Source organism: Brevundimonas sp. UBA5866, from assembly GCF_002432125.1.
Classification (GTDB): domain Bacteria; phylum Pseudomonadota; class Alphaproteobacteria; order Caulobacterales; family Caulobacteraceae; genus Brevundimonas.
This window is the reverse complement of the sequence record NZ_DJFS01000020.1, coordinates 372-57,063: the sequence shown is the minus strand read 5'-3', so window position 1 is coordinate 57,063 and position 56,692 is coordinate 372. Positions and strand designations below refer to the sequence as shown.

At 62.5% G+C, this 56,692-nt stretch carries 53 protein-coding genes and 2 pseudogenes (1 of these 55 running past the window's edge); 37 read left to right on the top strand and 18 right to left on the bottom strand.

From position 1 onward, the window contains the following. The 3 genes and pseudogenes from odhB to B3H86_RS02065 form a co-directional block, all read left to right on the top strand. Positions 1-211, top strand: a pseudogene (gene odhB / locus B3H86_RS02075) (2-oxoglutarate dehydrogenase complex dihydrolipoyllysine-residue succinyltransferase); its annotated part reaches 611 nt to the left of the window's first position; the annotation flags it as partial. Between the two features lie 87 nt (positions 212-298). Next, complete coding sequence (locus B3H86_RS02070; protein WP_292050907.1) at positions 299-718, top strand: hypothetical protein; 420 nt, start codon at positions 299-301, stop codon at positions 716-718. A 34-nt stretch (positions 719-752) separates the two neighbouring features. Then, on the top strand, positions 753-1,184 hold the full coding sequence (locus B3H86_RS02065) for a hypothetical protein (protein WP_292050906.1): 432 nt from the start codon (positions 753-755) through the stop codon (positions 1,182-1,184). 4 nt (positions 1,185-1,188) lie between these two features. Here B3H86_RS02065 and B3H86_RS02060 read toward each other — a convergent pair whose 3' ends face one another. Beyond that, complete coding sequence (locus tag B3H86_RS02060; RefSeq protein ID WP_292050905.1) at positions 1,189-1,455, bottom strand: DUF6356 family protein; 267 nt, start codon at positions 1,453-1,455, stop codon at positions 1,189-1,191. Positions 1,456-1,607: 152 nt separating this feature from the next. Here B3H86_RS02060 and B3H86_RS02055 point away from each other — a divergent pair, with 152 nt between their 5' ends. Then, entirely contained in the window at positions 1,608-2,789 is a 1,182-nt protein-coding gene (locus B3H86_RS02055; protein ID WP_292050904.1) for an acyl-CoA dehydrogenase, read from the top strand. 33 nt (positions 2,790-2,822) lie between these two features. On the opposite strand, the gene B3H86_RS02050 is transcribed toward B3H86_RS02055, so the two are convergent. Then, entirely contained in the window at positions 2,823-3,632 is an 810-nt protein-coding gene (locus B3H86_RS02050) for a DUF3313 domain-containing protein (protein ID WP_292050903.1), read from the bottom strand. A gap of 261 nt (positions 3,633-3,893) precedes the next feature. Between B3H86_RS02050 and B3H86_RS02045 the strand changes: the two genes are divergently transcribed. After that, the gene (locus B3H86_RS02045) at positions 3,894-5,102 is read left to right on the top strand and encodes a trypsin-like peptidase domain-containing protein (protein ID WP_292050901.1); all 1,209 of its coding nucleotides are present in this window, start codon (positions 3,894-3,896) and stop codon (positions 5,100-5,102) included. Between the two features lie 248 nt (positions 5,103-5,350). Here the strand turns inward: B3H86_RS02045 and fabB are convergent, their stop codons facing one another. The 3 genes from fabB to B3H86_RS02030 form a co-directional block, all read right to left on the bottom strand. Next, positions 5,351-6,580 (bottom strand): beta-ketoacyl-ACP synthase I, encoded by a 1,230-nt coding sequence (gene fabB / locus B3H86_RS02040; protein ID WP_292050900.1) that lies wholly within the window; start codon positions 6,578-6,580, stop codon positions 5,351-5,353. A 23-nt stretch (positions 6,581-6,603) separates the two neighbouring features. Next, on the bottom strand, positions 6,604-7,137 hold the full coding sequence (fabA, locus tag B3H86_RS02035; protein WP_292050899.1) for a 3-hydroxyacyl-[acyl-carrier-protein] dehydratase FabA: 534 nt from the start codon (positions 7,135-7,137) through the stop codon (positions 6,604-6,606). A gap of 151 nt (positions 7,138-7,288) precedes the next feature. After that, the gene (locus B3H86_RS02030; protein WP_292050898.1) at positions 7,289-7,804 is read right to left on the bottom strand and encodes an SH3 domain-containing protein; all 516 of its coding nucleotides are present in this window, start codon (positions 7,802-7,804) and stop codon (positions 7,289-7,291) included. A gap of 115 nt (positions 7,805-7,919) precedes the next feature. Between B3H86_RS02030 and B3H86_RS02025 the strand changes: the two genes are divergently transcribed. After that, positions 7,920-8,906: a 2-hydroxyacid dehydrogenase gene (locus B3H86_RS02025; RefSeq protein ID WP_292050897.1), complete on the top strand. Its 987-nt coding sequence runs from the start codon at positions 7,920-7,922 to the stop codon at positions 8,904-8,906. On the opposite strand, the gene B3H86_RS02020 is transcribed toward B3H86_RS02025, so the two are convergent. Further along, positions 8,907-9,650, bottom strand: a complete 744-nt coding sequence (locus B3H86_RS02020; RefSeq protein WP_292050915.1) for a HesA/MoeB/ThiF family protein — start codon at positions 9,648-9,650, stop codon at positions 8,907-8,909. Between the two features lie 39 nt (positions 9,651-9,689). Between B3H86_RS02020 and hslV the strand changes: the two genes are divergently transcribed. Both hslV and hslU read left to right on the top strand, forming a co-directional pair. Continuing rightward, positions 9,690-10,298, top strand: coding sequence for an ATP-dependent protease subunit HslV (gene hslV, locus B3H86_RS02015; protein ID WP_409450241.1), 609 nt, complete (start codon positions 9,690-9,692; stop codon positions 10,296-10,298). Between the two features lie 83 nt (positions 10,299-10,381). Beyond that, positions 10,382-11,680 (top strand): ATP-dependent protease ATPase subunit HslU, encoded by a 1,299-nt coding sequence (hslU, locus tag B3H86_RS02010; RefSeq protein WP_292050895.1) that lies wholly within the window; start codon positions 10,382-10,384, stop codon positions 11,678-11,680. Positions 11,681-11,719: 39 nt separating this feature from the next. Here hslU and B3H86_RS02005 read toward each other — a convergent pair whose 3' ends face one another. After that, entirely contained in the window at positions 11,720-12,472 is a 753-nt protein-coding gene (locus tag B3H86_RS02005; RefSeq protein ID WP_292050894.1) for an alpha/beta fold hydrolase, read from the bottom strand. Positions 12,473-12,542: 70 nt separating this feature from the next. On the opposite strand from B3H86_RS02005, the gene B3H86_RS02000 reads away from it, so the two are divergent. The 11 genes from B3H86_RS02000 to B3H86_RS01950 all read left to right on the top strand — a co-directional run bounded on the left by B3H86_RS02000 (position 12,543) and on the right by B3H86_RS01950 (position 21,781). Then, complete coding sequence (locus tag B3H86_RS02000; RefSeq protein ID WP_292050893.1) at positions 12,543-13,517, top strand: glycosyltransferase family 9 protein; 975 nt, start codon at positions 12,543-12,545, stop codon at positions 13,515-13,517. Beyond that, complete coding sequence (locus B3H86_RS01995; RefSeq protein ID WP_292050892.1) at positions 13,514-14,470, top strand: glycosyltransferase family 9 protein; 957 nt, start codon at positions 13,514-13,516, stop codon at positions 14,468-14,470. The genes B3H86_RS02000 and B3H86_RS01995 overlap by 4 nt, the downstream gene beginning before the upstream one ends. 110 nt (positions 14,471-14,580) lie before the next feature. Continuing rightward, positions 14,581-15,102: a translation initiation factor IF-3 gene (infC, locus tag B3H86_RS01990; RefSeq protein WP_292050891.1), complete on the top strand. Its 522-nt coding sequence runs from the start codon at positions 14,581-14,583 to the stop codon at positions 15,100-15,102. A 243-nt stretch (positions 15,103-15,345) separates the two neighbouring features. After that, complete coding sequence (rpmI, locus tag B3H86_RS01985; protein WP_003166435.1) at positions 15,346-15,543, top strand: 50S ribosomal protein L35; 198 nt, start codon at positions 15,346-15,348, stop codon at positions 15,541-15,543. 106 nt (positions 15,544-15,649) lie between these two features. After that, positions 15,650-16,003, top strand: coding sequence for a 50S ribosomal protein L20 (gene rplT, locus B3H86_RS01980; protein ID WP_292050890.1), 354 nt, complete (start codon positions 15,650-15,652; stop codon positions 16,001-16,003). Between the two features lie 140 nt (positions 16,004-16,143). Beyond that, positions 16,144-17,220, top strand: a complete 1,077-nt coding sequence (gene pheS, locus B3H86_RS01975) for a phenylalanine--tRNA ligase subunit alpha (RefSeq protein WP_292050889.1) — start codon at positions 16,144-16,146, stop codon at positions 17,218-17,220. Between the two features lie 11 nt (positions 17,221-17,231). After that, on the top strand, positions 17,232-17,624 hold the full coding sequence (locus B3H86_RS01970) for a hypothetical protein (RefSeq protein WP_292050888.1): 393 nt from the start codon (positions 17,232-17,234) through the stop codon (positions 17,622-17,624). A gap of 3 nt (positions 17,625-17,627) precedes the next feature. Next, positions 17,628-18,017, top strand: coding sequence for a hypothetical protein (locus B3H86_RS01965; RefSeq protein WP_292050887.1), 390 nt, complete (start codon positions 17,628-17,630; stop codon positions 18,015-18,017). Beyond that, positions 18,017-20,407: a phenylalanine--tRNA ligase subunit beta gene (pheT, locus tag B3H86_RS01960; protein ID WP_292050886.1), complete on the top strand. Its 2,391-nt coding sequence runs from the start codon at positions 18,017-18,019 to the stop codon at positions 20,405-20,407. The genes B3H86_RS01965 and pheT overlap by 1 nt, the downstream gene beginning before the upstream one ends. A 2-nt stretch (positions 20,408-20,409) precedes the next feature. Then, positions 20,410-20,961 (top strand): TIGR00645 family protein, encoded by a 552-nt coding sequence (locus tag B3H86_RS01955; protein WP_292050885.1) that lies wholly within the window; start codon positions 20,410-20,412, stop codon positions 20,959-20,961. Positions 20,962-21,157: 196 nt separating this feature from the next. Beyond that, complete coding sequence (locus B3H86_RS01950; protein ID WP_292050914.1) at positions 21,158-21,781, top strand: DUF1134 domain-containing protein; 624 nt, start codon at positions 21,158-21,160, stop codon at positions 21,779-21,781. Between the two features lie 52 nt (positions 21,782-21,833). Here the strand turns inward: B3H86_RS01950 and B3H86_RS01945 are convergent, their stop codons facing one another. The 4 genes from B3H86_RS01945 to glmS form a co-directional block, all read right to left on the bottom strand. Further along, entirely contained in the window at positions 21,834-22,706 is an 873-nt protein-coding gene (locus tag B3H86_RS01945) for an SDR family oxidoreductase (protein WP_292050884.1), read from the bottom strand. A 29-nt stretch (positions 22,707-22,735) separates the two neighbouring features. After that, entirely contained in the window at positions 22,736-23,941 is a 1,206-nt protein-coding gene (locus tag B3H86_RS01940; RefSeq protein WP_292050883.1) for an NAD-dependent epimerase/dehydratase family protein, read from the bottom strand. Between the two features lie 33 nt (positions 23,942-23,974). Continuing rightward, the gene (galU, locus tag B3H86_RS01935; RefSeq protein ID WP_292050882.1) at positions 23,975-24,853 is read right to left on the bottom strand and encodes a UTP--glucose-1-phosphate uridylyltransferase GalU; all 879 of its coding nucleotides are present in this window, start codon (positions 24,851-24,853) and stop codon (positions 23,975-23,977) included. Positions 24,854-24,955: 102 nt separating this feature from the next. Next, the gene (glmS, locus tag B3H86_RS01930) at positions 24,956-26,770 is read right to left on the bottom strand and encodes a glutamine--fructose-6-phosphate transaminase (isomerizing) (protein WP_292050881.1); all 1,815 of its coding nucleotides are present in this window, start codon (positions 26,768-26,770) and stop codon (positions 24,956-24,958) included. Between the two features lie 173 nt (positions 26,771-26,943). Here glmS and glmM point away from each other — a divergent pair, with 173 nt between their 5' ends. Further along, positions 26,944-28,290, top strand: coding sequence for a phosphoglucosamine mutase (gene glmM, locus B3H86_RS01925; protein WP_292050880.1), 1,347 nt, complete (start codon positions 26,944-26,946; stop codon positions 28,288-28,290). 46 nt (positions 28,291-28,336) lie between these two features. Here the strand turns inward: glmM and B3H86_RS01920 are convergent, their stop codons facing one another. Both B3H86_RS01920 and B3H86_RS01915 read right to left on the bottom strand, forming a co-directional pair. Beyond that, positions 28,337-29,647 (bottom strand): FAD/NAD(P)-binding protein, encoded by a 1,311-nt coding sequence (locus tag B3H86_RS01920; protein ID WP_292050879.1) that lies wholly within the window; start codon positions 29,645-29,647, stop codon positions 28,337-28,339. Between the two features lie 12 nt (positions 29,648-29,659). Beyond that, the gene (locus B3H86_RS01915; RefSeq protein WP_292050878.1) at positions 29,660-31,159 is read right to left on the bottom strand and encodes a phosphomannomutase/phosphoglucomutase; all 1,500 of its coding nucleotides are present in this window, start codon (positions 31,157-31,159) and stop codon (positions 29,660-29,662) included. A 204-nt stretch (positions 31,160-31,363) separates the two neighbouring features. Between B3H86_RS01915 and gpmA the strand changes: the two genes are divergently transcribed. The 3 genes from gpmA to B3H86_RS01900 are packed head-to-tail and all read left to right on the top strand — an operon-like array spanning position 31,364 to position 34,042. Next, positions 31,364-32,077 carry a 2,3-diphosphoglycerate-dependent phosphoglycerate mutase gene (gene gpmA, locus B3H86_RS01910; protein ID WP_292050877.1) on the top strand — a complete coding sequence of 238 codons (714 nt, stop codon included), beginning with the start codon at positions 31,364-31,366 and terminating at the stop codon, positions 32,075-32,077. 2 nt (positions 32,078-32,079) lie between these two features. Then, positions 32,080-32,715 (top strand): bifunctional diaminohydroxyphosphoribosylaminopyrimidine deaminase/5-amino-6-(5-phosphoribosylamino)uracil reductase RibD, encoded by a 636-nt coding sequence (gene ribD / locus B3H86_RS01905; protein WP_292050876.1) that lies wholly within the window; start codon positions 32,080-32,082, stop codon positions 32,713-32,715. Between the two features lie 46 nt (positions 32,716-32,761). Further along, on the top strand, positions 32,762-34,042 hold the full coding sequence (locus B3H86_RS01900; protein ID WP_292050875.1) for a pentapeptide repeat-containing protein: 1,281 nt from the start codon (positions 32,762-32,764) through the stop codon (positions 34,040-34,042). Positions 34,043-34,127: 85 nt separating this feature from the next. Here B3H86_RS01900 and B3H86_RS01895 read toward each other — a convergent pair whose 3' ends face one another. Continuing rightward, positions 34,128-34,598: an Hsp20 family protein gene (locus tag B3H86_RS01895; RefSeq protein WP_292050874.1), complete on the bottom strand. Its 471-nt coding sequence runs from the start codon at positions 34,596-34,598 to the stop codon at positions 34,128-34,130. Positions 34,599-34,850: 252 nt separating this feature from the next. Between B3H86_RS01895 and B3H86_RS01890 the strand changes: the two genes are divergently transcribed. From B3H86_RS01890 to B3H86_RS01825, 14 genes and pseudogenes are all read left to right on the top strand, one after another. Continuing rightward, positions 34,851-35,657 carry a class I SAM-dependent methyltransferase gene (locus B3H86_RS01890; protein ID WP_292050873.1) on the top strand — a complete coding sequence of 269 codons (807 nt, stop codon included), beginning with the start codon at positions 34,851-34,853 and terminating at the stop codon, positions 35,655-35,657. 85 nt (positions 35,658-35,742) lie between these two features. Beyond that, positions 35,743-36,648, top strand: a complete 906-nt coding sequence (locus B3H86_RS01885) for a class I SAM-dependent methyltransferase (RefSeq protein WP_292050872.1) — start codon at positions 35,743-35,745, stop codon at positions 36,646-36,648. Beyond that, the gene (locus B3H86_RS01880) at positions 36,645-37,634 is read left to right on the top strand and encodes an alpha/beta fold hydrolase (RefSeq protein ID WP_292050871.1); all 990 of its coding nucleotides are present in this window, start codon (positions 36,645-36,647) and stop codon (positions 37,632-37,634) included. Before B3H86_RS01885 ends, B3H86_RS01880 begins: the two co-directional genes overlap by 4 nt. A 312-nt stretch (positions 37,635-37,946) precedes the next feature. Continuing rightward, positions 37,947-39,377 (top strand): annotated as a pseudogene (locus B3H86_RS01875) (S8 family serine peptidase); the annotation flags it as partial. A gap of 60 nt (positions 39,378-39,437) precedes the next feature. Further along, on the top strand, positions 39,438-41,183 hold the full coding sequence (locus tag B3H86_RS01870) for an autotransporter outer membrane beta-barrel domain-containing protein (protein WP_292050913.1): 1,746 nt from the start codon (positions 39,438-39,440) through the stop codon (positions 41,181-41,183). Positions 41,184-41,458: 275 nt separating this feature from the next. Next, positions 41,459-41,668: a cold-shock protein gene (locus B3H86_RS01865; protein ID WP_292050870.1), complete on the top strand. Its 210-nt coding sequence runs from the start codon at positions 41,459-41,461 to the stop codon at positions 41,666-41,668. Positions 41,669-41,805: 137 nt separating this feature from the next. After that, positions 41,806-42,363 (top strand): hypothetical protein, encoded by a 558-nt coding sequence (locus B3H86_RS01860; RefSeq protein ID WP_292050869.1) that lies wholly within the window; start codon positions 41,806-41,808, stop codon positions 42,361-42,363. 41 nt (positions 42,364-42,404) lie between these two features. Continuing rightward, entirely contained in the window at positions 42,405-43,874 is a 1,470-nt protein-coding gene (locus B3H86_RS01855) for a PepSY-associated TM helix domain-containing protein (RefSeq protein WP_292050868.1), read from the top strand. 106 nt (positions 43,875-43,980) lie between these two features. Further along, positions 43,981-46,056, top strand: a complete 2,076-nt coding sequence (locus B3H86_RS01850; protein ID WP_292050866.1) for a TonB-dependent siderophore receptor — start codon at positions 43,981-43,983, stop codon at positions 46,054-46,056. Between the two features lie 160 nt (positions 46,057-46,216). Beyond that, a complete protein-coding gene (locus B3H86_RS01845) occupies positions 46,217-46,498 on the top strand; it encodes a hypothetical protein (RefSeq protein ID WP_292050865.1) in 282 nt (93 codons plus the stop codon). After that, entirely contained in the window at positions 46,495-46,935 is a 441-nt protein-coding gene (locus B3H86_RS01840) for a Spy/CpxP family protein refolding chaperone (RefSeq protein WP_292050864.1), read from the top strand. Before B3H86_RS01845 ends, B3H86_RS01840 begins: the two co-directional genes overlap by 4 nt. An 8-nt stretch (positions 46,936-46,943) precedes the next feature. Beyond that, positions 46,944-47,510 (top strand): RNA polymerase sigma factor, encoded by a 567-nt coding sequence (locus B3H86_RS01835; RefSeq protein WP_409450240.1) that lies wholly within the window; start codon positions 46,944-46,946, stop codon positions 47,508-47,510. A 157-nt stretch (positions 47,511-47,667) separates the two neighbouring features. Then, positions 47,668-49,401: a copper resistance system multicopper oxidase gene (locus B3H86_RS01830; protein WP_292050863.1), complete on the top strand. Its 1,734-nt coding sequence runs from the start codon at positions 47,668-47,670 to the stop codon at positions 49,399-49,401. Next, positions 49,398-50,486, top strand: coding sequence for a copper resistance protein B (locus B3H86_RS01825; protein WP_292050862.1), 1,089 nt, complete (start codon positions 49,398-49,400; stop codon positions 50,484-50,486). The genes B3H86_RS01830 and B3H86_RS01825 overlap by 4 nt, the downstream gene beginning before the upstream one ends. 146 nt (positions 50,487-50,632) lie before the next feature. On the opposite strand, the gene gyrB is transcribed toward B3H86_RS01825, so the two are convergent. The 4 genes from gyrB to B3H86_RS01805 form a co-directional block, all read right to left on the bottom strand. Further along, a complete protein-coding gene (gene gyrB, locus B3H86_RS01820) occupies positions 50,633-53,071 on the bottom strand; it encodes a DNA topoisomerase (ATP-hydrolyzing) subunit B (protein ID WP_292050861.1) in 2,439 nt (812 codons plus the stop codon). Positions 53,072-53,244: 173 nt separating this feature from the next. Then, positions 53,245-54,369: a DNA replication/repair protein RecF gene (gene recF, locus B3H86_RS01815; RefSeq protein ID WP_292050859.1), complete on the bottom strand. Its 1,125-nt coding sequence runs from the start codon at positions 54,367-54,369 to the stop codon at positions 53,245-53,247. 167 nt (positions 54,370-54,536) lie between these two features. Continuing rightward, positions 54,537-55,655 carry a DNA polymerase III subunit beta gene (gene dnaN, locus B3H86_RS01810; protein ID WP_292050858.1) on the bottom strand — a complete coding sequence of 373 codons (1,119 nt, stop codon included), beginning with the start codon at positions 55,653-55,655 and terminating at the stop codon, positions 54,537-54,539. Between the two features lie 278 nt (positions 55,656-55,933). Beyond that, positions 55,934-56,692 (bottom strand): chromosomal replication initiator protein DnaA (locus tag B3H86_RS01805; protein ID WP_292050857.1); only part of this gene is annotated, 759 nt, incomplete at its 5' end.

Sequence of the window (56,692 nt, the reverse complement as noted above, 5' to 3'; positions counted from 1 at the left end):
GATCCTCAACGCTCCGCAATCGGGCATCTTGGGCATGCACAACATCGTGCAGCGTCCGATGGCCGTGAACGGCGAAGTGAAGATCCGTCCGATGATGTACCTGGCCCTCAGCTACGATCACCGCATCGTTGACGGCAAGGAAGCCGTGACCTTCCTAGTCCGCATCAAGCAGCTGCTGGAAGACCCGCAGCGCGCTCTGCTGGACCTGTAAGACCGGACAACCTGTATCCAGTCACAACGGCGGCATCTTCGGATGCCGCCGTTTTCTTTTAGGCTCAGCCTCGCCATACTCACGGTCATGAGCCTCGTCGAAATCGCCCGCTTTACCGATGTGTACGAAGCCGATCTGGCGGCGGCCTTTCTGGCATCCCACGACATTGAAGTCTCTGTCACAGAGCGGTTCCAGACGACGGTCGATCCGTTGATGCAGCGGGCGCTCGGCATCCGTCTGATGGGGCATTCCGAAGATAGGGAAAAGGCGCTGGACCTGTTGCACAGGGCCGCAGGTGGAGAGTTCGTCGAGGCATCCGACGACGAACCGATCCCTTACGATAAGGCCCGCTGGGCCGGGTGGGGCATAGCGCTCCTTGGGTTTATGGCGGCGGGTTATCCGGCCACGAGCCTGCCCCGCAGGCTTCGCCCCATACAGATTGCGGGCATGGCCATCCTGGGGCTGGCATTCGCGCTGATCGTGGGGATGTGGCTCTTTTCCCTATGAGCCGCGTTATTGAAGGTTCGAGGAGACATTCGGCGTGAAGTTTTTGTACGTAACCTTTGTATCTGCGGCTGTGGCTACACTGCTGTCGGCAGCCGTACAGACTGGTGCCAAGCCCATATTCGAGCGCACCTCGCCTTCGCTTGCGAGGATGACATACGAACGTGAGGGCGACATGGTCGTCCTGACGATCATCGCCGGCGGCATACCGAACGGCGCATCCACAGCGGCGGATTGTGCGATCAGGATCCGCGGCCTTCAGGGCGGCGATGATGTGGTCCGCGGCGAGGTTGTGCCCTGGTATTCAGGAACGACCCGGGTCACGACAGACGACATCGGCCCTGATGCGATCCGGGTGGATGTGGCGATCGGTCCGGATGGTGCGCGCGTGACCGATTATGGTGCCGCGGCCAAGCTGTGCGGCATGGGCAGCCAGCTAGACGGCCTTTACCAGCGTATCTCGGGATAAGCGCCTAGAGGCCGACGTCCCAAACACCCGCATTGCGCATACGCTCCTCGCGGGCCTCATGGGCGCGACGGGTCATGCCCGGCTCCATTTCCCGGACAGCGTCGGAAACCGTGGACTTATGCAGGCCGGGCACGACGGCATGGATGAAGGCGCATCCAGCCAGTTTCAACAGCTTGGCGCAAAAGCCCAGAGAAGCGCCCATATGCTCGAAATAGGTTTCACCAACTTCCTGAGGGTGCTCTCTGAACAGGCGGTGGAAACGCGAGGACATGGAATAAAGCCGTAAGTTGCGTCGGATCATGGTCTACCCGACGGGACTATTTTGTCCTAAACCGCGAAGGATAACAGGGGTTCATTTGTCACAGACCGATGAAATCGGCGTGAGTATGCGCACAACCCCCTAATAGGTAAGAGGAAATTCTTATGGTCGAAGCATCCGCAAAAACTTTCCGTTGGGATGACCCGTTTTATCTGTCGGGACGTCTGACGGATGAGGAGCGGATGGTGCAGGATGCGGCGCGTTCCTATGCCCGCGAAGCCCTTCTGCCGCGTGTCGTGGCTGCCTTCCGTGACGAGACGTTCGACCGCGCCATCATGACCGAGATGGGCGAGATGGGCTTCCTCGGCGCCATGCTGCCGGAACAGTACGGCGGCTCCGAAGCCAGCCACGTCGCCTATGGCCTGATCGCCCGCGAGATCGAAGCCGTGGACAGCGGCTATCGCTCGGCCATGTCGGTTCAGTCCTCGCTGGCCATGTATCCGATCTATGCCTTCGGCTCCGAAGAGCAGAAGATGAAATACCTGCCCAAGATGGCGGCGGGTGAACTGGTCGGCTGCTTCGGCCTGACCGAGGCCGACGGCGGCTCAGACCCCGCCTCCATGAAGACGACCGCTGTGGCGGTGGATGGCGGTTATCGCCTGAACGGCGGCAAATACTGGATCACCAACTCGCCCATCAGCGACCTCGCCGTCGTCTGGGCCAAGCTGGATGGCAAGATCCGCGGCTTCATCGTCGAGCGCGATTTCGAAGGTTTCACCACGGGCAAGATCGGCGACAAGCTCAGCCTGCGCGCCTCGGTCACGGGCGATATCGGCCTGAACGATGTGTTCGTGCCCGAAGCCAACATCCTGCCGGGTGTGCAGGGCCTGCGCGGTCCGTTCTCCTGCCTGAACAAAGCCCGCTATGGCATTGCATGGGGCGCTATGGGTGCCGCCGAGTTCTGCCTGCACGCCACTCGCGACTATGTGGCCGAGCGCATCCTGTTCGGTCGCCCGCTGTCGGCGCGCCAGCTGGTGCAGAAGAAGCTGGCCGATATGCAGACCGAAATCTTCCTCGGCTTCGAAGGGGCCTATGCCCTTGGCCGTCTGCTGGACACCGGTGCGTGGGTGCCCGAAGCCATCAGCCTGATGAAGCGCAACAATTGCGGCAAGGCCCTGGCCATCGCGCGCGAGGCCCGCGACATGCATGGCGGTGCCGGTATCACCGGCGAACTGCACGTCATGCGTCACGCCATGAACCTCGAGACCGTGAACACCTATGAGGGTGCCCACGACGTCCACGCCCTCATTCTGGGCCGTGCCATCACGGGCGAGGCCGCCTTCTAAACCCTTGTCAAGGTTCTGGGGGAACCGGGTGGATCAGGGTCGCGGTGTTTCCGGCTCGGGACTGGAGGACGTGTCTTCCTCGTCCTGTGGCCGGGCACCGCTGAGGCTGGGCGTGTAAAGGCCCGTTATGAAGCGGCTGACAAAGCCCTCGGGACGTATGCGCGGACCAAAGCGGGCGCAGGGGTCGGTGTCGCCGTGTTTGATCTTCTCACGCTCTTGCGGCTCGACAGCCTGAGCCACGATGCTGGCAAAGGCACCCGTCAGTTGGTGGGCATCGCCGATGCGCGAGAGTGACGGGGACTCAGTCCCGACGACCTGTGCATCACGGGCCCAGATGACTGCGGCGGCCTGTTGTCCATCGGGGGCCAGCAATTCAGCCTCTGCCGCCAGTCCGCCGGTCGAGCCGGGTACGCGGACCCCCAAAGGACCGGGAATGAAGAAGTTCGCCACTGCCGACGCTGACGAGCCCACAGCATTGGTCGGCTGAACGCGGCTGGCGGCCGCTCTCAGGCGTCCCGCACCTTGTTCGGCCTGTTCGGCGATTTCGAAACGGTCAGATACGGCAAAGCAGATACGGCGGTCGATCTCGCGGACGATGATGGCTTTTTCTTCTTCGGTAATGCCTTCGCCGATGTCGCCCACAAGAACGGTGGGTTCGATCCAGATACGGTTGATCTGCTCCAGAAGGGGCTCGTTGCGGTACTGGGCCACCTTGGCCCGCACCGTATCCGTGCGGGGCTCCAGCTTGCTGTAGTCGCTGAGGAAGCCGCTGCGGGTCACATCGGCGGACGCACAGCCCGTTAAGAGAGCGGCACCGGATGCCGCCATAACAAGATTGCGCAAACGTCCGTTTCCGGACCGCAGTTTTTTATGGAACATGGTCAGGTCCGTATCATTGATATCATTCAAATACGGCTGACGGGTCCAACCGGTTCACCTTGGTGGTCAAAGGACTTGGGTTATAGTGCTATCTGAACACCTTTCCGGAGTGACTCAATGATACGTGTCCGTGCGGCTTTTACAGCCTCAGCGCTTGGTTTGGCCGTGGTGATGTCTTGGGGCGTTATGCCGCAGACAGCCGACGCGCAGGCACAGCGTCTGGGTATGGACACTTCTCGGGGTGTTTACTCCTTTGCACCCAACCTCGAGCACAGCCTTCCGGCGGTCGTGAAGGTGCAGGCCCTGGGCCGTGCGTCGGTTGCCTCCGATGACGGTCCCAAGCCGATACAGGGCGGATCCGGCGTCATTATCGATGCCGCCAACGGTATCATCGTCACCAACCATCACGTTATCGACGGTGGCCGAAACTTTACCGTGGACCTGCCCGATGGCCGCTTCCTCGATGCCGAGCTGGTGGGGGCGGACGAAGACACCGACATTGCGGTGCTGCGCGCGCGTGGCACGGGCCTGACACAGGTGGCCCAGGTGGATTCCGATGAACTGCGCACGGGTGATCTGGCCTTCGCGGTCGGCTATCCCTTCGGTCTGGACCAAACCCTGACCATGGGGGTGATCTCGGGACTGAACCGTACGGGGCGCGGCGATACCATCGAGGACTACATCCAGACGGATGCGGCGGTGAACATGGGCAACTCCGGCGGGCCACTGCTGGACAGCCGCGGTCGCCTGATCGGTATCAATACGTCAATCCTGTCGGGTGGCATGGGCGGCGGCAATGACGGTATCGCCTTTGCGGTGCCGACCCGCATCATGCGCTTTGTCGTGGACCAGATCCTCGCTCACGGCGAAGTCAGACGTGGTCAGGTGGGGATGGTCGTCGGCTCGCTCACGGCACCCCGCGCCCGTGAGCTGGGTCTGAACATCGTGCGTGGCGCAGTGGTGTACGATGTGCGTCCGGGCTCCGCAGCCGAGCGTGCCGGATTGAAGCGCAGCGACGTGATCACCTCCCTGCAGGACCGGCCGATGGTGAATGGTGGCTCGGTCCAGGCCTCGGTGGGAATTACGACGCCGGGCACGCAACTGCCTGTCACCTATCTGCGCGACGGCAAGGAAGGCCGCACGGTACTTAGGGTAGAGGACGCGCCGGTCCATGCCGTGCGACTGGGCAGCCAGGAGGCCATTGCGCGGGGACTGACGGTACGGGCAGGCTCTGACGGTGTGGTCGTGCAGGTGGTCGAAGCCGGTTCTCTGGCGGCTTCCGAAGGCCTGAAGGCCGGAGACATTGTCACCCGGATCAATAAGGCCTCGGTACGCAGTCTGGCTGACTTTGCCTCGGCCGTGGATGGGCAGGATCGCCTGCACATTGTTGTCGAGCGTGACGGCGAGACAATGGAATTCGACCTGATCCGCTAGACGGACCAAACTGCCGATATAAAAAGCCCGCCGGTAACTGTTGCCGGCGGGCTTGTTTAATTCGGTTGCCGGCCCGCCAGTGCCTTTGAATGGGGCACCCGGAGGGGGCTGGGGGGGCTGTTCAGGGTTCCAAGTACACCCGACATCAGCGAGCCGACAAAGAGATCATCGATACGGTTCCGGGTAAGTTCTGGACCGAACCGTGTCTCTTTGAAGGTATTTGATAAACGTCTGTACGGGTGGGGGACCTAGATCTTCGACAGGATCAGGGTGGCGTTGGTGCCACCGAAGCCGAAGCTGTTGGACATGACGTGCTTCAGTTCGCCGTCGTGGCGCTTCTGAAGGATCGGCATGCCCTCGAACTCTGGGTCGAGGTTTTCGATGTGGGCGCTCTCGGCGGCAAAGCCGTGTTTCATCATCAGTAGGCAGTAGATGGCTTCCTGCACGCCAGCGGCACCCAGCGAGTGGCCCGTCAGCGACTTGGTCGAGGAAATCATCGGCATGGCATCGCCAAAGACGTTGCGGACCGCGTTCATTTCCTTGGCATCGCCCACCGGCGTCGAGGTGCCGTGCGGGTTCAGGTAGTCGATCTTGGGATTGCCCGCCATTTCGAGGGCGATCTTCATGCAGCGCTCGGCACCTTCGCCCGACGGGGCGACCATGTCATGGCCGTCGGCATTGGCGCCATAGCCGGTGACTTCGGCATAGATGGTGGCGCCACGGGCGACGGCGCGCTCGTATTCTTCCAGAACGACGATGCCCGCACCGCCCGCGATGACGAAGCCGTCACGGTCCTTGTCATAGGCGCGCGAAGCGACCGACGGGGTGTCGTTATAGTTGGACGACATGGCACCCATCGCGTCGAACATGTTCGACATGGACCAGTCGATGTCCTCGCAGCCACCGGCGAAGACCACGTCCTGCTTGCCCCAGGCGATCTGTTCGGCGGCGGCGCCGATGCAGTGGGCCGAGGTCGCGCAGGCCGACGAGATCGAATAGTTGATGCCGCGGGTCTGGAACCAGGTCGACAGCACGGCCGACGGACCCGATGCCATAGCCTTGGGCACGGCGAACGGGCCGACGCGCTTGGGCGAGCCCTTTTCGACCGTGGTCTGGGCCGATTGCAGGATGACCTGGGTCGACGGGCCGCCCTCGCCGACGATCACGCCAGTGCGGTCGTTCTTGATGTCCTCGGCGTCGATGCCGGAATCTTTCAAGGCCTCTTCAAAGGCGATGTGGGCCCAAGCCGTACCGTTAGCGAGAAAACGCGCCGCGCGGCGGTCTACCAGCGGGGCCCAGTCCTCGGCGGTCGCACCCAGGGCGGGCGGTGCCCAGACCTGGGAACGGAAGCCGTATTTGGCGTGGTCAGGCGCGGCCTGGATGCCCGAGCGGGCTTCCTTGAGTGAGGCAGCAACCTCGTCCTGGCCCGTACCGATGGACGAGACGATACCGATACCGGTGACGACAACGCGACGCATGGGCGTTCCCTCGTATTTTCTGTTTACGCTTCGGTCTTTTCGGCGTTTGCGCCGAACAGGCCGACCCGCATGTCATTGCAGGTGTAGATGACTTCGCCGTCAGCCTCGAGCACGCCATCGGCGATACCCATGACCAGCTTGCGGTTGATGACGCGTTTCAGGTGGACCTTGTAGACCACCTTCTTGATGTCGGGGGTGACCTGACCGGTGAATTTCACTTCGCCCACGCCCAGGGCACGGCCGCGGCCTGGGCCGCCTTGCCAACCCAGGTAGAAGCCGACCATCTGCCACATGGCATCCAGGCCGAGGCAACCGGGCATGACCGGGTCACCGATGAAGTGGCACTGGAAGAACCACAGGTCCGGGCGGATATCCAGCTCGGCTTCGACATAGCCCTTGCCGTAGTTGCCGCCATCGGAGTTGATCTCGACGATACGGTCGAACATCAGCATGGGCGGGGCAGGCAGCTGGGCATTGCCGGGGCCGAAGAGTTCACCACGGCCGGAGGCCAGCAGGCCTTCGAGATCAAACGACGAGGGGTATTGGGACTGGCTCAAAGTCAGAGGGCTCCGAAAGGCTATACTCGGGGGTTACACGACGCAGCGGGTCTGCTCAACCATGGTCAAGGCAGACGACGCGGTTTGTGGCCCGCAGGGCAAGGTCTGTTGGGGGATTGAACGTCTTCTCACCGAGACGGTTCATGGAATTTCAGGGGGTGTCGCGCCCCGGACCCGCAGGGCGGGCGGCGTTGCACAGTGCGCGGCTCTGGGTGCCGAAAACCTCGCGCTCGGGCACCCAGCCACGGATCTTGCGGGCCCTGACCCGGCACCAGCCCTCCTCGCATTCGTCGAGCGAGACGATGGAGCGCGGGCTGAACATGGCCCGGATCGAGGCGGTAGCCGAGCGGCCGGTCCGGATGGGGATGGCCTGGTCGGTGCGGTTGAACACGCTGCGTCGACCCGAGGCGACGGTACGGTGGATCCAGGCTACCGAGCCGTCAGGATCGCAGATCTTGCGCCATTCGCGGGTCTCGGCGATCACCTGAACGGGCAGGCCCGCCGCACGGTATTCCCACATGATGCGGTAATCGAGGCCCGGCCCCTGGCGCGCGCGCACGCGGCTGGACTTCAGTGTGATCCAACGGGGGACTTCCAATCCCGTCGGTGTCGGTCTACCGGAAGGCATCATTGTGCCTGCGCCGCTCATCAGGGCCAAACCCATCATGCCGGCAACCATTCCGATGCGACGGAAATTTTTGATCCTGACCGCAGCTTTGATAGACACATCCAGACTCTAAGATCAGCGGGCCGCAAGACCCGCAGGAAACCCCAGGCTCCTTATGTCCGTTCGCAAGCTTAAGGTCGTATTAACCAGACGACTTCCCGACGCCATCGAAACGCGTATGCGCGAACTTTTCGACGCCGAGTTGAACCTGACGGACAAGCCGATGGATCGTGAAGCCTTGGCGTCGGCGTTGCAACGAGCCGATGTGCTGGTGCCGACCATCACGGATCGCCTCGACGCCGACCTTATCAATGGTGCGGGCGAACAATTGAAAATGATTGCCAACTTCGGGGCCGGTGTGGACCACATCGACGTCGAGGCCGCGGTCGCCCGCCGGATCATTGTCTCCAATACGCCCGGTGTCCTGACCGAAGACACGGCTGATATCGCCATGTCGCTGATCCTGGCCGTCAGCCGCCGCATCGTCGAAGGGGCCAATGTGGTAACCGACGGCGCGTTCAAGGGCTGGACCCCGACCTGGATGTGCGGGCGCAAGCTGTACGGCAAGCGACTGGGCATCGTCGGCATGGGCCGCATCGGTCAGGCCCTGGCCCGCCGCGCCCGCGCTTTCGGCATGCAGGTTCACTATCATAACCGCAAGCCAGTGCCGGACATGGTGGCCGAGGAACTGGGCGCGACCTACTGGGACGATCTGGACCAGATGCTGTCGCGCATGGATGTCATCAGCCTGAACTGCCCGGCCACGCGTGACACCCATCACATGCTGTCGGCAGAGCGGATCGCCCTGCTGCAACCGCATGCCATCCTCATCAACACCGCCCGTGGCGAACTGATCGACGAGGAAGCCCTGGCCGAGGCGGTGAAGAGCCGCGCCATCTTCGGAGTGGGTCTGGACGTGTTCGAGCAGGAACCGGCGGTCCATCCGGGCCTTGTCGGCCATTTGAATGTGGTGCTGCTGCCCCACCTCGGCTCGGCGACCATCGAAGCGCGTCAGGACATGGGCGAGCGGGTGATCGCCAACATCATGACCTTCCAGAACGGCCATCGTCCGCCGGATCGCGTCATTCCGGCGATGCTCTGATCAGGCGTGGCCGCCGCAGACGGGGCATTCCGGATCGGCAGCCAGCTTCACCACGCGGGTGGCTGCCGATAGCCCGTCATAGATCAGAAGGCGGCTTTCCAGCGGTTGGCCCGCGCCGGTGATGACCTTGATGGTCTCCAGCGCCGTCATGGCACCGATGACGCCCGCCAGCGCCCCGATCACGCCCACGCGAGCGCAGGTCTCGGCCTCGGGCGGGATCTCGCTGACGAGGCATTGATAGCAGGGCTGTCCGGTAAAGACGCCCACCTGACCCGACCAGCGACCCAGTGCGCCCGACACAAGAGGCTTGCCTGTCGCAACACAGGCGGCGTTCACCGCAAAGCGCGTGTCGAAGTCATCGGTGCCGTCCAGCACCACATCGAAGCGGCTCACCAGATCTGCGGCGTTTTTCGGCGTGATGCGTTGGTTGAACAACTCCAGCACCGTGTGCGGGTTCAGCGCCGACAGGCGATCCCGCGCTACCTCGACCTTGGGCTTGCCGACATCGTCGGTGGTGAAGGTAATCTGGCGCTGAAGGTTCGACAGCGACACCACATCATCGTCGATCAGCCCCAGAGTGCCTACACCCGCTGCCGCCAGATAGAGCGCCGCCGGATTGCCGATGCCGCCCATGCCGACCACCAGAACGCGGGCGCGTTTCAGCGCCTGCTGCCCCGGTCCACCCACTTCGGACAGGATCAGGTGGCGGGCGTAGCGCTCCACCTCTTCATCGGAAAATCGCACGGGTGACTGGTTCATTTGGTCGCTATTAGCACCTTCTGCATGGCTTGGCGCTTGCGGGGAAGCGCGACGCTCGCCACATCCCCGATCATGACGCAAGCATCCTCATTCCCCGACTGGCACGGCACGACCATTCTGGCGGTTCGCAAGGACGGCAAGACCATAATCGCCGGTGACGGTCAGGTCTCGATGGGCAACACCATCGTCAAGGGCTCGGCCCGCAAGGTCCGCAAACTGGCCGGTGGCAAGGTCATTGCCGGATTTGCCGGTGCGACCGCCGACGCCCTGACCCTGATCGAGCGGCTGGAAGCCAAGCTGGAACAATATCCGGATCAGCTGGCCCGCGCCTGTGTGGATCTGGCCAAGGACTGGCGCACGGACCGCTACCTTCGCAAGCTGGAGGCCATGCTGTTGGTGGCCGACAGGAATACCATCCTGACTGTGACCGGCGTGGGTGATGTGCTGGAGCCGGAACAGGGCTGCGCCGCCGTCGGTTCGGGCGGCAACTATGCGCTGGCCGCCGCACTGGCCCTCATCGATGAGGATACCGCGCTGGGCGCCGAGGGCATCGCCCGCAAGGCGATGAAGATCGCCGCCAGCATCGACGTCTACACCAACGGCAACCTCACCATTGAGAGCCTCGAGGGTTGAGCCTTGCCGCGCCCGATGGGGCGCTCAGGTAGAGAGCCGCCCCGCGGCGAACGATGGTGCCCCTGAGGGCAAACGAGACAAAAATGACTGATCTCTCTCCACGCGAAATCGTATCGGAACTGGACCGCTATATAGTGGGTCAGCAGGACGCCAAACGTGCCGTCGCGGTGGCGCTTCGCAACCGCTGGCGTCGCAAGCGCGTGCCGGAAGACCTGCGTGACGAGGTCACGCCCAAGAACATCCTGATGATCGGCCCGACGGGCGTGGGCAAGACCGAGATCGCGCGCCGCCTCGCCAAGCTGGCCGGTTCGCCCTTCCTCAAGGTCGAGGCCACCAAATTTACCGAGGTCGGCTATGTTGGCCGCGACGTGGACCAGATCATGCGCGATCTGGTGGAAAGCGCCATCGCCATGGTTCGCGACAAGCGCCGCGTCGAGGTTCAGGCCAAGGCCGAAGCTGCCGCCGAAGAGCGCCTTCTGGACGCCCTCGTTGGCCCGACGTCCCAAGCTGCCACCCGCGATGCCTTCCGCAAGAAGCTGCGTGCCGGAGAACTGGACGACAAGGAGGTCGAGATCGCGCTGGCCGACAACGCCTCGCCCCTTCAGGGCATGGATATTCCGGGCAGCAATGTCGGCATCCTCAACCTGTCGGACATGCTGGGCAAGCTGGGTGGTGGCCGCACCAAGAGCGTTCGAATGACGGTGAAGGATGCGACCCAGCCCTTGATCACCGAAGAGGCTGACAAGCTGCTGGATCAGGACAGCCTGACCCGCGAGGCGGTGAAGCTGGCCGAGAACGAGGGCATTGTCTTCCTCGACGAGATCGACAAGGTCGCCGCCCGTCAGGAAAAGGGCGGGGCCGATGTCTCGCGCGAGGGCGTCCAGCGCGACCTGCTGCCGCTGATCGAAGGTACGACGGTTTCGACAAAATACGGTCCGGTGAAGACCGACCACGTCCTGTTCATCGCGTCCGGTGCCTTCCACGTGGCCAAGCCGTCGGACCTGCTGCCGGAACTTCAGGGCCGTCTGCCGATCCGGGTCGAGTTGAAGGCTCTGACGCGCGATGATTTCAAGCGCATCCTGACCGAGCCAGAAGCCAATCTGATCCGCCAGAACCAGGCCCTGCTGGCGACCGAGGACGTGACCGTCACCTTCACAGACGAAGCCATCGAGGCGCTGGCCGACGCGGCGGTGACCGCCAACTCGACCATCGAGAATATCGGGGCGCGCCGCCTGCAGACCGTGCTGGAGCATGTGCTGGAAGAGACCAGCTATCGTGCGTCGGACATGGCGGGCGAGACGATCGAGTTCACCGGCACGGTGGTGCGCGAGAAACTGGGCGAACTGACCGGAAACGTCGACCTCAGCCGCTATATCCTGTGACATAGCGGCCAAGGCCGGAAGTTGAGGACCGTCGGGGCTTTAGGCGCCGGCGGTCTTTCTCATTTCGGAGACGGCCTGAACGAGGCGTTCCAGCTCGTGCGGCTTGGACAGGCGGTGGTCGCCGTCCTTGATGATGTCGAGGCGCACGTCGCCGCCTTCATGCTTCTCCATCAGGGCCAGCTGCATGCGCCACGGCACGCTTTCGTCCAGCTTGCCCTGCAGGATGTGGATCGGGGCGGGGATCAGGATCGGATTGTCGAGCAGCAGCCAATCGCGGGCCTCGTCGAACATGTGCTTGGTCAGCTGATAGCTGCCGAGACCCGGATCGGTGATGGTGGCGATGCCGTCGCGCAGGATTTCCTGACGGATATGGTCGGGCAGGTCCGGCCACATGAGGCGCTCGGTAAAGTCCTGTGCCGGATTGACCAGAACCATCCCCACCACGGCTTGCGGGCGGGCCACTGCCGCCAGCAGCGACACCCAGCCGCCCATCGAAGAGCCGACAAGGATCACCGGACGGGCCAGTTCGTCGATCAGGGCGATACAGTCCTCGCGCCAGCGGCCGATGCTGGCTTTCGTCCAGTCGCCCGACGAGACGCCGTGGGCGAAATGGTCATAGCGGACATAGTTCCAGCCCTCGGCGCGGGCGGCCTCGTCCAGTGCCAGCGCCTTGGTGCCTTCCATGTCCGAACGGAAGCCGCCCACCCAGATCACGACCGGACCCGAACCCTCGACCTGTTTATAGGCGATGGTCTCGCCATCGGGACGGGCAAAGGACTTGATCTGATCCATGGTCTTCCTCTCGCGCTTGGGACCGAAAACGGGTAGCCATCCTCCAATAGCAAAGTGAAGGCCGATCCGCGTGTCCCAATCGCCCTCCCGCGCAAATCCGCGCGTCCTGTTCATCAGTCCGAACCGTATCGGCGACAGCGTCATCGCCATGGGCATCGTGCGCGAAATCGGGCACCAGTGGCCGGGGGCGGATATCACGGTGGTGACGTCCGGCATGGCGTCGTCCTTCTATCGGGCCGCGCCGCAGGTGGTGAAGATCATCCCGATCAACAAGGAAAAGCGCGGTGGCCACTGGATCAAGCTGTGGAAGGCCGTGCGCGGTGAAAGCTGGGATGCGGTCATCGACACGCGCGGCTCGCTGACGGCCTATCTGCTCAAGGCCAAGAAGCGCATCGTCTATACGCGCAAGCTGGAAACCGGAGAGCCGAAGGTTGCGGTTATCACCCGCCTGATGTCGGCCCCGCACAGCCTAGAGCCGGAACTGTTCATCGATGACCGCGCGCGCGCCGAGGCCGCAGCTGTCATCGATCCACAACTGCATTCGGGCGCGGGCGAGGGACCGATCCTCGCCCTAGCCCCTATCGCCCACCAGAAGGGCAAGAGCTGGCCCGCCGACCGCTGGGCCGCTTTGGTTGCCAAGCTGAAGGCCGAGCCACGCTTTGACGGCTGGCGCTTCATGCCGGTCGGCGGTCCGGGGGACCATCCGCCTGCCGCGCCCGCACTGGCAGAGGCCGGAGATCGCGGCATCGACTGCGTGGGCAAGACCGACATCATCGCCTCTGCCGCCGCCATCGACCGTGCGGCGCTTTTCGTCGGTAACGACAGCGGCCTGATGCACGTCTCGGCGGCCACCGGCACGCCGACGCTGGGCCTGTTCGGCCCGACCGAGTGGTGGCTGTACGGACCGCGCGGGCCCAGGACCGCGACGGTGGCGTCCAATAATACGCGCGGCCAGTTCGCGCCCATCGAAGACCTGAGCGTCGAGGCCGTATTCGACGCCACGATCAAACTCTACGACACCTATTATGCCGGAGCGGCCAAGTGACAGAGCGCCCGCAGGTCCTGTTCATCAGCGCCGACCGCATCGGCGATGCCATCATGTCCATCGGCGCGATCCGCGAGATCGGACGCCAGATACCGGATGCCGAGATCACGGTCGCGGTTGGCCCGACGGCGGCGGCCCTGTTCCGTGCCGCGCCCGGCGTGGTCAAGGTGATCCCGTGGAAGAAGCAGAAGCTGTCGGGCCACTGGCGCACGCTCTGGCGTCAGACGGTCGGCACGAAATGGGCGATGGTCGCCGATGTGCGCGGATCGGCCATGAGCCTGTTCCTGCGTGCCAAGGAACGCCGCCTTTACAGCCGCGCGCTGGAAAAGGGTGAGATGAAGGTCGTCACCTTCTCCAACATGATGAAGGCCAAACAGGTCGCCGAGCCGGAAATCTTTCTGGACGACGCAGCCCGCGCCCGCGCCGATGAGGTCATTGGCAGCGATCCCGCCCCGATCATCGCCTTTGCCCCCATTTCCACCGCCGAGGACCGCAGCTGGCCCAAGGAGCGCTGGGCGGCGCTGATCGAAAAGCTGATGGCCGAGCCGCGCTTTGACGGCTGGCGTTTCATGGTGGTCGGCGGTCCGGGCGACCATGAGGCTGCCGCGCCGTCGCTGGCCTTGGCGGGTGATCGAGGCATCGACTTTGTCGGCAAGGGTGACATTCTGGCCTCGGCAGCCGCTCTCTCGCGCGCCAGCCTGTTCGTCGGCAACGACAGCGGACTGATGCACGTCTCGGCGGCGGCGGGCACGCCGACGCTGGCCCTGTTCGGTCCCAGCGAGTGGTGGCACAAGGCCCCGTGGGGCCCCAATGGACGCGTGCTGGCAGCCGCGCCGGTGCGGGGCGAGTTCGCCTCCATCCTGAACCTGAGCGTCGATCAGGTGTGTGATGAAGTCCTCAAACTGCATGAAAGCTTTGCAGGAGCGGCCAAGGTCGCAACCACGGCGCCTTGAATTTCCGGCCTTACATCGCCATATTCCCGCCGCTGGATGCCGTCGGGAAAGCGTGGCGGTGTCCAATACAGTTTTGACCACATAAGGAAACGACGCCCATTCGCCGTCCAATGCAAGCGCCGCCCGTGAAGGACGGCCCGCCGATGAACCAAGATATCCGTGCACCGCGCGTTCTGCTGATTGACCAGAACGGCGAAAAGCAGGGTATCATGCCGCTGTCCGCCGCACTCGAAGCGGCTGAAGAGGCTGGCCTCGATCTCGTTCAGATCGTGAACAATCCGGATGCGCCGGTTTGTAAAATCCTGGACTACGGCAAGCATCGTTTCCAAGAGCAAAAGAAGAAGGCCGAGGCCCGCAAGCGCCAGAAGGTCGTCGAGCTCAAAGAAATCAAGCTGCGTCCGAATATCGACACCCACGACTATGAAGTGAAGGCCAAGTCCATGCGCCGCTTCTTCGAGGACGGCGACAAGGTGAAGGTCACCCTGCGCTTCCGCGGTCGTGAAATGGCCCACCCGGACCTCGGCATGAAGCTGATGCATAAGGTGCAGGCCGACTTCGAGGAAGTCGCCAAGGTCGAGTTCGCGCCGAAGATGGAAGGCCGTCAGATGATCATGATCCTGGCCCCGCGTTAAGGATATCGATCATCCGGAACTTCTGGACCGAAATCATGGACGCCCCGCGACCTAGGTCGCGGGGCGTTTGTGTATCTGCAGGCCGCCTAGCCCTTGCTTTTTGGGCATCGGGGGCTTAGAACCCGCCCCTTCGTATCTACGGACCGCCGGGCGAATAGGCATTGCCTGGGCGGTTCTGAAACGGACGTCGCCTGATTTTCTTCGGAAATGACGGGGGCGACCCTCAAATCAGAGAGAGTCAAAATGCCGAAGCTTAAGACGAAGTCGGGCGCCAAGAAGCGCTTCAAATTCACCGCTACGGGCAAGGTCAAGGCCGGCGTTGCTGGCAAGCGCCACCGCCTGATCAGCCACAACTCGAAGTACATCCGCCAAAACCGCGGCACTTCGGTCATGGCTGACGCCGACGCCAAGAAGATCAAGTCCTACATGCCGTACGCCTAAGGCGCGGCTGACTTAATCTCCCCAAGCACTGAATTTGAATTTGCGTCTCTCAAGCAGCGAGCCCCCGCGGGGCGAGCGCTAGAGACCCCCCAAAAGGGAAAACAACATGGCTCGCGTTACCCGGGGCGTTACGTCCCACGCCAAGCACAAGAAGGTCCTGAAGCAAGCCAAGGGCTTCTACGGCCGCCGCAAGAATACCATCCGCGCCGCCAAGGCTGCTGTTGACCGTGCCGGTCAGTACGCCTACCGCGACCGCCGCAACAAGAAGCGCAACTTCCGCGCCCTGTGGATCCAGCGCATCAACGCTGCTGCCCGCGCTGAAGGCTTCACCTACTCGCAGTTCATCCACGGCCTCGACAAGGCTGGCATCGTTCTGGACCGTAAGGTTCTGGCTGCCATCGCCGCTGACGAAGCTGGCTTCAAGGCAATCGCCGAGAAGGTCCGCGCTGCTCTGGCCTAAGTCTTTGGCCTAAGAGAAAGCACGATCTGCTTAAAAAGCGCCCGCTCCGGTCAACGGGGCGGGCGTTTTTGCATTCTGGCCCCTGCACCGTCTGCTAAGAGGGTGACGAACGGGCCACGGCCCGATAAAGCACAGCGCAAATGACTGATCTCGTCCAACTCGAAACCGAAATCACCCAAGCCATCGGCGCGGCAGAGACTGTCGCGGCCCTTGAAGAGGTGCGCGTTGGCGCCCTCGGCAAGTCCGGCTCGATCTCCCTCCTGCTGAAGGGCATGGGCCAGCTGAGCCCCGACGAGCGCCGCGAGCGCGGTCCGGTGCTGAACGGCCTGCGCGACCGTGTGACCACGGCGCTGAATGCCAAGAAGGCCGAACTGGAAGCGGCGGAACTCAACGCCCGCCTGCTGGCCGAGCGCGTCGACCTGACCCTGCCGTCGCGTCCCCGTCGCAAGGGCGGCGTCCACCCGACCATGCAGGTCATGGACGAGATGATCGCCATCTTCGCCGAGATGGGCTTTGCCGTCGCCGAAGGTCCCGACATCGAGGACGACTTCCACAACTTCACCGCGCTGAACTTCCCGCCGAAGCATCCGGCGCGTGAGATGCACGACACCTTCTTCCTGAAGCCGGACGCCGACACGGGCGAGCGCAAGGTTCTGCGCACCCACACCTCGCCGGTTCAGGTGCGCGCGATGATGTCGCAAAAGCCGCCGATCCGTATCATCGCGCCGGGCCGCACCTTCCGTAAGGATTCTGACGCGACCCACACCCCGATGTTCCACCAGATCGAAGGTCTGGTCATCGACCGCGACATCAACATGGGTCACCTGAAGACCACGCTTGAGACCTTCATGGCCCGCTTCTTCGAGCTGGACGACGTGCAGGCCCGCTTCCGCCCGCACCACTTCCCGTTCACCGAGCCGTCGGCTGAAATGGACATCCGCTGCGACCGTTCGGGTGGCAAGCTGGTGCTGAACACCGGCGAGGACTGGCTGGAAATCCTGGGCTGCGGCATGGTTCACCCGAACGTGCTGACCGCCTGCGGCCTCGATCCGAACGAGTATCAGGGCTTTGCCTTCGGCATGGGCGTGGACCGTCTGGCCATGCTGAAATACGGCGTGCCGGACCTGCGTCCGATGTTCGACGCCGATACCCGTTGGCTTGCCCACTATGGTTTCTCGGCCTTCCAGGCCCCCAACCCGGCCTCCGGCCTGAGCTGAGGATTGCTCCCATGACTGATATCTTCTCCGAAGAAGCCGGCCGCGCCGCTGTTGAAAAGACCGAATTCGCCAACGAAGCCATCTGGCTGCCGTTGCTGGCCGTACAGCACCAGAATGCCGGTCAGCCCATCATCAAGGACAAGACCTTCACCAACTGCCTGTTCGAAGGTCCGGCTCTGATGGTGCCGGTCGACAACTGCCACTTCGATGGCTGCAACATGGGTGCCGTCAAGGACGTGAACTCATTGTTCTATACGCCCAAGGGGCCAATGCTGGTGGGCGCGGTTCCGTTTGACGGCTGCCGCTTCATCAACTGCCGCTTCTCGCAGGTCGCATTCACCGGCCACCCCGATTTCGTAGAAGGCATGGCCCAAGGCCTTATCTCGGCCTCAGAGGCCAAATGATCCATGACTGATACCCAAGACATTACTATTCCGGCCATCGGTGCAGGTCCGGAATACGAGAACCTCAACATCTGGCTTCCGGCGCTGGCTATCGAAGCGGGCCGCCGTGGCGAGGCCGTTATCGAGGGCAAGACCTACCGCAACTGCATGATCGAAGGTCCGGCTGTGCTGTTGCCGCTGGGCGCCTGCAATTTCGACGGCTGCAACATGGGTGATGCGCAGGGCGATATCCGCAACCTGCTGCTTCAGCCGATGAGCCCGCAAAAGGTGACCGGCACCATCGCCTTCAAGGATTGCCAGTTCATCAACTGTCAGTTCATCCGTGTCGGTTTCACCGGTACGCCGGACTTCCTGGAGCAGGTGCAGCAGGTCCTGACCGGAGGCGCTGCGTAATGAAGTTCACCCTTTCGTGGCTCAAGGACCACCTCGATACCACGGCTGATGTCGCCGCAGTATCCGAGGCGATGACGATGGCGGGTCTGGAAGTCGAAGAGGTTCTGGATCCCGTCTCGAAACTGGCCCCGTTCAGCGTGGCCAAGATCGTCTCGGCCGAGCGTCACCCCAATGCCGACCGCCTTCAGGTCTGTCAGGTCGACACCATCGATGGCCGCAAGGAAATCGTGTGCGGTGCGCCGAACGCCCGTCCGGGCCTGACCACCATCTATGCGCCTATCGGGGCCTATGTGCCGGGTCTGGACGTGACTCTGGTTGAAAAACCGGTGCGCGGCATCGTCTCCAACGGCATGCTTTGCTCGGGCGGCGAACTGGAACTGCCGGATCAGAATGACGGTATTCTGGAACTGTCGGACGATCTGGCTGTCGGTACCTCCGCGGCCGAGGTGTTCGGCCTCGAGCCGGTCATCGACTTTGAAGTCACCCCGAACCGCCCTGACTGGCTGGGTGTCGCCGGCATTGCCCGAGATCTGGCCGCCGCCGGTGTCGGCACGCTCAAGACGCCGGCCATCAAGCCTGTGGCAGGCAAGGGTGCGCCTAGCATCAGCGTGCGTATCGACGCGCCGGAACTGTGCCCGACCTTTGCCGGTCGCGTGATCCGTGGCGTGAAGAACGGCCCGTCGCCCAAGTGGCTTCAGGATCGCCTGACCGCCATCGGCCTGCGCCCGATCAATGCGCTGGTCGATATCACCAACCTGATCTCCTATGACCGCGCGCGCCCGCTGCACGTCTATGACATCTCCAAGCTGCAAGGCGCGGAAATCGTCGTGCGCGGCGGTGTCGAAGGCGACAGCCTGCTGGCGCTGGACGGCAAGGAATACGCTCCGCAAGCCGCCGACTGCGTGATCGCCGACAACGGCGGTGCCCGCGCCATCGGCCTTGGCGGTGTGATGGGCGGCGAGAGCACCGGCTGTTCGGACGAGACGGTCGATGTCTTTGTCGAAAGCGCCTGGTTCGAGCCGATCGTGATCGCCCAGACGGGTCGTTCGCTGGGCATCAGCTCGGACGCCCAATACCGTTTCGCGCGCGGCGTCGACACGCACTCGGTCGTTCCGGGTCTGGAGCTGGCGACCAAGCTGATCCTCGACCTGTGCGGCGGCGAGCCGTCGGACATAGTGGTGGCCGGTGAGGCACCTGCCGCACCGCAGGGCTTTGCCTTCGATCCGGCCTTTGTGAAGCGCCTGTCGGGCATGGACCTGACCGAGGACCGCATCGCCGAAATCCTGACCGCTCTCGATTTCAAGGTCGAGCGCGGTGCTTCGTGGACCGTCACGCCGCCGACCGCGCGCCGCGACGCCCACGGTCCGGCTGATCTGGTGGAAGAGATCGCCCGCATCGAAGGCTTTGCCTCGCTGCCGTCGACCCCGCTGCCGTTCGTGGCCCCGCCTGCCGGTGGCATCCTCAGCGCCCGTCAGGCCCGTGTCCGTACGGCTCGTCGCGCCCTGGCGTCGATGGGCTATGCGGAGGCTGTGACCTGGTCCTTCACCAAACAGTCGATCGCCACCCTGTTCGGCGGCGGTGACGACAAGCTGGTGCTGGAAAACCCGATTGCGTCGGACCTCGACTGCATGCGTCCGTCGGCCCTGCCGAACCTCATCCAGGCCGCCGCCCGCAACGCCGCCCGCGGTCACGCGGACGCCGCCCTGTTCGAAATCGGCCCGATCTATCTGGGCGACGGTCCCAAGGACCAGCGCACGGTCATCGCCGGTCTGGTCGCGCCGCACGCTGACCGTCACTGGCAGGGGGCGGGCGAGGATGCCCTGTTTACCCTCAAGGGTGACCTGATCGAGCTGCTGGAACTGATCGGTGCGCCGGTCGGCTCGCTGCAGCTGGTTCAGGGCCAGAACCGCGAGTGGTGGCATCCGGGCCGTTCGGCCCGTCTGCAACTGGGTCCGAAGAACATCATCGTCGAGTTCGGTGCCCTGCACCCGTCGGTGCTGAAGACGCTGGATGCCGATGGCCCGATGCTGGCCTTCGAAATCATCCTCGACAACGTTCCCGAGCCCAAGGGCAAGGGCGGCAAGGCCCGTGGTGCGGCCAGTCTGTCGAACCTGATGCCGCTGACCCGCGACTTCGCCTTTGTGGTGGACGAGGACAAGGCGGTCGGTGATCTGGTCCGCGCCGTGGCTGGTGCCGACAAGGCGCTGATCACCGATGTGCGCGTGTTCGACGTCTATCGCGGCAAGGGCGTGCCGGAAGGCCAGAAGTCGATCGCGCTGGAGGTTGAAATCCAGCCCCGCGACGCGACCCTGACCGATGCCGAAATCGAGGCCCTTATGACCAAGGTAGTGGCTGCCGCTACCAAGCTTGGCGTGGCGCTGCGGAGCTAGGTATGTCGGAGAACAAACCGTGGGCGGAAACCGCCTTCGAGCGGAACCTGTTCCGTGCCCGCTGGCTGATGGCCCCCTTCTATCTGGGGCTGGTGCTGGCGTTGATTATGCTGCTGTCGGTGTTTGTGCAGGAAGTGGTCCACTTCCTGCCGCAGGCCTTTGTTTTTGGCGAAGGCCATATGACGGCGGACACGGCGATCCTTGCCATCCTCAGCCTTGTTGACCTGTCTCTGGCGGGCAATTTGCTGCTGATCGTCATCTATTCCGGCTATGAGAATTTCGTCTCCAAGCTGGATCTGGACGAGAACCACGTGGACCGTCCGCCGTGGATGGGCACGGTGGACTTCTCGGGCCTGAAGATGAAGCTGATCGCCTCCATCGTGGCGATCTCGGCCATCTCCCTGCTCAAGGCCTTCATGAACCTCGGCAAGCCGGGTCATGTGGTGGACGAAGCCTCGCTGATGTGGGGCGTCATCATCCACCTTACATTCGTCAGCTCGGGTGTGTTGTTGGCGGTGATGGACTGGATCGCTTCCAAAACCGACAAGCACTGATTCCAGCGGCTGAAGAACAGTTCAAGGGACGCAAGGCGAAGGCTTTGCGTCCTTTTTCATGTGTTTAGTGGGTCGAAATCTGTGATTGCAATGATTGGTTAACCCTAAAGCCCCAAGTCTGCCGCAAAAGGTCGTGACGGTTCCTCCATCCGCCCGACGCATCGGGCAACCGTCCAGCCTTCGGGAGTTTGACGACATGCAACGCCGCCAATTGATCCGCACCAGCCTCGGTCTTGCTGCTGCCAGTGCCCTGCCGATGGGGCTGGGTGCCTGTGCCTCTCGTGGTCAGGCGAATAATCCGAACTATCCGATTGCCTCGGACCAGACGGCCCAGGCCTATACGTTTGACGAACTGGTCGCGGCGGGTTCGCGCGAACTGGGTATCGCCTCGGAGGCCATCGGCGGTGCCATCGAGCGTATCTTTGCCGATCAGGGCGGTGCGCCGACGGCCTATATCGCCGGTGAGGAAGCCGCCGGTGCCGTGGTGGCCGGTCTTCGCTATGGCCGTGGTGCCCTGCACATGAAGGATATGTCGGCCTCGCAGGAAGTTTTCTGGCAGGGCGCGTCCATCGGTTGGGACTGGGGTGGCAATGCCAGCCGCGTCTTTACCCTCGTGTATGGCCTCTATCACCCCGACATGCTTTACCGCCGCTATCCGGGCGTCGAAGGCTCGGCGTATGCCGTGGCCGGTCTGGGCGTGAACTACCAGCGTGCGGACGGTATCGTCCTGGCGCCGGTGCGCACCGGCGTGGGCCTGCGTCTGGGTGCCAATGTCGGCACCATGAGCTACAGCCGCCAGCGTAACATCCTGCCGTTCTGAGCCGGACACACGCCTGAAAGATCAAAGGCCGGAGCGGATGCTCCGGCCTTTTTCATTCCGCACCGGCGATCAGGCTTTCCAGCCCCTCGCGGTAGGAGGGATAACGCGGACGCCATCCCAGCTCCGCCTTTGCCCGCGCATTCGAGATGCGTTTGGAGTCGAGGTAAAACCGGCGCATGCCGTCGCTGACGCTCGGGTCGTCCAGATCGACTTCCGGCGGCAGGGGGAGACCCAGACGGTGCGCGGCCCATTCGGTGATTTCGTGGGCGGGGGCGGGCTCGTCATCGGTCAGGTTGTAGATAGCGCCCGGACGGGGGGCGGCCATAGAGGCAAACAGGCCTGAGACGACATCTGAAATATGGACGCGGTTGAAGATCTGCCCGGGTTTGCGCACCCGTTTGGCGCGTCCGGCCTTCAGGCGCTCCAGAATGTTGTTTCCGGGTCCGTAAAAGCCCGGCAGACGGAAAATCTGTACCGTCAGACCCATGCCGCGGGCCCCATCCAGCCAGTCGCGCTCGGCGCGGACACGGCGGGCTCCTTCCAGACTGGCGGCATTCAGGGCGTCGCCTTCGAAGGCCCAGCCCCCCTGGCGATCTCCATAGACCGAGGTGGAGGAAATATAGCCGATCCAGTCGGGCCATACCTCGGCGGCCTTTAGATGCGACAGGGCATTCAGGGCTGGGCATCCCTGCGCATCCGGTGGCGTCGTGACAAGAATATGCGTAGCCGCAGCGCCCGCGCGCGACAGGGCCTCGGCATCCCGAGGATCGATGGCGGTAAAACCCTTGGCCGACAGCGCCTCGCGCCGTTCGGGCCTGCGCGATGTGGCGATAACCTGCCAGCCGCGTTTCAGGGCTTCATCCCCTACAGCCTCACCGACATAGCCCGCGCCAAAGATCAGCAGGATTGGCAGTGTGGTCGACATGGGGGATTGGGCCTCTCGAAATCGTTCGCTCAGCCTAATACGGTCGAGCTGCCCTGTTCCAGTGCTTTGGCCCGCTGTTCGTTCCATGCCGACACGCAAGGGATTTTGGATAGATCGCAGCGGTCGGCATAGCGGCGGGCCACTTCGGTCACATCGTTCATGAGCCCCTGTTCCAGCGTCACCGGATCAAGGCCCAGTGCCTTGAACCCGTCATTGGCCACGACCAGATCGTTCTCGTCGGCTTCCTGACGTGGATTGGGCAGGTTGGCGATGGTGGCGCCGGTCATGTCGGCCACCATCTGTGCCAGATCGCGCACGCGGCGGCTTTCGGTCATCTGGTTCAGGATTTTGACGCGGTCCCCGCGCGCGGGCGGATTGTTCAGCGCCAGTTCCACACAGCGCACCGTGTCCTGGATATGGATGAAGGCCCGCGTCTGCCCGCCCGATCCGTGGACCGTCAGCGGATAGCCGACCGCCGCCTGCATCAAAAAGCGGTTCAGTACGGTGCCATAGTCGCCGTCATAGTCGAAACGGTTGATCAGCCGCTCGTCACGGCGGGTCTGTTCGGTCTGGGCGCCCCAGACGATGCCCTGATGCAGGTCGGTGATCCGAAGCCGGTCGTTCTTGGCGTAGAACTGGAACAGCAGGGCGTCCTGCGTCTTGGTCATGTGATAGATGCTGCCGGGGTTCGGCGGGAACAGGATTTCCTGCTCGGTGGGGCCGAAGTCGGTATCCACCGTCACCTTCAGATAGCCCTCGGGGATCTTCAGCCCAGCCGTCGTATAGCCATAGACGCCCATCGTCCCGAGGTGGGCCAGATGGATGTCCAGCCCGCTGTCCACAATGGCCGCCAGCAGGTGGTTGGTGGCGTTCAGGTTGTTGTCGACGGTGTACAGCTTGTGCCGCGCCGACTTCATCGAATAGGGGGCGGCGCGCTGTTCGGCAAAATGGACGATGCTGTCCGGCTTCCACGACTTCAGCAGACCCAGCAGGCGCTCATAGTCCTTGCCGACCGTCAGGTTTTCATACGCGATGGTCCGTCCCGACACCTCTTTCCACGCCCTGATGCGGTCGTGGATGGAGGTGATGGGCGTCAGCGACCGGACGCCCAACTCATTGTCGATGTTCCGGCGGCTGAGGTTGTCGACGATCAGCACATCCCAGCCCCTGTCCGACAGGTGTAGCGCCGTGGGCCAGCCGCAGAAGCCGTCTCCGCCAAGGATCATCACACGCATCGACAACACTCCGTCTCGGGGGGAAGAGGGGTTTTACAGCAGGGCCTCGATGGCTTCGCGCGCGGCCTGGCCCAGATCGGGGCGTTTCAGGGCCAGTGCCACATTGGCCCGCAGCAGACCGATCTTGTCGCCGCAGTCGTGGGTCACGCCTTCGTACTCATAGGCAGTAAAGTCTTGATCCGACATCAGGCGGGCCATTGCGTCGGTCAGCTGGATCTCGCCGCCCGCACCGGCTTCCTGCGTTGCCAGAAGGTCGAAGATTTCGGGCTGCAGGATATAGCGGCCCGAGATCGAAAGGTTGGAGGGCGCGGTACCCTTGGCCGGTTTCTCGACCATTCCCTTCATGGCAATGCGTCGGCCATCGCGGCTGGCGGGATCGACGATGCCGTATTTGTGGGTCTGTTCCTCGGGCACCTGCTCGACGCCGATGACATTGCCGCCCACCTCTTCGTACACCTCGGCCAATTGCTTCAGGGCACCGGGCTGGCTGTCGACGATGACGTCGGGAAGGATGACGGCGAACGGCTCGTGACCGATGATGTCGCGCGCGCACCAGATGGCGTGGCCCAGGCCCTTGGGCTTCATCTGGCGGGTGAAGCTCATCTCGCCCGCACGGGCCAGCTCGCCGTTCATCACGTCGAGGATGTCGGTCTTGCCCTTGGCCTCAAGCTGGGCTTCCAGTTCGACCTGATGGTCGAAATAGTCCTCGATGGCCTGTTTGGCGCGGCCGGTGACGAAGACGATATGCTCGATCCCTGCCTCGCGCGCCTCTTCGACGATGTAGGACAGGATGGGCCTGTCCACGACGTTCAGCAGCTCCTTCGGGGTGGTCTTGGTGCCGGGAAGGACGCGCGTCCCCAGACCGGCAACGGGCAAAACCGCCTTGCGAAGGCGGGCGTGTGAACTCGACATGGACAATCCAGATCAGCCTATGATGGTGCCAGTCATAGGGGCATTCTGGCCTCCGTCAAACGGCAGTTAGCTAAACTGCCGTTTGCAGGGGAGGTTCATCGACTATTCGACAGTGACCGATTTTGCCAGATTGCGCGGCTGGTCCACGTCCGTGCCCTTCTGCACGGCGGTGAAATAGGACAGCAGCTGCATCGGCACCGCATAGACCAGCGGCGCGGCGATCGGATGGACCGATGGCGCAGCGATACGCTCGATGCCATCGCCATGCAGTTCCGGCGCATCGGCGGGCGCGATCATGATCACCGGACCGCCACGGGCGGCCACTTCCTGAAGGTTGGAGGCGGTCTTTTCGTAAAGCTCGTCCAGCGGGGCCAGGGCGATGGTCGGAGTGTATTCGTCGATCAGGGCGATCGGGCCGTGCTTCAGCTCGCCAGCGGCATAGCCTTCGGCATGGATATAGCTGATTTCCTTCAGCTTCAGCGCGCCTTCCATCGCCAGCGGATACATGGGGCCACGGCCAAGGAACAGCACGTCGCGGGCCTTGGCCAGCTCCTGCACCAGCTGGCGGATCGGCTTGTCCATATAGAGGGCTTCGGAGATCAGGCGCGGGGCCTCGAACAGGGCGCGGACCAGTTCGGCCTCTTGCGCCTCGGTGATCTTGCCGCGGGCGACACCGGCGGCAATGGCCAGCGACAGGAGCGCGGCGACCTGTGCGGTAAAGGCCTTGGTCGAGGCGACGCCGATTTCGGGACCGGCGTGGGTCGGCCACAGGATCTCGGCCTCGCGGGCCATTGACGAGGTGTGGACGTTGACGACAGCGGCGGTCTTGAGCCCCTGAGTCTTGCACCACGTCAGGCCGGCCAGGGTATCCGCCGTTTCACCCGATTGGCTCACGGCAACGGCCAGCGTACCTTTGGTCAGGGCCGGATCGCGGTAACGGAACTCGGACGCGATTTCGACATCGCACGGCAGGCCGGCGTATTTCTCGAACGCATAGCGGCCGATCTGGCCCGCATAGAAGGCGGTGCCGCAGGCGATGATCTGGATGCGGTCGATATTGGCAAAGTCCACTGCGGCGGGCTTGGCCTTGGCCGTCACCAGATCGAGATATTCCGACAGGGTGTGCTGGACGCTGTCCGGCTGTTCATGGATTTCCTTTTCCATGAAGTGGCGGAAGCTGCCCTTTTCCACGAGGGCGCTGGAGGCGGCGACCTTGACGACCGGACGGTTGGCGGGCTGGCCATCGGCGCTGAAGATTTGCGCGTCGTTGCGGGTCATGGCGACAAAGTCGCCTTCTTCAAGATAGGAAATCTGCTGGGTGAACGGGCCCACGGCCAGCGCGTCCGAGCCGAGATACATCTCGCCCTCGCCCCAGCCGACGACCAGCGGGCTGCCACGGCGCGCACCGAGGATCAGTTCCTTCTCGCCCTCGATCAGGACGGCGAGGGCATAGGCCCCCGTCAGGCGGTCTAGCGTGGCCTTGAAGGCATCCAGCGGGGCCATACCCGCAGCGATGTTGTGGTCGAGCAGATGGGCGACGACCTCGGTGTCGGTCTGGCTTTCGAACACGCGGCCTTCAGCTTCCAGCTCGGCCTTCAGCTCGGCGAAATTCTCGATGATGCCGTTGTGGACCAGACAGACGCGGCCCGCCTTGTGCGGATGGGCGTTGGCCTGGGTCGGCGCACCGTGGGTGGCCCAGCGGGTGTGGCCGATGCCGACAGTGCCCTGAATGGGGTCTTCGGCCAGAACGGCTTCGAGGTTGCGGATCTTGCCCTTGGCGCGGCGGCGACGGATACCGGTTTCATCCTGAACGGCGATACCGGCGGAATCATAGCCGCGGTACTCCAGACGCTTCAGGCTGTCGATCAGACGGGGAACAACAGGACCCGTTCCGGTCACGCCAATAATGCCGCACATAGTTGTACTCCGACAAAAGTGGGTCCGGTTTTGCGTCGGGGGCCCAGTTTGAGGTAAGCGAGAAGGTTCAGCTTTCGCCTTTGAGCTTGGCACATAAGCATTGTGCGCTCATCCGGCATCAAAAAATGGGTTTCGGAAGGTTTCCGTAATCCCGCCAGTGAAGGAATGCGCCTTTGGGCGAGAGAAAATATTTCGGTACCGACGGCATCCGTGGCCGCGCCAATACCTATCCGATGACCGCCGAGGTCGCCCTGCGCGTTGGTCTGGCGGCTGGCCGCCTGTTCAGCACCGGCGATGACCGCCGCCATCTGGTGGTGATCGGCAAGGACACCCGCCTGTCCGGCTATATGCTGGAGCCCGCGTTGGTGGCCGGTCTGGCGTCTGTGGGTATGGACGTGCGCACCTTTGGGCCGCTGCCGACGCCGGGCGTGGCGATGATGACCCGCTCCATGCGTGCCGATCTCGGCATCATGATCTCGGCCTCGCACAACGACTATGCCGACAACGGCATCAAGCTGTTCGGCCCTGACGGCTACAAGCTGTCGGACGAGATCGAGCTGAAGATCGAGGCCATGATGGACGAGGCTCTGAACGAGAACCTCGCGCCGTCGAACAAGCTCGGCCGCGTCAAGCGCATCGATGACGCCCCGCCGCGCTATATCGAAATCGCCAAACAGGCCTTCCCCAAACGCCTCAGCCTCAAGGGCCTGCGCGTCGCCATCGACTGCGCCAATGGCGCGGGCTACCGCGTGGCTCCGACGACCCTTTATGAATTGGGTGCCGAGGTATTCCCCGTCGGGGTCGAGCCGAACGGCCTGAACATCAACGCCGAATGCGGCTCCACCCATCCCGAAACCGTGTCCGAGGCGGTTAAACGCTATCGCTGCGACATTGGCATCGCGCTGGACGGCGATGCCGACCGCGTCATTATCTGCGACGAAAAGGGCCATGTGGTCGACGGCGACCAGATCATGGCCCTGATCGGTCTGGACTGGGCCAAGCGTGGCCGACTGAACGGCAATGGCGTGGTGGCGACGGTCATGTCCAATCTCGGGCTGGAGCGCCGCCTTAAGGCCGAGGGCTTGACGTTGGAGCGTACCAAGGTGGGCGACCGCTATGTGATGGAGCGCATGCGCCAGGGCGGCTTCAACATCGGCGGTGAACAGTCGGGCCACATTATCCTGAAGGACCACGCCACCACGGGCGATGGCCTGATGGCGGCGCTTCAGGTTCTGGCCGTGCTGGTGGAAGCCGGTGTGCCGATGAGCGAGCTGGCCCGCCAGTTCGAGCCGGTGCCGCAACTGCTCAAGAACGTGCGCTATACCTCGGAGGCTCCGCTGGAAACCGAGAACGTCAAGAAGGTCATGGCTGATGCCGAGGCCCGACTGAATGGCTCGGGCCGCCTTCTGGTCCGCAAGTCGGGCACGGAGAAGCTGATCCGCGTCATGGCTGAGGGTGACGACGAGGCCCTTGTCAAACGGGTGGTCAACGACGTGGCCGAGGCCGTCGAAAAGGCCTGATGAACGACAGAAAAGGGCGGCCTTGGCGGGCCGCCCTTTTTTGTTTTCAGCGTCCAAGGCGATCCGACATATCCTCGATCCTCTGCCTCAGATCGGGGACGGCGATCGTCTCCCAGAAGGCCCCGCGCGCGGGTGGCCCAAGGACATGGATGACGGGATCGGCAGTGCCATCCCTGTCTATGGCCTGTCCCGACTGAGCCACGCGAAGCCCAAGACCCAAGGCATCGACCGACAGACGGCCCGAAGCGATTAGAGGCGCGGTCAGCGGATCGCGGGCCGGATCATGGCCGGGCCCCGTGCAGTCGATCAGCCATTGGACGCTGGCCCGGCGCGGAGCTTGTCCGCCGCGCGGTGTCCATTCGACGTCCAGTCCGCCGTCGCGGTCGCTTATCCTGCCGAGGCGGCCCGCCGTGATTTCCAGACGTCCGGCCTTTTCCAGACCGGAGAGGACCTCGGCCACGTCCGGTGCAATGCGGTGGCGGTGAACGTCCCACCAAGGACGCAGGTGACGCAGGAAGCGCCCTCGCTCGTCTTCCGTGGCCTCTTCCCACAGGCGGGCGGTGATCGGGCGGTAACCGTCCATCACGTCGCGCCAGTCATGATAGCGGGCAAGGTCGCGGGCGGCGCGGAGGCGGCGTGACAGCGGACCTTTCAGCGCGGCGTCGGGCAGAGACGCAGCGCGGTGGTGGCCATAGATGTGAGCACGCGGGGCAAGGCCGCGGCGTGACACGGCCAAGGCACGGCCCTGCCATCCGGCGGCATCGAGACTGAGAAAAACGTCCACCATGGTCAGGCCCGTGCCCAGCACCATGATGTTGTCGTCGGGCGCTATTCTATTCAGCGCACCGGCCGCCCAGGGATCGGCAAGGCGGCGCGGGCTGTCGTTGTCGCGGCCCGTGCGTGGTGGCGGGTTGCCGCTGGCCAGAACGATAGCGCGGCCATCCAGCGAACGCCCGTCGGACAGGTGGACCGTGGTGCCGTCGATCCCGACCGCTTCGCCCTCGATCCAGCGGATCAGATCGGGATGCTGTTGCTCCACCCCTGACAGTCGGTGCTGCACATAGGCCCCGTAGAGGCGGCGCGGGGCAAAGCCTTCGGGGTCAGCGTGGGCCTGATGATGTTGTTCCAGCCAGCGGGCGAAATCGCCAACATCGTGTGCCAGCGCACCCATGTTGGCGGTTCGCACATTAAGGCGGTGGACATCCTCAACGGTGGAATAGGCGACGCCGAGGCCCCGCCTGCCCGATCTGTTGATCACCGTGCTGGCCTGACCCTTTTCGGCAAGGCGGGCCGCCAGCATGGCACCGGAAAAGCCACCGCCGATTATAAGGACAGGAAGGGCACGCGTCGTCGTCATCAGGAAATCCGCTTAGATTTCCTGATTGAATGCCCCGATTTCCGGATGGTTGGCCAGACGCGGCTTCACCTCTTCACGGAAGAGTGCGCGCATGTCGTCTTCGGATTGCATGCTTTCGACCACCACTACCAACTCCGGCTTGTTGCTCGATGCACGGACCAGAACCCACGAACCGTCCTCGAGGTGGACGCGCACGCCGTTGACGGTGATCACCTCGACGATCTTGTGGCCAAGGATCGATCCACCCGCAGCGAACAGGTCCTCGTATTCCTTCACGATGCGGGCCAGCACGTCGTACTTCAGCTCGTCATCGCAGTGGGGCGACATGGTCAGGCTGGTATAGGCGGGCGGCAGGGCGGCCTTCAGTTCCGACAGTTTCTTGTCGGGGTTGCGATCCAGCATGGCGAGGATGGCGGCGGCAGCCACCAGACCATCGTCATAGCCGTGGCCCAGATCTCCGGCCATGAAGAAGTGGCCCGACTTCTCAAAGCCCGCCAGCGCGCCGATCTCGGCGGTCTTGCGCTTGATGTAGGAGTGGCCGGTCTTCCAATAGACGGTGGTCGCCCCATTGGCCTTCAGGACCTCGTCGGTTTTGTAGAGCCCCGTCGACTTCACATCGACCACGAAGGTCGAGTTCGGATAGACCGCCGACAGGTCGCGGGCGAGCATCAGGCCGATCTTGTCGGCGAAGATTTCCTCGCCCGTGTCATCGACCACGCCACAGCGGTCGCCGTCACCGTCAAAGCCCAGCGCGAGGTCGGCGCCGGTTTCCTTAACCTTGGCCGCCATCTGCACCAGCATGGCGTGGTCTTCGGGGTTCGGATTGTATTTGGGGAAGGTGTAGTCGAGCTCGGTATCCATCTCGATGACCTCAACGCCCATACGGCGCAGGGCCTCGGGGGCGAAGGCACCGGCGGTGCCGTTGCCGCAGGCCGCGACCACCTTCAGCGGGCGCTTGATCTGCGCCTTTGTGGCGACGTCGGCGATGTATTGTTCGGCAAAGTTCTCGATGCGGGTCAGGGTGCCGCCCGCACGCTCCACGCCCAGACCGCCAAGGACGATCTCCTTCAGGCGGGTCATCTCGTCGGGACCAAAGGTCAGGGGCCTGTTCGCGCCCATCTTCACGCCGGTCCAGCCGTTCTCGTTATGGCTGGCGGTGACCATAGCCACGCACGGACAATCCAGAGCGAACTGGGCGTAATAGGCGGTCGGCGAAAGGGCGAGGCCGATATCCAGAACCTGCATGCCGCCTTGCAGCAGGCCGATCGTCAGGGCCTGTTTGACCGACAGGGAATAGCCGCGGAAATCGTGGCCGATGACGATCTTGGGCTCGATGTTCTGTTCGTGGATATAGGTCGCCAGACCCAGACCCAGCGCCTGGATGCCCAGCAGATTGATCTCTTTTTCAAGAATCCAGCGGGCATCGTATTCGCGGAACCCCGTGGGTTTGACCAGTGCCACGGTCTCATAGGCGGCCGTATTGGGCTTGAGGTCCTGACGGGGTTTGAGCATTTCGGTATCCGTAACCTGTGTAGGCGAGTGGGCCAGCCAGTAGAGCGGGCCGATAGGAAGGGCCTCTTAGACCATCGGCACTGTCATTCTGGCAACCGTTAGAAAATGTCATCGGGAAGGGGTGGTTCAATCTGTGTTGCCAATACAGCCTTGACCGATTGAGCCCCGACCCATAGCCATGCCCCTAAGATAACGGAGTGCTCAATGTCGCGTCTGATCCTGCTGCGCCACGGTCAAAGCCAGTGGAACCTTGAAAACCGCTTCACCGGCTGGGTTGACGTCAACCTGACCGAAGAGGGCGAAGCCCAGGCCCGCAAGGGTGGCGAACTGATCGCCGAGGCCGGTTTCAAACCGTCAGTGATGTTCACCTCGGTCCTGACGCGCGCCAAGCGCACCGGCGCGATCGCGCTGGAAACCGCAGGTCTGACGGACGTCGAGGTCATCGAGGACTGGCGTCTGAACGAGCGTCACTATGGTGGCCTGACGGGTCTGGACAAGGCCGAGACCGCCGCCAAGCACGGTGACGATCAGGTCAAGATCTGGCGCCGTTCCTACGATGTGCCGCCGCCGCCGCTGGCCGCCGACAGCGAATACAGCTTCGCCAATGACGAACGCTATGCGGGCAAGGACATTCCGGACACCGAAAGCCTGAAGACCACGCTTGACCGCGTGCAGCCCTATTGGGATGCCGAGATCGCGCCGCGCCTCAAGGCCGGAGAGGACGTCCTGATCGCCGCCCACGGCAACTCGCTGCGCGCCATCGTCAAACTGCTGTTCAAAGTGGCCGACGACAGGATCGTGGACGTGGAAATCCCGACCAGCAATCCGCTGGATATCGAACTCGACGCAGAACTGAAGCCGGTTTCGGCCCGCTTCCTGGACCAGAGCCGCGCTACGCCGCTGCCGGAAATCATCTGAACATGAGCAACACCGGATTGGAACAGGACGAAATCTTCATGCGCCGCGCCATTGCGCTGGCGATGGAAAACATGGGGCAGACCTGGCCCAATCCGGCTGTTGGCTGCGTCATCGTCAAGGATGGCCAGATTGTCGGAGAGGCTGCCACCGCTGCTGGGGGCCGCCCCCATGCCGAGGAACAGGCCGTTCCCGCAGCAGGCGATGCCGCCAAGGGCGCGACGGCCTATGTGACGTTGGAGCCGTGCGGTGCGCGCTCCTCGGGGCGCAAGTCCTGCGCCCAGTTCCTGACCGAAGCCGGTATCGAACGCGTTGTGATCGGGGCCTTCGATCCGTCACCGTTCGCCTCGGGCCGCGGCGTGGAGCGCCTGCGCTCCGAAGGGCTGCAGGTGGATGCCGGTGTGCTTGAAAAAGAAGCCCTCTCTCTTTGCGAAGGCTTCCTGCACCGCCTTGAAACAGGGCGCCCGATGGTGCGTGTGTCCGAAGACGGCAAGGGTTTCGATGCCCGCTTTGCCGCCTCTCCCAAGGCGGATCTGAAAGCCGAGCTGAACCGTCTGGGCGAGGCCGGTTATACCCGCGTCTGGACGACAGAAGGGCCTCTGGCCGACGCGCTTCGCGAAGCGGGCCTGCTCACCCAATAGACTTGCAGCAAAGCTTCCTTAATGGCCCGGTAGGTATACTGGAGCCATGAGCGATGCCGACACTCCCTCACGCAGACGCCTGACGCAGGCTGAAGTGGATATCATCTGCCAGAAGCATGACCGGCTTTGGCAGGCACGTCCCGGTGGTGCGCGGGCAGTCTTTGCGTGGATGGATCTTGGCGGACTGGACCTGCGTGGACGCAATCTGGCCGATGCGGATTTCACCGCGGCTAGCCTGATCGGTACCCAGCTTGGTGGTGCCAAGCTGGACAATGCCAACTTCTTCGGTGCCGATATGCAGGACGTGGATCTGACGGACGCCAGTCTGAGACGCGCCGATCTGCGCGGTGCCTGCCTGCGGGGCGCAGACCTGTCGGGTGCCGACATGTTCGAGGCCGACCTGCGTGAAGGGGCGATTGCCGCCTCCGATGCCAAGCTGGGCTATCGTGTGCTGGAAGCCCGCAAACGGTCCGATACCGAGGCTCAGGGCGCGAACCTGTCTGGTGCCAATCTGGAGCGTTCGCGCCTGACAGGCGTGATCGCCATCGCAGCCGATTTTACCGATGCCGTGATGAAGGACTGCAAGCTGGTCCGCGCCAATCTCAAACAGGCCAGCTTCAGGGGCGCGGATCTGGCCGGTGCCGATCTGTCAGGCGCAGACCTGTCCGGTGCGGATCTGTCGGGCGCTATTCTGGTGGGTGTGAAATCCACCATGTGGCGCGCCGACGGGGCCAATATGGAAGGGGCGCTGACCGATACTGGGTCTTCGGCTGAGCCCGTGGCTGCGCTTCCGGCGGCAGAAATGCTGAGGGTGCACGCCCAATGGTGCGAGACAGGCGGCCGTGAAGGCCAGCCATCGGTTTTTGACGGCGTGGACTTGCGCCCGCTGGACAGTATCGCCGGTCTGAACCTGACGGCCCTGTCGGCCAAGGGGGCGGTCTTTTACGGGCTGGATATGCAGGGGGTGCAGTTGCAGGGCGCACAGCTGGAAGGCGCGGACCTGAGATCGGTAAACCTTCGCGGTGCAGATCTTCGCGGGGCGCGACTGGCCGGTGCGCGCCTGAATGGATCGGATCTGCGCGATGCCCAGCTCGGGCCGCTGCTTCTGACAGCAGATCGGCTTTTGCCTGCCGATCTGACAGGGGCAAGTCTGAGAGGGGTTGATCTGACGGGCGCGGACATGCGTCGGGTGAACCTGACGGATGCGGACATGTCGCGGGCCAGAGTTCTGGCCGCACAACTGCGCGGGGCCACGCTGGAGCGTACGCGCCTCGACAATATGCGCGGCATGGATGCCGGCGCGGTTCGTGCCGCCGCCGAGGCCTGAGTTCTCTATTCTCTATCCGTACGAAAAAGGCGGCCCCCAGTAGGGAGCCGCCCGAACTCGCGAGAGGGGAAGGAAGCGAAAGCCTTTAGGCGGCCTTCTTGTCGCTGGCCTTGCTTTCGATCAGCGTAGAGCCGTCAGCGATCTCGATGCGGCGCGGCTTGAGGGATTCCGGCAGCTCGCGCTGCAGGTCGATGGTCAGCAGGCCGTGGTTCAGGCTGGCACCTTTAACGACCACATAGTCGGCCAGCTGGAAGCGGCGCTCGAAGTCGCGCTCGGCCAGACCGCGGTGCAGGAAGGTGCGCTGGACGCTTTCGTCCTGCGGCGGCTTCTTGCCGGTCACGGTCAGCAGGTTTTCCTTGGCTTCGATGTTCAGCTCGTCCGGAGCAAAGCCTGCCACAGCCAATTCGATGCGATAGGCGTCTTCGCCCGTGCTCTCGATGTTGTAGGGCGGCCAGCCGGTTTCCTGGCTCGAGCGGGCAGCCGTCTCGATCTGACGGGCCAGGCGATCAAAGCCGACGGCGGTACGGAACAGCGGGGTGAAATCATAGGTACGCATCTGCATCCTCCTGAAAGGTCAGCAAGGTTGGGTGATCTGGCGATTTGCCCCAGACCACATCGGGGATCAGTCGAACCGAGCCTTTCGAGGCCTCGATCTGACCGGAAGACCCGTAAGCGGCGCCTTCGCCAGATTAGTTAGGATGTCGATTTTGGCGTTCAAGAGGGTAATTCGATTGTCTGTGGCCTTGCCGTAGGCGCGAAGCACCTTAACAATCGCTGCCAGCCTTCAAATCGACGACACGGAGATCCCATGCGACCGCTCGTCCTTGGTACCTTGGCGGCCACCCTGCTGATCAGTGGATCGGCTATGGCGCAGACTGCCCCGACAGAGTTCCCCGCCAATCTGCCGCAACGCCAGGGCCTTGCAATGGCGATGCCGGTGCCCGGCGAAGATACAGCGCTTCAGGCCGCCATCGCTTCCGACAGCCGACCCGCTGCCGACAAGGCGCGTGACGTCTATCGGCATCCGATGGAAACCCTGACCTTCTGGGGGCTTCAACCCGGCCAGACGGTGGTCGAGATCGAGCCGGGCCGCGCGGGCTGGTGGCGCAATATCCTCGAACCCTATGCCGCCTCGACAGGCGGGACCTATGTGGCGGTATCCAACCCGGTTGAGTCTATGGGCGTGGCCGATGGCACGGCGGATATGGTTGTGGTGGCGCGCGCCTTTCACAACTGGCATCGCGCCGGTCGTGTAGAGCCCTATCTTCAGGCCTTCTTCAAAGCGCTGAAGCCCGGCGGCGTTCTGGCTGTCGAACAGCACCGCAGCGATGAGGGTGTGGCCGTCGAGGCCGTGGCCCAAACGGGATATGTACCTGAGAGCTGGGTTATCCGCATGGCGCGCGATGCCGGTTTCGAGCTGGACGCCCGAAGCGACATCAACGCCAATCCCAAAGACAACCATAACCATCCGTTCGGTGTATGGAGCTTGCCGCCCGTGCGCCGTTCGGAGGGAGAGGGGCGTACCCTGACCGCAGACGAGCGCGCCGCGCTGGATGCCATCGGGGAAAGTGACCGTATGACCTTGCGTTTCCGCAAGCCGTATTCGGCCCAATGATGGCCAAATCGCCGTGCCACAAGCGCGGCGATTTAGTCACGACCAAGTCTGTGATCGGTCCGTCCGGTCGAGACGGAGGAGTTTTATGACCGTATCGACATCACGACGCCTTTTCCTTTGCGGCGCTTCGGCCGGCGGCATGCTGCTGGTTGCAGGCTGTAACCGCAACAAGAAGGTCGAGGAAGCGCCGGCCAGGCAAGCGGTTGCCGAAGGTCCGCCGGAAGGTTCCCTGGAATGGGCTGTCGAAGGCCCGTGGCGATCGGACGAGGACAAGGCGCGTGACCAGTGGCGTCACCCGATGGAGACGCTGCGTTTCTTCGGTCTGCAGCCGACGATGAAGGTCGTCGAATTCTGGCCCGGCGGTGGCTGGTATACCGATATTCTCGCGCCCTATCTGAACCGCGGCAAGGGACAGCTGTTCGTCGCAGGCTTTGTGGAGGGCGAAGGGGCTGATCCGGCTCAGGTCGCCGTGAACAATGCCCTTAAGGCGCGTCTGGAATCCGACCGCAAGCTTTATGGCAAGGTCGAGTTCACCAACTTCGGTGTCGGTTCGGGCTCTGTGGTCGATGCACCGGGCACCGCCGATTTGGCGCTGTTCATGCGCTATATCCACGTCTGGATGGCGGCAGGCATTGCCGAGAAAGCCTTTGCGGACGCTTTTGCGGCGCTGCGCCCCGGCGGTATTCTGGGCGTCGAGCAGCATCGTCTGGGGCCCGATGAGGATCAGGATCCCGCGGCGGCCAATGGCTATGTTCAAGAGGCCTTCGTGCGTCAGCTGGCCGAAGAGGCGGGCTTTGTCTTTGTCGAGTCCTCGGAAATCAACGCCAACCCGGAAGACACGAAAAACCATCCGTTCGGCGTCGAAACCCTGCCGCCCACGCGCCGTTCCTCGGCACCGGGCGAGCCGCCGAATTTTGAGTTCGATCACAGCAAATACGATGCGATCGGCGAGTCCGACCGTATGACCCTTAAATTCAGGAAGCCCGAGTGAGCCGCGAATCTCCTCTTTCCACCCAGGCCCCGTTGATGGGTGTTCCCGGAGCCAGCGCGCCTCCCGGGGGCGAGGCTGACTGGTTCAGAGGAGCGGGCGGTCTGCGGCTACGTGCGGCCCTGTGGCAGCCGTCGGTCCTGCAATCGAAGACACCGCGCGGTACGGTGGTCCTCAGCCCTGGGCGTACCGAGCCCATCGAGAAATACTATGAGTTGATCGGCAATCTGCTGGCGCGCGGCTTTTGTGTTCTGGCGCACGACTGGCGTGGACAGGGGCTTTCGGCGCGTCTGTTGCCGGACCGTCTGAAAGGTCATGCGCGTGCCGTCGAAGAGTTCCTCGATGACTACGACCGCCTGATTGACGCCTATAAGGACCAGATGCCCAAGCCGTGGATCATGGTCGGGCATTCGATGGGCGCGGCCCTGAATCTCTTGACCCTCGAAAATGGAGACGACCGTTTTTCCGGTGCCCTGCTGTGCAGCCCGATGCTGCGCATCAAAACGGGCAAACGGTCCATGTGGTCGGTCAAGCTGGCGGTGCGCTGGGCCCTGAGAAACGGCAAGGGCGGGGACTATGTGCTCGACAATGCCGATGATCCCTTTGTGCACACGTTCGAGAATAACGCCCTGACATCCGACAGGGACCGCTACAGTCTGTGGCAGCAGCAGATTTTTGCGTGTCCTCATCTGGCGATCGGGGGACCGACATGGGGCTGGCTCGGCTTTGCCCTGGATGCGGGTGACCGTGTGCTGAAATCGCGGGCGCTCAAACAGGTGAAGATCCCGGTCTGCGTGGTGCAGGCCGGTGAGGATACCGTTGTGTGGAAACAGACAGCGCGATGGGCTGCGCGACGTCTCGGCCGTGGTCGATACGTCGAGGTCGCCGGTGCAAAGCATGAGGTCATCATGGAAACCGACGGGCACCGCGCCATATTTCTAACGGAATTTGACGAGCTGGCGGCCTATCTCGCGCCCGCACGGACGTAGTCGGCTTTTGAATTCGAGTGATCAGGCCCTGTCAGTGTTAGCGCTGGCAGGGCTTTTTGATTGATGGTTGAGCAATAAAATTGCAGCTTAAGCATATTCAAAAGAAATTAATTATTAAAATGAATAGCTTTAAATAAATCATCTCTATAGACGAATTAAAATCATGTAATGTATTAGTAAACATATGTAAAATCACAATAGTGCCGCTTGCTCGCTAAAGATCGGCATACCTTCACTATCTCGACACATTTGGACCAGTGTTTGCTAGAGATCCTTGGAGGGTAAACTTTGCTGCAGTATAAAAAACTATTGATGTCAGCGGTGGCCGGAACGGTTTTGCTGACTGCCGGGGCAGTGAATGCTCAGAATGCTGGGTCTGGCCCCTATGTCATGGCCAATGGGACGCGTACCTCAGACTATCAGGCAGCTATCCAGTCCTGGCGTGACGATCCTCAGTTCTCGGCAGACTATTCAAAGGGCTATCTGGGCATGGAGCATGCCTACGCCCGAGGCTTTACGGGCTCTGGCGTGACGATTGGTATCAACGACAGCGGCGTTTACTTCGATCACCCGCTTTTTGCCGGTGATGGCAAAATCCGTGGCCTCGATACCGGTGCATCTGCCAATTTTGCCAATAATGGTGGGGTGAACCCACGCATGTATTGGGAGAGCCACGGCACGCACGTTGCTGGTAGTACTGCCGGCAACCGTCTAGAAAATGGCAGGATGTTCGGTACCGCCTATGGTGCAAACCTGTATTCCGCCTCGGCTAATTTTGCATCCGGCGACTTCTGGGGTTATCGGGGTGCATTGAATAATGAAGGTGTAGGAATTGCCGGTAACAATCTGCTGGGTCTGGCTTCCACGGGCGAAGTTCGTATCATAAATAACTCATGGGGGCCCGGTTCAAGAACAGGCGTTAGCGATGAGCTAAGGGATGTAATTTTACAGAATGATGTCTTGATGGTGTTCTCTGCTGGTAACGGTAGAGGAAACTTCAATAATGGAATCGCTTCTGCTCCGGCCGTTCGTCCAGATCTGCGTGGTAACTGGTTGTCTGTGACCAACTATCAAGGCGATGATAGGCCTAGCCCATCGACGACTTTTTGCGGTCAGTCGGCGACATGGTGTGTCAGCGGCCCGGGCCATGACATCTTGTCAGGCGTTTATGAGCAAACCGGTGTAGATCGCGCTGGAATTATCGCACTGGACCGTGCGTCTTATAATGCGATGATACGTGGCATCGAGTCTGTTGATGACATTTATCAAAATGCCAGTAATCTTTTTCTTGCTGATATCAACAGGTACTATACTAGATTCAGAACAGCTCAGGCGAATGGAACGCCATTCGATATAGCGGCAGAACGCGCAGCTCTAGCGCGACGTGGTGCTGTTCTGTCGATGTTGGCAGCAGCGGCAGTTAATCCTTTAACTCCAGGTGGCGCAGCATTTGAAATTGGCGTTCTTCTTGCCATACCAAATAACGTTAATCTTCTAGGTCAAGAATTTACAACAGCTCTGTTGACTGAGTTGGATGAACAGCGATTTGCGCTGATTGATCAGTTCTTTAATTACAATGGCCTTGGCTATGGACTGAATACAGGTACGTCGATGTCGGCGCCGAATATTTCAGGATTTGCTGCAGTACTTGCTCAGGCATTCCCGGAATATTCTACCGCACTTCTGACAGATATTATTACGTCGACATCGCGTGATATTGATATTGCTGGGGTAGACATCCGTACCGGTTGGGGTGTCCCGCAGATGGGGGATGCTCTTAATGGACCTAGCGCACTACGTGCGGTGCGCGATGTTAATGTTGCCGCTGGCACTGTCGATATCTGGTCCAATGATATTGTTGACGCTCGTGACCGCTACTCGGCACAGGTTCTGGAATTGAATCCTGACGACATCGGCGGTCTGACGAAGATCGGTGGCGGCGAGTTGGTTCTGACCGGCTCTGTTGACTACACCGGCGCGACCCGCGCTCTGGGCGGCTTGCTGACCGTAGACGGTTCGATCAATCGCTCTGAGATTTCCGTCGCCGAGACGGGTATCATCGGCGGCATCGGGGCCTTGGCCAACCTGACCGCCCAGGAAGGCGGCGTGGTGGCTCCGGGTAACGCGGCCAATCCGTTCGGTACGCTGACGGTAACCGGTAATGCGGTGTTCCAGCCGGGCTCCTATCTGTGGGTGCGTTCGGCGGTCAACGGCGTGAACTACTCCAAGCTCAATGTCGGCGGTACGGCCACGCTTGAAGGCGGCAATGTCATCGTCAAGGCAGACCAGGGGAACTGGAACCTGCGTACGCGAGGCATGCGTATCCTGACGGCAGACGGCGGCGTCACGGGCACGTTTGACGGTGTGACCAGTGACCTGGCCTTCCTGAAGCCGACCCTCACCTATGAGGACAATGTCGTCCTGCTCAGCCTGCTGCGCAATGACGTCAAGATTGCCTCCGCTGGCAAAACTCCGAACGAGCAGGCTGTCGGTGGTGCCCTGGATGTCATGACATCGGGAACATCCACCAGCGGCAATCTGGCTCTCGAGGATGCGGTTCTGGACGGCAGTCTGGAAGCGGTCAGCGCTGCCCTGCCATATCTGACGGGTGAAGCCCACGCGGCTCTGGGTGGTGTTGCCACCGCTGACAGCCGTATCATCCGCAACGCCATGCTTGACCGTGCCCGCACCGGCTCGGCCAGCATTGTTGAGCCGGTTGATGGCCGTGGCGTCTATGCCTGGGCTACCGGTGTCTTCGGTCAGGGCGAGTATGACGGCAGCAAGGATTACCGTGGCTTCGATATCCAGTCCGGCGGCTATGTGGTCGGTCTGGACAAGGCTTTCGAGCGTGGCCACCTGGGTATCGCCTTTGCCGAGAACAAGAGCGAGCTGCGCGGCTATGACCTGGCAACGACGGCTGATGTCCGTACCCGCAATATCGGTCTGTATGCCGGCCTGAACTCGGGTGCGTTCAACTTCCGTCTGGGCGGGGCATGGACCCAGTCCGATGTCGGTACCAAGCGCAATGTCACGCTGAACGCCTTCTCCGACCAGCTGATCGGCGACTATGAAGGTGACGGCTGGCAAGCCTATGCCGAAGTCTCGTGGAAGGCCGAAGCGCGCGGCACTGTGTTCGAGCCTTATGCCAACTACGCCCACGTCGTTTACGATGCCGATATGAAGGAGATTGGCGGCGACGCGGCTCTGTCTGGCACCATCAGTGAAAAAGCCGACCTGATCACGGCGGGTGTCCGCACCCGTACGGCACTGGCTGGCGGTGAGGGTGGCCGTCCGAAGCTGACCCTCGTGGGCCATCTGGCCTGGACCGAGAACGTCAACGATGACGGTCCTGTCTTCAACGCCCGTTTTGCTGATGGTCCGGTCTTCGATGTCCGCGCGGCCTCGCTTGCCGGCGACAGCCTGACCACCGGCATCGGACTGAACGTGGAGATGAACCCGCGTGCGGCTATCGACTTCGGCTACTCGGGCAACCACGGCTCGGATTACACCGATAACCGCCTGTACGGTAAGCTGACGGTCAAGTTCTAAGCCCGTCACGCAAGGCTTATCTTCTCAACCTGATATCCCCCGCAGGCCCGGCCTGCGGGGGTTTCTTTATTTCGGGCGCACCGGCTGGAGGGCTCAATAATTGGCCCGTATTCAAAACAGCCTTGATTACGACACTTAAAAAGTTCACACTTTCGCCGTCGATATCTCTGCGTAACGCCCTTTCTTCTTTGCGACGCATTGAGATCTGCCGTTTCCCTAGACCCGACCGGCCCGAGGAATAGGTCCTCGCGCTTCACTATAACGGAGGTCATCCAATGGCTAACGGCACCGTAAAATGGTTCAACTCCACCAAGGGCTATGGTTTCATCGCTCCTGAAGCTGGTGGCAACGACGTATTCGTCCACATCTCGGCTGTTGAAGCCGCTGGCCTGCGCGGCCTGAACGACGGCCAAGCTGTCTCGTACGAGCTGGAAACCGATCGCCGCAGCGGCAAGGTTTCGGCCGGTCAGCTGCAAGTTCTGTAATCAGAACAGCGCAAGCGAAATGTGAAAGGCCGTCCCGCCTAGCGGGGCGGCCTTTTTCTATACGCGGGATCGGCCATAATTATTGCGATTGATTATCAATTGCCTTGTTTTTCGCGTATAACTTGTTACGGAAAGGAATGGTATCAACGTTACTGATTGTAGTCGGGACCGGCGCGGCACTGTCGGCTGTCTGGCTCTTGTTTATCCGCTGGCAGGATACGCGGCGGCACCGGCTGCTGGTTGCGGCCGCATGGGGGCTGGTGGCCCTTTCCATTGTCTGCTGGAGCACCTTCTCCAACCCCGATGTCGGGACGGCATTCGCCACCTTGGTGGTGATGTTCGGGGGGATGGCCGTTGTCCTGAAAGGCAAGCCAACAGCGGGTTTGTTGCCCTTTCCCGAAACGCGAAAGGCCGTGCCTGACACGAAAAAGCGCACGGGCCGGTCGGGAACGGCCGCCCGTGCCCTGGCCGCCATTCTGGTGGCCCCTGTGGCCGGATTGTCGGCGGGGCTGCTGGTCTGGTCATTGTCGGGCGGCCATGACGCGACACGTTTCGTGACCGCGGTCTTTGTCTTCCTGGTGGGTTACGCCCTGTTCCAGATCTGGAGCCTGGGGGCGGAGCGTGCGTGGCGGGCCTTGGGGATGATGAGCGCCCTGTGCGGTGTGTTCATCGCCCTTGCGTACTGGAGGCTGTGATCATGGCGAAAACGGTATGGCCGAAATCGTCCAATCGCCTGGTGCGCCGTCTTCTGGAAGGGCACAAGACGCTGGGGCTTGCCCTCTCGGCCATTCTGTACCTGATCTGTCTGACAGGATGGATCGGCGTCTACTATGTCGAAGTCGAGCGCTGGGAACGTCCCGCTGTACCCGAGTTCACGCAGGTATCGCCCGAAGCCGCCGCCCGCGCGATCACCGACATGCGCTCGGTCATGGTGGCGGACAAAACCCGTACGGCGCTGGAAACCAGCCTGTTCTTTGGTCTGCCCAACCCGAACATGCCCCGTATGGCCGGTGGCTATGGACATGTGTCACAGGCCTATGACGCGTCGGGTCAGTTGTACGGGCCGGCCTCGCATGACCTGACACACTTCCTGACAGAGCTGCACTATTACCTGCATCTGCCCGAGACGTTCGGCATGATCGTCGTCTGCCTGTTCGGGGTCGGCATGATGGCGCTGCTGATCGGCGGGGCGCTGGCTCATCCGCGCATGTTCAAGGATGCCTTCACCATCCGTCTGAGACAGCAGGGGCCACTGACCCGCTCGGATATCCATAACCGGATCGGCACCTGGACGTTGCCCTATGGGCTGATGGTGACCCTGACGGGCACGCTGATCGGTCTGGCGCAACTTGTGGCGCTTGCTCTCGGGATGCTGGCGTACGACGGCAATATGCTCAAGGCATACGAGCCGATTTTCGGCTCCGAGGCCGAGATGCAGGCCGCTACGGGCGGGCGGGCGCTGCAAGGCACCACGGCCATTGCCAACGGCATCAGACAGGTTCGCGCGGCCCATCCGGATCAACCCGTGGCCTATGTCGCCCTTCATAATGTCGGGACACCCAAGGAGGCGCTGGAAATCACCACCCTGCCGAAGAACCGTCTGGTTTACGGCGAGGTCTGGCGATTTGATGCGCTCGGAAATCTGGTCGGCAGCCACAATATTTCCGATGGCCCTGTGGGTCGGCAAATCGCGGCCAGTGTCTATACCCTGCACTTTGGAAGCTTTGGCGGGCCGCTCGTCAAACTGGCCTATGTTGTTCTCGGCTTTGCCCTGACGGTCATGATTGCAGCGGGCATGGACATCTGGCTGATCAAATCGGCGGCAAAGGGACGCCCGCGTCCCGCATTGCACAGACTATGGATTGCCATCGTCTATGGCGCACCGGCAGCCATCGCCCTGACATTTGCCATAGGCATGCCCACCGGCTGGCCGCCCGTGCCCCTGTTCTGGGCGCAGATGGTGGCGCTGATTGTGCTGTCGATCATCAGCATGCGGTTCTCGGCAGCTGGACATAAGGCGGTATCACGTTTGATGCGCGGCCTGTTGGGCCTGGCGGTTCTGGCGGTGCCGCTGTCGCACATGGCGGTCCACGGCTCGTTCTCGACCGCTGCGGTACAGGTCAATCTGCCGCTGGTGCTGGTGGGCCTTTTCATCATCGGCACGACCTGGAAAGCCGTCCGCGCGGACACTTCCAGACAGACCTGATCTACGAAAAATCCTTATGGCCCGTCCCGGAACAGCCGGAAGGATTCAACCTCTAATATGCAACTGAGTATCATTAACTTACTCCTCCATCGAAAGACCTCCTGCGATGCTACGTCCCTTCCTTCTGTCGACTGCTTCAATGGCGATGCTGGGGGCCCTGCCCGGCGCGGTAATGGCTGAAGACCAGGCCACCCAGGTGGGTGAGGTTGTGGTCATGGGAAAGCGCGTCATCCGTAAAACGGCGGGGGCGACCGGGCTGGATTTGTCACTGCGTGAAACGCCCCAATCGGTCACGGTGGTGACCGCCGAGGAGATGCGGAAGTTCAACATCACCGATGCCAACCAACTGCTGACGACCTTGCCGGGCATCAATGTGGAGTCGGTGGAAACCGACCGCACCTATTACAACTCGCGCGGCTTCGACATCGTCAACTTCCAGATCGACGGCATAGGACAGCCCTTGGACTGGGGCATGCAGGCGGGGGCGCTGGATGTGGCCATCTATGACCGTATCGAGGCCGTGCGCGGAGCCAACGGTTTGCTCACCGCAGTGGGCAACCCCTCGGCAACGATCAACTATATCCGCAAGCGTCCGACGCAGGAATTCATGGCCAATCTTTCGGCGGGCTATGGCACATGGGACACCCGACGTCTGACAGCCGATGTGTCGGGCGCAGTGAACGACAGCGGCACCGTGCGCGGGCGGTTGGTCTATGCCAACACCGACGGCGGCTCGCACCTCGACTATTACAATGTGAACCGCAACGTCTATTACGCCATCGGTAGCTGGGACATCACGCCCAAGCTCAACGCCACGGCGGGTTTCTCGCGTCAGGACAATCTGGCCGATGGCGTGAACTGGGGCGCTCTGCCCCTGCTGTACGGTGATAAAACCCCCGTTACGCACAAGCGATCGGCCACGACGGCAGCCCCCTGGACGTTCTGGGATACGCGCCATGACATCGCCTTTGGCGAGTTGTCGTATGGCTTTGACAATGGATGGACAGTCAAGGCGATCTACACCCATCGTCAGTCCGATGAACTGGCAAAACTTCTCTATGCATCGGGTGCGCCCGACCGTGTGACGGGGGAGGGATTGTTCGCCACCAGCGGCATCTATCCCTCCGACCTGACGCAGGACATGTTCGATGTCATTGCCAATGGCGAGTTCAGTCTGTTCGGGCGCACACACCAGTTGGCGCTGGGTATGAACGCCTCGCGCAATGATGCCCGCAAACACGAGGCCTCGTCTGCGTCTTCGGCCTACCCGCCGCTGGTCAACGGCCGCATTATCCCGCCTGCCGAGCCGACCTACAATCCGTTGGTGCTGAGGGAAGCCGTGGTCAATAAACAGGCCCGTGCCTTTGCCACCCTGCACTTGAATCTGACAGACGCGTTGAAGGCGGTCGTCGGGCTGAACGCGGTCGAGGTGAAAAGACGCGGCTCATCCTACGGCACACCACAGGATGCCAAGGCCAGCACTGTAAACCCGTATCTTGGCCTTGTCTGGGACCTGAACGACAACATCGCCCTTTACGCCAGCTATTCGGACCTGTTCTCGCCCCAGTCCGAAGGCGACATCAATCGTCGCCAGCTGGACCCTGTGGAGGGCACCAGTATCGAAGCCGGTATCAAGTCGGAATGGCTCAACCGCCGTCTGTACGCGACCGCCGCCGTCTTCCAGTCCAAGCAGAAGGGGCTGGCCGAGTTCGTGGGCCGTTTCCCCGACTCCATCGACAGCTACTATCGCGGTGTCGATACGACCGCCAAGGGCTATGAGTTCGAGCTGTCCGGACGCCCGACCCCACAATGGAATGTCGCTGCAGGCTTTACCCGTCTCGATATCGAGAACGAGAAGGGGCAGGACACCCGGCTTTATGTGCCGCGCAAATCCCTGAAGCTGAACACCAGCTATACCTGGCCACAGTGGCACAATCTGACGCTGGGCGGGGCTGTGCGCTGGCAAAGCGCTGGGCGCAACAGGCCTTTAGGCACCGATTTCGAACAAAAGGCCTATGCCGTTGTCGATGCGGTGGCCAGCATCGATCTGACCGACAGGATCCGCGCCTCGCTGAACGCCCGGAACCTGTTTGACGAAAGCTATCTGAGCAGCCTGCAATGGGATCAGGCCTTCTACGCACCGCCCCGCAGCGTGATGTTCACACTCGATTACCGCTACTGACAGCGCATCCAGGGACCCGGCGGCTTCACCAGGATTGCGTGTCACACCCCAGCGCCGCAGGATGTGGTCGGGTCCCTCCTTGCCAATCGAGATGTCGTATATTCCAAGGGAGGAAGCGACCGCCCGCGTATCCATAGGGCGGGTACATGAAGGGTTCGCTATGACGGACAACATTGAGCGTATGCTGGCGGTGCCTCTTCCCGAAGGGGAAGTCGCGCGGTTGTCTGGCCTCGAGGATCGGGTCTGGGACCGCATCCAAGAGCTGAGAGCACGCAGGCACACCCACCGGCTGCGGTTCGCCGTGGTGGCGGTGTCCCTGTTGATCGGTGTGACCAATGGCGGCGGGTTGTGGCAGGTCTTCAAGCCGCGCCCCTCCGACATTCAGGTGTTCAGCGTTTCGGCGGGGTTGATGCCGATGGCAAGACTGGAGGCCGGTGGATGACATCAGGCTGGAAATCGATCCTGCTGACGGTCGTACTGGCTGCTGTGGCCAGCGGTGGCGGTGCCTGGCTGGGTGCCTCATGGATGATGAAGCGGGATCAACCGCTGGGCGTGCACGATATCGTGCATCAAAAACTCAACCTCAGTGCCGAACAGAACGCCCGCCTGGACGACATCGAGGCGCGCTTTTCTGTCCGCAGACAGGCGCTTGAGGCCCAAGTCCGCCAAGCCAACCGCGAACTGGCGGCTGCCATTTCGGCCAGCAAGGGCGATACACCCGAGGTCTACGCTGCGGTTGACCATTTCCACGACGCTATGGGCGGGCTGCAAAAGGCGACCATTGCCCATGTTTTCGAAATGCGGTCCGTGCTGACCGACGAGCAGGCGCGTATTTTCGATAGGGAAATCGCCGGTGCCCTGACGCAAGAGCGTCAATAAGGCCCGAAGTGATCCACCGCCATGACAACGACCGATGGAAGGCTGCGCAGGGCGACCGTCGTGCCTTTTCGGCCTTGATGGCAGCGACCAGCAGCGATCTGTACCGCTTCATTCGTCGCTATGTCGGGGATGCGCACGAAGCCCACGACCTGCTGCAGGAAACCTATGCTTCGGCTTGGCTGGCGATCCGACGCTATGACCCTCAGCGTCCATTCGAAATCTGGCTGCGATCCATCGCGGTCAACAAATGCAGGGACTGGGGCCGAAAGCGTACGGTGCGCCGTATCGTGCGCCGTATCGTGCGCGGTGTCATGGGGCTGGATGCGCCCGAAGCCCTGGCTGTGGGCGAGGATACTGCCGGTGCCGAGGATCGATTGGATGACCGGCGTCGGCTTATCGAACTGGACCGTGCCTTGGCCGATCTGCCCGCTACCCTGAAGGAGCCGCTGCTGCTGGCCGCGATCGAGGGGCGATCCCATGCCGAGATTGCCGGGATCCTGGGTGTCACCACCAAGGCGGTCGAGACGCGCATCGCGCGCGCGCGCCACAAGTTGAGCCTGGCCTTGAACGTCTGATCTACAGGCTGGAAACGGCGCGGCAGGTGTCTCTGCCACAGTCGGCTCACCCTTTCGCAAAACGGCATGAGGGGCATCCGCGTCCCTTGCGTATCTCGAATATAGTTATCCTGCCGGACGGCTGCGGCCTCATGGCGTGTTCGAGATCCAAAACGGAATGGCGACAACAACACTGGACCGTCGGTCCCTGCTGCGGGGTGCCGCAATGGGCGGCGGTATTCTGGGTCTGCAGGGTCTGTTGCCCGCGTGGGCACAAACCGGATCGGCGGGCCTGCGTGCTGACCTGCCGGGATTGGATGGCCCGAACATCAATCTGACTGTTGGCCATTCAGAGTTCACAGTCGGTGGTCGTACGGGCCATGCCGTGACGGTGAACGGACTGCTGCCCGCGCCTCTGCTCAGGATGCGCGAAGGGCAGAATGTGCGTCTGTCCGTAACCAATACACTGGATGAGGATACCTCGATCCACTGGCACGGTCTTTTGCTGCCGTTCCAGATGGATGGGGTGCCGGGTATCAGCTTTCCGGGGATCAGACCCCGCGAGACATTCGTGTACGAGTTCCCGCTGATCCAGTCGGGTACCTACTGGTATCATAGCCATTCGGGGCTTCAGGAGGCGATCGGTCACTATGGCCCGATCGTTATCGATCCCGCGGGGGCCGATCCGGTTGCCTATGATCGCGAGCACGTTCTGGTCCTGTCGGACTGGAGCTTCATGCATCCGCACGAAATCCTCGCCAAGCTGAAGAAGAGCCCCGGCTATTTCAACCGGCAGAAGACCACCCTGTCGGGTCTTCTGGACGGTTCGGACGGTATGAGTGCGGCCGAGCGCCGGATGTGGGCCAGGATGCGCATGGACCCGCGCGACATTCTGGACGTCAGCGGCGCCACCTACACCTATCTGATCAACGGCTACGGGCCGCAGGAGAATTGGACCGGATTGTTCAGGCCGGGCGAGCGGGTGCGCCTGCGCATCATCAATGCCTCGGCCATGTCCATCTTCAATGTCCGCATACCGGGTCTGGCTATGACCGTGGTGCAGGCCGATGGCGAGAACCTGAGCCCGGTAGAGGTGGATGAATTCCAGATCTCGGTCGCCGAAACCTATGATGTCATTGTCCGCCCCACAGAGGACCGTGCCTATACGATTGTGTCGGAGGCCATCGACCGCTCGGGAATGGGCCGCGCCACGCTTGCCCCGCGCATGGGAATGGCGGCGGAAGTTCCGCCTCTGAGGAAAGTGCCGAACCTGACCATGAAGGACATGGGTATGGGCGGTATGGATCACAGCGCCCACGGCAGTGGCGGTATGGATCACGGCAGCATGAAACACAGCATGCGCGATCCGGCCAATGCACCGGCAGACATGGACGTCGGTGTCGGGGTGGATGCCATTGCGCAGTCGCCTTCAAACCGGCTGGCCGACAGACCCCAAGGTCTGGAGGATGTCGATCACAGGGTACTGGTCTATGCCGATCTGCGCTCGCTGACGCCGAACAAGGACCGCCGTCCGCCTTCACGTACAATGGAGATCCACCTGACCGGCAATATGGAGCGGTTCATGTGGGGCTTTGACGGTCGCCGGTTTTCGGAGCTGGTCGAGCCTATCCGTTTCGAGCTGAACGAGCGCGTGCGGGTGACGTTGGTCAACAACACCATGATGGCCCACCCGATCCATCTGCACGGCCACTTCTTCGAACTGGTCAACGGCCATGACGGCCACCAGCCGTTGAAACACACCGTCAATGTGGCGCCCGGGGGCAAGGTCACTTTTGACCTGACCGCCGATGCGCCCGGAGACTGGGCTTTCCACTGTCACCTTCTGATGCACATGCACGCGGGCATGTTCAACGTCGTCACCGTTCGTCCGTTGGCCGGAGGTGCGTCGTGAAATCCTGGTCCATCTATCTTGTGCTGCCGCCCTTGATGCTGGCTGGTGCGCCGGCGCTGGCCCAGAACCATGCGGGGCATGAGGGCCATGCGCGCGCAACACCGCCTGTCGCGCAGTCACAAAAACCGGCCTCGGAAGCCAAAGAGGATCCACACGCGGGCCACGACATGGGCGGATCCACTCCGCACAGCAAACCCGGGGAAGATCCACACGCGGGTCACGGTATGCCCCCTGTGTCCACGGCTTCAGCCGACCCGCATGCGGGCCATCACATGGGGGCCATGCGCGGTGGCGCAGACATTCCGACCGGTTCCGATGCTGTAGGTGGCCGCATGGCTGAAACCCCGCCGCCTGCGGGTGCCTTTGCGCAACCGGCGCATGCAGCGGATCTGATATTCGATCCCGCCGTCATGGCCGCGTCGCGCAAGCAACTGCTTCTGGAGAATGGGGGCATGCGCGTGACCGGGGTCTTTATCGACGGACTTGAGGCCCGCTTTGGTGACGGTGTGGAATCCTATGGCTGGAAGGCCCAAGGTTGGACCGGCGGCGATATCAACCGCTTCTGGTGGAAAACCGAAGGCGAGGGTGAGTTCGGCGGCGCACCGAGGGAGGGCGAAATCCAGGCGCTTTACAGTCGTGCCGTCTCCCCGTTCTGGAATCTTCAGGCCGGTGTGCGTCAGGATTTCAGGCGTGAGGGTGAGGATACGACACACGCGACCGTGGGTGTGGAAGGGCTGGCCCCTTACTGGTTCGAGGTCGGTGCGTTTGCCTATCTCTCGACCGAGGGAAATCTGACCGCCCGTGTCGAGGCCGAATACGACCAGCGCATCACCCAAAAATGGATTTTGCAGCCCGCCGTTGAGGCGGCCCTGTCGGCCAGCAATATCCCCGAGTTGTCGCTGGGATCGGGTGTGACCTCGGTCAGTGCCGGTCTCAGTCTACGCTACGAAATCCGCAAAGAACTGGCTCCCTATTTGGGCGTAAAATGGACACGCGCGCTGGGCGGCACTGCCGACTACGCCACAGCCCAAGGGCAGGATGCCGATAGCACCGCCATCGTGGTGGGCCTCAAGGCCTGGTTTTGACGATCGGGGCATGTGGTGCCCGCAGTAGGACCGACGCCTTGAGCTTCATGGCCCGCTCGTGACCTGAAGCCGTGGCAATAAAAAAACTGGCTGCTCCGAACGAAGCAGCCAGTTTCTTTTGGATTGGCGGACAGGGGCCTCGAGGCTTAGGCGTCGACGGCAGCGTCCAGAGCGTTTTCCTGGATGAACTCGCGGCGGGGTTCGACGACGTCACCCATCAGCTTGGCGAACAGGTCGTCCGTCTCGTCGGCGTGCTCGACCTTGACCTTCAGCAGGGTGCGGGCGTTGACGTCCAGTGTCGTCTCCCACAGTTGCTCGGGGTTCATCTCGCCCAGACCCTTATAGCGCTGGATGGCCAGACCCTTCTTGCCCGCGTCCAGAACCGCAGCCAGCAGGTCCAGAGGACCACGCACGGTGACGGTCTTGTCCTTGCGGCGGAAGATGGCGGGTTTGGCGAACAGGCCGTCAAAGGCGGCTGCACGCTCGCCCAGACGGCGGGCGTCCATCGAGCGGCCAAGGATTTCATCCAGAATGATGGTCTCACCCACCGCACGACGGATGCGGGTGAAGGCCACGCCGCCCTGTTCGGCGAGTGCGCCGGACCACGGACCGTCACCCTCTTCGTTATAGAGGTTGAGGCGCAGGGCGGCCTGTTCGGCACGGGTCAGCAGCTCGCCATTGGCTTCATCGAACAGGCCTGCAAGGGCACCCTGTTCGATGGCAAAGGCCGGGGCACGGGCGGCCAGACGGTCCACGCCCGCCTTGAAAGTCTTGGCCTCGCGGACCAGTTCCTGAAGGTCGAGGCCCGCGCGGACATCACCATTGCCGGTTTCCAGCGTGGCGTCCGAGCAGCCTTCCTCGATCAGATAGGCGTCCATTTCCGCCTGATCTTTCACATAGCGGTGCTGCTTGCCCTTGGAGACCTTATAGAGCGGCGGCTGGGCAATATAGACGTGGCCGCGCTCGATCAGTTCCGGCATCTGGCGATAGAAGAAGGTCAACAGCAGCGTACGGATGTGCGCGCCGTCGACGTCGGCGTCGGCCATGAGAATGATCTTGTGGTAGCGCAGCTTGTCGGCGTTGAAGTCGTCGCGGCCGATGCCGGTACCCAGCGCCAGAATAAGCGTGCCGATGGTGTCGGACGACAGCATACGGTCAAAGCGGGCGCGTTCCACGTTCAGGATCTTGCCGCGCAGGGGCAGGACGGCCTGGTTTTCGCGGTTACGGGCCTGTTTGGCCGAGCCACCTGCGGAGTCACCCTCCACGATGAACAGTTCGGACTTGGCCGGATCGCGTTCCTGACAGTCGGCCAGCTTGCCCGGAAGCGAGCTGATTTCCAGCGCCGACTTGCGGCGGGTCAGTTCGCGGGCCTTGCGGGCGGCCTCGCGGGCGGCGGCGGCCTCGACGATCTTGGAGACGATCATCTTGGCTTCGGCCGGATGTTCCTCGAACCAGGTCGAAAGGCCTTCCGAGCAGAGCGCTTCCACGGCGGGGCGCACTTCGGACGAGACAAGCTTGTCCTTGGTCTGCGAGCTGAACTTCGGATCGGGAACCTTGACCGACAGGACGCAGGTCAGGCCCTCGCGGGAGTCTTCGCCCGAGACGGAGACCTTTTCCTTCTTCGCCGCGCCGGCTTGGTCGATGTAGCTGGACATCACGCGGGTCAGGGACGCGCGGAAGGCCGACAGGTGGGTACCGCCGTCACGCTGCGGGATGTTGTTGGTGAAGCACAGCATCGTCTCGTGATAGCTGTCGTTCCACCACAGGGCGCAGTCGATCTCGATGCCGTCCTTCACACCTTGAATGGTGATGACGTCCTTGAGGATCGGGTTCTTGGACTTGTCGAGGTGGCGCACGAAGGCTTCGACACCGCCCTCATAGTGCAGGATGCTCTCGATCGGCTCTGCCGGACGGTTGTCGCGCAGTTTGATCAGAACGCCGGAGTTCAGGAAGGCCAGCTCGCGCAGGCGGTGTTCCAGCGTTTTGAAATCGAATTCGATGAAGCGGAAGGTGCTGATCGACGGGAAGAAGGTGACCTCGGTGCCCGTCAGCAGCTGACCCGCCTTGGGGCCCTCGGTGCGAACCGGCGCATCGCCGACCACTTCCAGGGATTTGACGGTGTCACCGCGCTCGAAGCGCATGTGGTGCTTCTTGCCGTCGCGATAGATGACCAGTTCCAGATAGTCCGACAGGGCGTTCACGACCGAGACGCCCACGCCGTGCAGACCGCCCGAAACCTTGTACGAGTTCTGGTCGAACTTACCGCCCGCGTGAAGCTGGGTCATGATGACCTCTGCGGCCGAAACGCCCTCTTCCTCGTGGATGCCCACCGGAATGCCGCGGCCGTTGTCGGTCACGGTGCACGATCCGTCGGCATTGAGGGTGACGGTCACCAGATCGGCGTGGCCGGCAAGGGCCTCGTCGATGGCGTTGTCCACCACCTCGTACACCATGTGGTGCAGGCCCGAACCGTCATCCGTGTCACCGATGTACATGCCGGGGCGCTTGCGCACGGCATCCAGGCCTTTGAGAACCTTGATGGAATCGGCGCCGTACTCTGGCGCGGGAGCAGTCTGTTCGGTCATGAAAACGTCGGCTCAAAGTCCGTGGGTCGGACAGGGAAGTGGCGGCGGTTGGGTCGCCATTTCGAAGGTGCAATTCAGCACGCTCCGAAGTCCTCCAACATATAGGAATTTTGAGGCAAAAAGCCAGCTTTTGACGGCTTTAAGCATGTGAAAACCCTCATGCCTGTGCGGACTTATGACCGCAGGCCGTCCGGTCCCACAGAGACGAACTGGGCGCGCCCTTCAAGAGCTTCGAAAAGAGGGCGTTCTGTGCCTGTCATAAAGGCCTGGAGACCCAGTGCCTCTATCTCGTCGAACAGGGCGGCACGGCGCCCCTCGTCCAGATGGGCCGGGGCTTCGTCCAGCAGAAGGACAGGTCTGGCCGTGCCCTCGGACAGGCGCGCCGTCTGGGCGAGGATCAGGTTCAGTACCAGCGCCTTCTGCTCGCCCGATGAGCCTTCGGCGGCGGGGCGGTTCTTTTCGCGGTGGATGGCGGTCAGGTCCGTGCGGTGCGGGCCGAACAGGCTGCGGCCCGCCGCCCCGTCACGGGCGCGGGCGCGGGCAAAGCCTTCGCCCAGCATGGAAAGGATATCGTTTTCGTCCGCACCGTCCTTGGCCATCTGTTCGGCGGGACCTTCAAGGCCAAGGTCGGCGAGGGGGAAGGGGCGGTCGGCGCGGGCATCGATGCCGTCCTGAAGGGCTTTCAACGCGGCCACACGGTTGACGGCAGCCCGCGCTCCCGCCTCGGACAGGCGGGCCGCCAAAGCATCCAGCCACCGGGGATCGGGCCGCATGTCTTCATTCGAGAGAAGGCGGATACGCTCGCGAAGCGCCTTCTCATAGTTGGAGATGGCGGCGGCGTGGTCGGGATTGGCGGCAAAGACCAGACGGTCGAAGAATTTGAGGCGGTCTGCGCGGGCGTCCGAGAACAGGCGGTCCTGTTCGGGCGTGGCCCAGACAGGGCGCAAATGCTCCAGCATCCGACCCGGTGCCGCCGTCTCTGCGTCGATGCGCACGATGCGGCGGGCGGACGGCCCCATTGTCTGAACGCCCGTGCCGATCCTGACCTCTCCGTCAGGGGTATCCAGCGTCGTGGAAATACCCCACGGTCGGCCCATAGCCTCGCCCGGCTCGCGGCGTCCCATCTCCGCCGCCGTGGCCCCGCGCAACCCCTTGCCGGGGGTCAGCAGGCTGATGGCCTCAAGCAGATTGGTCTTGCCCGAACCGTTCGGCCCGTACAGCACCACAGGCCCGCCGGACAGATCCAGACGCGCCGCGCTGTAGGAACGGAAATCCGTGATGGCGAGGGAAGTGATCAAACGTTCGGGCAGTGAAAGGCGGCGGACCGCAGGAAGTCTAACCGTCTATAGCCCATGCTCTCGGTCCCTCACCAGAGACCTTGGGGGCTTGCCGGCCATCCCGCGGGAGGCGCACGAAAAAGCCCGCCTCCATGACAGAGGCGGGCCTGATTTCGCATCGGGGATGCTTAGACGCGCAGCGGCATCAGCACGTACTGCACGCCGACATCCGCCGGATCGAGCACCAGCGTGGGGCTGGCGGCGTCGGCGAATTTGAAGCTGGCGATCTCGCCGGTGATCTGGCCGGCGACGTCCAGCAGGTAGCGGGCGTTGAAGCCGATTTCGAACGGCTCGTCCGAATAGCCGATTTCGACCTCTTCCTCGGCTTGCCCTGCTTCCATGTTGCGGACGGTCAGTTTTACGCGGTCATTGTCGAAGGCCAGCTTCACCGAGCGGCTCTTTTCAGCCGAGATGGTGGCCACACGGTCAACGGCCTTGGCGAACAGGCTGTTGTCGATGTCGGCAGTCTTGTCGTTCCCCTTGGGAATGACGCGCATATAGTCGGGGAAGGCGCCGTCGATGACCTTGGAGGTCAGGCTGGCTTCGCCGAACTCGAAACGGATCTTCTGGGCCGAGACCTGAACCTCGACCGGACCGGCACCGTCATCCAGCAGACGACGGACCTGATCCACGGTCTTGCGCGGGACGATGACGCCCGGACCGCCCGCAGCGCCTTCCGGAGCCGGGGTTTCGGCCAGGGCCAGACGGTGACCGTCGGTCGCCACGGCGCGCAGCAGCGGAATGCCGCCGTCCGCGACGGTGTGCAGGTACAGGCCGTTCAGATAGTAGCGCGTCTCTTCGGTCGAGACGGCAAAACGGGTCTTGTCGATCAGGCGGGCCAGATCTTCCTTGGGCAGCGTATAGCGCGCGCCCGAGGCCTCGTTCGACATGACGGGGAAGTCACCCGCCGGAAGAACCGGCAGATTGAATTTGGAACGTCCCGCCGAGACGACCAGACGGGGATCGTCGCCCGAATAGGTCAGGCTGACCTCGGCGCCATCGGGCAGTTTGCGGACGATTTCGTACAGGGTGTGGGCGGGGGCGGTGATCTGGCCCTCGACATTCACCTGGGCTTCGGCCTCATCGACCATTTCCATGTCGAGGTCGGTCGCCGCGAACGACAGCCGGTCACGGCCCGCCGTCAGCAGCACGTTCGACAGGATCGGAATGGTGTTGCGGCGCTCAACTACGCTCTGGACGTGGCCCAGAGCCCGGAGAAGCGCGGAACGTTCGATAGTCAGCTGCATGTGGTCTCGCCCGGTCGCGATCGGGATTGACGCCCCCGATCGAAATATATGGACGACGACACTAGCGGATTGCGCGTCAGCCGCAACGCCTGAGGGGCTCTAACGCGGTGCTTCCCCCCAAATCGAAGCGGAAAATCCACAGAGCACCTTATGGGGGCTATGAAAAAGGCCGCGCTCCGGGGGAAGCGCGGCCAGTTTTCAGTGCGGGATGAAGCTTAGCCGCGCAGTTTGCGCGACATTCTTCGTTTTATCCGCGCAGTTTGCGCGGCATTACACTTCTATCCGCGCAGTTTGCGCGTCAGGGCCTCGACGTCGCGGGCGATCTGTTCGTCCTGCGACAGCATTTCCTCGATCTTGCGGACACCGTGCAGGACGGTGGTGTGGTCACGGCCACCGAAGCGACGGCCGATGTCCGGATAGGAACGGGTCGTGTGCTGCTTGCACAGATACATGGCGATCTGGCGCGGGCGGGCGATGGCACGGGTGCGGCGCTCGCTCAGCAGATCGGCCTGTTTCAGGTTGAAATGCTCGGCGACGGTCTTCTGGATTTCGTCGACGGTGATGCGACGCTCCGGACCACCACGCATCGAGGTGCCCAGCAGGGACTGGACTTCTTCGACGGTCAGGGTCGACAGGCGGGCACCGGCAACGGCGGCCAGGGTGTTCACGGCACCTTCCAGTTCGCGCATGGAGCCCGGCGTACGGTCCACCATATGCTCGAGAACCTCGGGGCGGGCCTCGCCGGCGACGACACCCAGCTTGGCCAGGGCGCGCAGGCGGCTTTGGGCCACGGCCACCTTGAGGGTGCGGTCAGCGGCTTCGACCGGGCAGGTCAGGCCGGCAGCCAGGTGGCTGCGAAGGCGCGGTTCGATATCGGTCAGGGCCACCGGCGCGCGGTCAGCCGACAGAACGATGCGTTTGCCGTCCTCGATCAGCGAGGTCAGGGTGTTCAGCAGTTCTTCCTGGGTGGAAGCCTTGCCGCCCACGAACTGGACGTCGTCGATCAGCAGCATGTCGGCGGTCCGCAGGCTGTCCTT

What these genes read in the sequence shown, in the direction of transcription:
- B3H86_RS02055 (WP_292050904.1), top strand. Translation starts at nt 1,608, where the DNA reads ATGGTCGAAGCATCCGCAAAAACTTTCCGTTGGGATGACCCGTTTTAT.
- B3H86_RS01940 (WP_292050883.1), bottom strand. Translation starts at nt 23,941, where the DNA reads ATGCGTGTGATGATCCTTGGCGGAGACGGCTTCTGCGGCTGGCCCACG.
- fabB (WP_292050900.1), bottom strand. Translation starts at nt 6,580, where the DNA reads ATGCGTCGCGTTGTCGTCACCGGTATCGGTATCGTCTCGTCCATCGGT.
- pheT (WP_292050886.1), top strand. Translation starts at nt 18,017, where the DNA reads ATGAAGTTCACCCTTTCGTGGCTCAAGGACCACCTCGATACCACGGCT.
- rplT (WP_292050890.1), top strand. Translation starts at nt 15,650, where the DNA reads ATGGCTCGCGTTACCCGGGGCGTTACGTCCCACGCCAAGCACAAGAAG.
- B3H86_RS01885 (WP_292050872.1), top strand. Translation starts at nt 35,743, where the DNA reads ATGACCGTATCGACATCACGACGCCTTTTCCTTTGCGGCGCTTCGGCC.
- B3H86_RS01945 (WP_292050884.1), bottom strand. Translation starts at nt 22,706, where the DNA reads ATGTCGACCACACTGCCAATCCTGCTGATCTTTGGCGCGGGCTATGTC.
- B3H86_RS02005 (WP_292050894.1), bottom strand. Translation starts at nt 12,472, where the DNA reads ATGGATCAGATCAAGTCCTTTGCCCGTCCCGATGGCGAGACCATCGCC.
- B3H86_RS01840 (WP_292050864.1), top strand. Translation starts at nt 46,495, where the DNA reads ATGACATCAGGCTGGAAATCGATCCTGCTGACGGTCGTACTGGCTGCT.
- B3H86_RS02045 (WP_292050901.1), top strand. Translation starts at nt 3,894, where the DNA reads ATGGACACTTCTCGGGGTGTTTACTCCTTTGCACCCAACCTCGAGCAC.
- rpmI (WP_003166435.1), top strand. Translation starts at nt 15,346, where the DNA reads ATGCCGAAGCTTAAGACGAAGTCGGGCGCCAAGAAGCGCTTCAAATTC.
- B3H86_RS01965 (WP_292050887.1), top strand. Translation starts at nt 17,628, where the DNA reads ATGACTGATACCCAAGACATTACTATTCCGGCCATCGGTGCAGGTCCG.
- B3H86_RS02060 (WP_292050905.1), bottom strand. Translation starts at nt 1,455, where the DNA reads ATGTCCTCGCGTTTCCACCGCCTGTTCAGAGAGCACCCTCAGGAAGTT.
- B3H86_RS01890 (WP_292050873.1), top strand. Translation starts at nt 34,851, where the DNA reads ATGCGACCGCTCGTCCTTGGTACCTTGGCGGCCACCCTGCTGATCAGT.
- gyrB (WP_292050861.1), bottom strand. Translation starts at nt 53,071, where the DNA reads ATGACCGAACAGACTGCTCCCGCGCCAGAGTACGGCGCCGATTCCATC.
- B3H86_RS01865 (WP_292050870.1), top strand. Translation starts at nt 41,459, where the DNA reads ATGGCTAACGGCACCGTAAAATGGTTCAACTCCACCAAGGGCTATGGT.
- hslU (WP_292050895.1), top strand. Translation starts at nt 10,382, where the DNA reads ATGACTGATCTCTCTCCACGCGAAATCGTATCGGAACTGGACCGCTAT.
- gpmA (WP_292050877.1), top strand. Translation starts at nt 31,364, where the DNA reads ATGTCGCGTCTGATCCTGCTGCGCCACGGTCAAAGCCAGTGGAACCTT.
- B3H86_RS01950 (WP_292050914.1), top strand. Translation starts at nt 21,158, where the DNA reads ATGCAACGCCGCCAATTGATCCGCACCAGCCTCGGTCTTGCTGCTGCC.
- B3H86_RS01850 (WP_292050866.1), top strand. Translation starts at nt 43,981, where the DNA reads ATGCTACGTCCCTTCCTTCTGTCGACTGCTTCAATGGCGATGCTGGGG.
- B3H86_RS01955 (WP_292050885.1), top strand. Translation starts at nt 20,410, where the DNA reads ATGTCGGAGAACAAACCGTGGGCGGAAACCGCCTTCGAGCGGAACCTG.
- B3H86_RS01900 (WP_292050875.1), top strand. Translation starts at nt 32,762, where the DNA reads ATGAGCGATGCCGACACTCCCTCACGCAGACGCCTGACGCAGGCTGAA.
- B3H86_RS01970 (WP_292050888.1), top strand. Translation starts at nt 17,232, where the DNA reads ATGACTGATATCTTCTCCGAAGAAGCCGGCCGCGCCGCTGTTGAAAAG.
- glmS (WP_292050881.1), bottom strand. Translation starts at nt 26,770, where the DNA reads ATGTGCGGCATTATTGGCGTGACCGGAACGGGTCCTGTTGTTCCCCGT.
- B3H86_RS01915 (WP_292050878.1), bottom strand. Translation starts at nt 31,159, where the DNA reads ATGCTCAAACCCCGTCAGGACCTCAAGCCCAATACGGCCGCCTATGAG.
- B3H86_RS01895 (WP_292050874.1), bottom strand. Translation starts at nt 34,598, where the DNA reads ATGCGTACCTATGATTTCACCCCGCTGTTCCGTACCGCCGTCGGCTTT.
- hslV (WP_409450241.1), top strand. Translation starts at nt 9,690, where the DNA reads ATGGCTTGGCGCTTGCGGGGAAGCGCGACGCTCGCCACATCCCCGATC.
- B3H86_RS02030 (WP_292050898.1), bottom strand. Translation starts at nt 7,804, where the DNA reads ATGATGGGTTTGGCCCTGATGAGCGGCGCAGGCACAATGATGCCTTCC.
- B3H86_RS02070 (WP_292050907.1), top strand. Translation starts at nt 299, where the DNA reads ATGAGCCTCGTCGAAATCGCCCGCTTTACCGATGTGTACGAAGCCGAT.
- galU (WP_292050882.1), bottom strand. Translation starts at nt 24,853, where the DNA reads ATGTCGAGTTCACACGCCCGCCTTCGCAAGGCGGTTTTGCCCGTTGCC.
- pheS (WP_292050889.1), top strand. Translation starts at nt 16,144, where the DNA reads ATGACTGATCTCGTCCAACTCGAAACCGAAATCACCCAAGCCATCGGC.
- B3H86_RS01920 (WP_292050879.1), bottom strand. Translation starts at nt 29,647, where the DNA reads ATGACGACGACGCGTGCCCTTCCTGTCCTTATAATCGGCGGTGGCTTT.
- B3H86_RS02025 (WP_292050897.1), top strand. Translation starts at nt 7,920, where the DNA reads ATGTCCGTTCGCAAGCTTAAGGTCGTATTAACCAGACGACTTCCCGAC.
- B3H86_RS01845 (WP_292050865.1), top strand. Translation starts at nt 46,217, where the DNA reads ATGACGGACAACATTGAGCGTATGCTGGCGGTGCCTCTTCCCGAAGGG.
- B3H86_RS01860 (WP_292050869.1), top strand. Translation starts at nt 41,806, where the DNA reads ATGGTATCAACGTTACTGATTGTAGTCGGGACCGGCGCGGCACTGTCG.
- ribD (WP_292050876.1), top strand. Translation starts at nt 32,080, where the DNA reads ATGAGCAACACCGGATTGGAACAGGACGAAATCTTCATGCGCCGCGCC.
- infC (WP_292050891.1), top strand. Translation starts at nt 14,581, where the DNA reads ATGCAAGCGCCGCCCGTGAAGGACGGCCCGCCGATGAACCAAGATATC.
- dnaN (WP_292050858.1), bottom strand. Translation starts at nt 55,655, where the DNA reads ATGCAGCTGACTATCGAACGTTCCGCGCTTCTCCGGGCTCTGGGCCAC.
- B3H86_RS01830 (WP_292050863.1), top strand. Translation starts at nt 47,668, where the DNA reads ATGGCGACAACAACACTGGACCGTCGGTCCCTGCTGCGGGGTGCCGCA.